The sequence below is a fragment of the Fluviibacterium sp. S390 genome (genome assembly GCF_049800695.1).
Lineage (GTDB): Bacteria > Pseudomonadota > Alphaproteobacteria > Rhodobacterales > Rhodobacteraceae > Meridianimarinicoccus.
Genome location: NZ_JBNAFN010000017.1, coordinates 56,251 through 110,412, shown reverse-complemented (window position 1 = coordinate 110,412; position 54,162 = coordinate 56,251). Strand labels below are relative to the sequence as shown.

The window sequence follows — 54,162 nt, the reverse complement described above, 5'->3', positions numbered from 1 at the left end:
GGTTTTGGGCGCTCAAGAGGTGGGTTCACGACCAAGATCCACCTCCGCGTCAACGCGGCAGGCCTGCCCATGAGAACCGAAATCACGCCGGGCCAGACGTCCGATTACATGGGCTTTGATCTGGTCATGGCTGACAATCTGTCCGAGCCAAGCGTCCTGTTGGCCGACAAGGGCTATGATGCTGACAGCATTCGCAAAACAATGGGCGCGCGGGATGTTTTAACCCAGATCCCGATGCGCAAATCCCGCAAAATGCGCGTCGGCGTGGATCACTCTCTGTATTCCCTACGCAACCTGGTCGAGCGATGCTTCAACAAGCTCAAGAATGCCCGCCGCGTCGCCACACGCTACGACAAAACGGCTGAGAGCTTCCTCGGTTTCATAGACATCACGTCAATCCGCCTCTGGGTCCGCCTTTTGTCAACATGACCTAGGCCTAGATAAACGCGTTGGGAAGGATTTCGACCCGGCCGACGTCGTCGACCAACGCCACGTCGAAACGACAATCCGTGTCCTGACCACCGGGGAGTTGCCCAAGGTAGGTCTGCGCCGTGCGAGTCAACCGGCGCATCTGGGCGGGCCGCAGCGATTCGGCGGCTTGCGCGAAACTGCGGGCCTTTTTCACTTCGATGAAAACCACTGTCTTGCCATCGCTCATCACCAGATCGATCTCGCCGCCCCGGCGTTTCCAGCGGCGATCCCGCATCAGGTATCCGTTGTTGCGATAGCAATCAGCGACACTCTCCTCGGCCGCCAGTCCGGCATGAACCGCCAGCGCCCCGCTCATGACTCTTTGTCCATGCTCAGGGCCATCTGGTAGGCTGCTTTTCGAGGCAGGCCATATTGCGCGGCGACGAACGCCGCAGCATCGCGCACGGATTGGGTTTTCAGGGCTTCCGCCAACGCCTTGCGCATATCGTCCTCCGTCCACTCTGCGGCCCCCGGTGGGCCGACAATGACCACGCATTCGCCCTTGATGGTGCGGTCGATCAGTTCTGCGGCCAGGTCATCCAGCGGTGCCCGTACAACTTCTTCAAAGCGCTTGGTCAGTTCGCGGCACAGGGCGGCAGGACGGCTGCTTCCCAAGACATCGCGCAGATCGTTTAACAACGCGTGAACCCGTTTGGGCGATTCGTAGATCACAAGGCTGCACGGCACCTGCGACACCTCGGCCAGCGCCTTTTTCCGGGCCGTGGATTTCGGCGGCAGAAAGCCAAGAAACAGAAAGCGGTCGGTGGGCAGCCCCGACAACAGCAGCGCCGCGATGGCCGCCGACGGCCCCGGCGCGCCGGTCAGCGGAAGATCCGCGGCGATCATCTCGCGCGCCAGGTCAAAGCCGGGATCCGAGACCATCGGCGTGCCCGCCTCGGACGCATAGGCCACGCTGCGCCCCTGTTTCACCGCCTCGACCAGCTTGGCCCGCGTCCCGGCACCGCTGTGATCGTGGTAGGACCAGACCGGACGATCGCCCAGCGGCACGCCGTGGATGGCCAGCAGTTTCTTCAGGCTGCGGGTGTCCTCGGCCACCAGAATCTCTGCCGAGGCCAGGATATCCAGCGCCCGCAGGGTAATATCGCGTGCGGTCCCGATCGGGGTCGCGACCAGGTAAAGCCCCGGCTGCAGCGGCGTGACGCGATAATTCAAGGTTGGCCCCGAGTTCATTGATGCGTAGGAAAGGCGTAGAGGAGCGCGGGGGCCCCTGCAAGGTCTGCCCCGGCCAGTTTGGAAGAGGGTTTCCATGACCAAGACCGGTGGCGGCATCATCCGCAAGCTTTCGAAATTCATCACCATGGGCGTCGCACTGGTGGCGCTGGCCGCCTGTGATCCGACGGCGATCACCTCGGGAGGGCGTGGCGGCAAGGCGCAGGTCGCGCTTCTGGTGCCCAGCGGATCGGCGGACGGCAATGTCGCCTTCCTGGCCCAGTCGCTGGTCAATGCCGCCAAGCTGGCGGTGGCGGACCTGGAAGGCACCGAAATCGACCTTCGGGTCTATGACACCGCCGGCAATGCCAACCAGGCCGCCAACATGGCCCGCAATGCGGTTGCCGAAGGCGCCGACGTGATCGTCGGCCCGCTGTTTGCCGAAGCCGCCGCCGCTGTCGGCGTCGCGGTGGCCGGCACCAACACCGCCGTGCTGAGCTTCTCCAACAATGGCGATATCGCGGGCGGCAATGTCTTCGTGCTGGGTGCCACCTTCGACAACACGGCCCGCCGCATGATGGGGTATGCCAAGAAACAGGGCATCGACAGCGTGATGGTGGTCAACGGCCAGACCACCGCCGAACAGATCGGCCGCGATGCCATCGTGCGCGCCGCGCAGGATTATGGTATCCGCATCGCTGGCAGCGAGAGCTTTGCCATGTCGCAGGAAGGCGTGGTCGCCGCGGCACCCCGCATCGTGGCCCAGACCCAGGCCAGCGGTGCCAGTGCCCTGTTCCTGACCTCGAACACCGACACCGCCCTGCCGATCATCACCCAGCTTCTGCCGGAACAGGGGCTGACGCCGGAAAGCATCCAGTACATCGGCCTGACCCGCTGGGACGTGCCGGCCTCGGCACTGGCGCTGCCGGGCGTTCAGGGCGGCTGGTTCGCACTGCCGGACACGCAGGCCCTCAACCAGTTCTCCAGCCGCTATTCCACGGCCTTTGGCGCGGCACCGCACAGCATCGCCGGTCTGGGATATGACGGCATCGCCGCCGTTGGCGCGCTGGCCGGGTCGAACAACGGGCTCAGCCCCTCCAGCTTCACCCAGTCGCGCGGCTTTGCCGGGGCCAGCGGCGTGTTCCGCTTCCTGCAAAACGGCAGCAACCAGCGCGCGCTGTCCGTGGCCACCATCCAGAACAAGGCCGTGCGCATCCTTGACCCGGCGCCGAAGTCCTTTGGCGCCGCCGGTTTTTAAGCAGACTGACTTTTGTCCGACACAACACCTGACAGCACGGCCGACCGCTTTTGCGTTCCGGCCGCGCCCGACAGCCTGAACCTGATCGCCCCGCCCGAGAACATCTTCGACCGGCAGGCGGTGGCGGCGGCGCTGCATCAGCTTGCCGAGGATTCGGCGGACGCGAAAACCTTGCGCAACGCCACCGTGGGCCTTCTGTCGGCGCAAATGAAGCACGGCCGCGCCGTCATAGCCGAGGCCATCGCCAAGCGACCGCTGGACGCGGGTCCGGCCGTGCGCGCCTATGCCTATCTGACCGACTGCGTGGTGTGCAGCACCTTCCTGCTGGCCACCAACGTGCTGCATCCGGCCACCTCTGCGGACACCTGGGAAGGCCTCGCACTGGTTGCCGTGGGCGGCTATGGCCGCGCCGAGATGGCGCCCTTTTCCGACGTCGACCTGCTGTTCCTGACCCCCTGGAAGCTGACCCCCTGGGCCGAGAGTGTCATCGAATCGATGCTCTACATGCTGTGGGACCTGCGCCTGAAGGTCGGCCACGCCAGCCGCACCGTCAATGAATGCCTGCGTCTGGGCAAGGATGATCACACCATCCGCACCGCCCTGCTGGAAAGCCGCTATCTGGCCGGGCACCAGCCGCTGGCACAAGAGTTGAAAAAGCGACTCCGCAAGGAGCTATTTTCGAACACCGCCGGCGATTTCATCGAATCCAAGATGTCCGAGCGCGAAGCCCGTCACTCGAAACAGGGCGGCCATCGCTATGTGGTGGAACCCAACGTCAAGGAAGCCAAGGGCGGCCTGCGCGATCTTCAGGCGCTGTTCTGGATTGCCAAATACGTCCACGGCGTCGACCGCCCGGCCGAACTGGTCGATCTTGGCCTCTTCACCCGCGAGGAGTTTGGCTATTTCCAGCGCGCCGAGAATTTTCTCTGGGCGGTGCGCAACCAGCTGCACCTGATCACCGGGCGGGCCATGGATCAGCTGACGTTCGACCTGCAGGTCGAGGTCGCCGACCGCTTGGACTACAAGGATCGCGCCGGGCGCCGGGGCGTCGAGATCTTCATGCAGGACTATTTTCGCCACGCCACCCGCGTCGGCGACCTGACCCGCGTGCTGCTGACCGCGATGGAGGCCGACCACATCCGGCGGATGCCCACCCTTGCCGGCCTGTTCCAGCGCCGCAAGCGGGTCAAGCAGGGCTACAAGATCGTGCACGGGCGGATCAACATTCAGGACGAGAAGGAATTCCTGAGCGATCCGGTGAATCTGTTGCGGCTGTTCGACGAGGCGCTGCGTACCGGCTACAAGCTGCACCCGGACGCCGTGCGCGCGGTTTCAGCCAACCTGGATCTGATCGACGACACCGTGCGCCGCGACCCGCTGGCATCCAAGATCTTCCTGAGCTGCCTGCTGAAACGCAACAATCCGGGCCGCGCCTTGCGGCGGATGAAGGAATCCGGCCTGCTGGGCGCCTTCATCCCCGAGTTTCAGACGGTGGTCGGGATGATGCAGTTCAACATGTATCACCACTATACCGTCGACGAGCACACCATCATCTGCATCGAGAACCTGTGCCAGGTCGAAAAGGGCGAGTTGAAGGACGAGCTTCCGATCTCGACCCGGATCGTCGAGGACGGCATCAACCGCCGGGTTCTGTATCTGGCCCTGCTGCTGCACGACATCGGCAAGGGCCGGCCCGAAGATCATTCGCTGCTGGGCGCGCGCGTGGCCCGCCGCGTGGCGCCGCGTCTGGGGCTGAAGCCCAAGGACTGCGAAACCGTGGAGTGGCTGGTCCGCCATCACCTGCTGATGTCCGACATGGCACAAAAGCGGGACCTGTCCGATCCGCGCACGGTGCGCGACTTTGCCAAGGCGGTGAAGACCCAGAAGCGGCTTGACCTGCTGCTGGTGCTGACCTCCTGCGACATTCGCGGGGTCGGTCCGGGGGTCTGGAACAACTGGAAGGCCATGCTGCTGCGCAACCTCTACCGCCAGACCACCGAGGCACTGTCGACCGGGTTGGAGGACGTCAATCGCGTGTCCCGCGAAAGCGATGCCAAGAAGGCGCTGCGCGAGGCACTGGCCGATTGGGACAAGGCCAGGCTGCGGCGCGAGACCAGCCGCCACTACGGTCCGTACTGGCAGGGTCTGCAGACCGAAACGCAGGTGGTCATGGCCAATCTGCTGGACGGGCTGACGGATGACGAGGTGCGCATCGACCTGCACGAGGACGTGGACCGCGACGCCACCCGCGTCTGTTTCGTCATGGCCGACCATCCCGGCATCTTTGCCCGGCTGGCAGGTTCTCTGGCGCTGGTGGGGGCCAACGTGGTGGACGCGCGCACCTTCACCACCAAGGACGGCTATGCCACCGCTGCCTTCTGGATCCAGGATGCCGACGGCCATCCCTATGAAGTCGACCGGCTGGGCCGGCTGAAATCGATGATCCACAAGACCCTGGGCGGCGAGATCGTGGCGGGCGAGGCCATGGTCAAGCGCGACAAGATCAAGAAACGGGAAAAGGCCTTCCGGCATCCGACCTCGGTCTCTTTCGACAACGAAGGCTCGGACATCTACACCATCATCGAAGTCGACACCCGCGACCGGCCGGGACTGCTGTATGACATCGCCCGGACGCTGGCCAACAACAATATCTACCTGTCTTCGGCACAGATCGCGACTTATGGCACGCAGGCGGTGGACAGCTTCTACGTCAAGGACATGTTCGGGCTGAAGTTGATGGGCCAGACCAAGCTGGAAAACCTTGAAAAGAAGCTGCTGCACGCCATCGAACAGGGTGCCAGCAAGGCCGCCGCGCAATGAAGCCCATCAGGCTGCTGAGCGGACTGCTGACCGTCGGCGGCTGGACCATGGCCAGCCGGGTGCTGGGCTTTGTCCGCGACGCGATGATCGTGGCGCTTCTGGGCACTGGCCCGGCCTATCAGGCCTTCATCGTGGCGTTCTCGCTGCCCAACATGTTCCGCCGCTTCTTTGCCGAGGGCGCCTTCAACATGGCCTTCGTGCCGATGTTCTCGCGGCGGCTGGAAACCGGCGACCGCCCGGCCGATTTCGCGCAGGAGGCCTTTGCGGCGCTGGCCAGCGTAGTGCTGGTCCTGACGTTGATCGCGCAACTGGCCATGCCGGGGCTGGTCTATGCCATGGCGTCCGGTTTCGCCGGGCAGGAGCAATTCGATCTGGCGGTCGGCTTCGGACGCATCGCCTTTCCCTATATCTTCTTCATCGCGCTGGCGGCGATGCTGTCGGGGGTGCTCAACGCCTCGGGCCGCTTCGTGGCCGCCGCTGCCGCCCCGGTGCTGCTGAACGTGATTTTCATCGCCTTCATGAGCCTGGCGCTCTGGCTGGGCGGCGAGGTTGCCCGCGCGCTGATCTGGGCAGTACCCGTTGCTGGCGTGGCGCAATTCGCGCTGGTCTGGAGCGCGGCGCGCAAGGCCGGCTTCACCATGCGGCCCGCGATGCCGCGCTTCACCCCGGAGATCCGGCAACTGGCGATTGTCGCGGCACCGGCGGCGCTGGCCTCGGGGGTGGTGCAGATCAACCTGCTGATCGGGCGGCAGGTGGCCAGCTATTTCGACAAGGCGATGGACTGGATGTACACCGCCGACCGGCTGTACCAATTGCCGCTGGGCGTCGTGGGCATTGCCGTGGGCATCGTCCTGCTGCCCGACCTGTCGCGCCGTCTGGCCGCCGATGACGCCGCCGGGGGCCGCGCCGCGCTCAGTCGTGCCGGAGAGATTTCGCTGGCCCTCACCCTGCCTGCGGCGGTCGCCCTGCTGGTGATTGCCGAACCGATGGTCTCGGTCCTGTTCGAACGCGGCAAGTTCACTGCCGCTGACAGCCAGGGCACCGCGCTGGCCGCCGCGATCTACGGGTTGGGCCTGCCCGCCTTCGTGCTGCAAAAGGTGCTGCAACCGCTGTATTTCGCCCGCTCCGACACCCGCAGCCCGTACCGCTTCGCGGTCTGGGCGATGCTGGTCAATGCCGGCTGCGCCATCGGCCTGTCGCCGGTGATCGGCTGGCCCGCCGCTGCCCTTGGCACCACGCTGGCGGGCTGGGCCATGGTGGTCTTCCTGTGGCGCGGCACCAGCACAATGGGCGAGGTCGCCCGCTTTGACGACCGCTTCCGCCGCGCCGTGCCCCGGCAATTGCTGGCCTCGATTCTGATGGGGGCCGTGCTTTGGGCGCTGGCGCAGGGGTTGCAGGGCGCATTGCACACCGCGGGCCTGCGCTATGGCGCGCTGGCCCTGCTGATCGGGGCCGGAATCGTCAGCTATTTCGCCGCCGCTCACCTGCTGGGCGCGCTGACCCTGCGCGAGTTGAAGTCGGCCTTCCGGCGCGGGCGCTGAGCCTCAGCGCCGCCGCAACGCCGCGCGCAGCTTGGCCCAGCCACCCGGCACCAGCAGGAAGGACAGGCCGAAGCCGCTGGCAAACCCCGCCACATCGGCCACCCAATCCTTCTGGCCGCCGAACAGCAGCCCGAACAGAAGCTGGATCGCCATCAGCAGGCCGATCAGCCGGAACGCCTGCAACTGGTTCTGGCGCAGGAACTTCGCCTGGACCCACATCAGGAAGGTGTAGCCGCCGATCAGCCCGTAGACGCCGGGATAACCGCCCACCAAAGGGAAATCCTCGTTCAGCAGCAGTCCATAAGCCAGCGCCCCGCCGATCGACGCGCCGAAGAAGATGGCAAAGACTGCCACGTTGCCCAAAGCCTCGCCCACCATCTTGCCCATGGCCAGCAGGAAGACGCAGACGAACATCGCGTGGGTAAAGCTGAGATGCAGCAGCGGATAGGTGACGAACCGCACCATCAGGTCCGGCGGGAACTTCAGGTTGACCACCATCCAGTCCAGCGCCTGACCGAAGAAGGCGTAATTCTCGACCGCGCGGGTGCGCAGACCAATGCCGCCGGGGCCGCCCAGCAGACCCCGCTCGGCCAGGGTGAACAGCACTTCGACGCCGAACACGACGGCGGCCAGCGCGATCACCGCTGCGGGCAAGGGATTGACGGGGCGGGCGGGTTCCATGGGTGTTCCTTGATTGACGGCATCCGGCCCCGCAGATAAGCGAGCCGTGCACGGAAATCCAGACGGAGAACCCCCATGACGGATGCGGTCCAAACGCAGTCCACCCCGGCCGAAGCCCCGAACGCCGCCTTCACCCCGCGGGTCTTTTCGGGAATCCAGCCGACCAACCACCTGCAACTGGGCAATTACCTGGGCGCGGTGAAGCGCTTTGTCGACATGCAGGACAGCGGCATCCAGACCCTGTATTGCATCGTCGATCTGCACGCGATCACGGTCTGGCAGGACCCGGCCGATCTGACCCGCGCGACGCGGGAACTGGCGGCAGGATACCTGGCCAGCGGCCTGGACCCGAAAAAGTCGATCCTGTTCAATCAGGCGCGCGTGCCTGCCCATGCCCAGATGGCATGGCTGTTCAACTGCGTGGCGCGCATGGGCTGGTTGAACCGGATGACCCAGTTCAAGGACAAGGCGGGCAAGAACCGCGAGGCGGCCTCGACCGGGCTGTTCGCCTATCCCAACCTGATGGCCGCCGATATTCTGGTCTATCATGCCACACAGGTGCCCGTGGGCGAGGATCAGAAGCAGCACCTTGAGCTGACCCGCGACATCGCCATGAAGTTCAACAACGACTATGGCGTCGATTTCTTCCCGATCACCGAACCGGTGATCGAAGGCGCGGCCACGCGGGTGATGAGCCTGCGCGACGGCTCTAAGAAAATGTCGAAATCCGATCCCTCGGACATGAGCCGCATCAACCTCACCGACGATGCCGACACCATCGCCAAGAAGATCCGCAAGGCCAAGACCGACCCCGAGCCCCTGCCCGAAAGCGCCGAGGGTCTGGCCGAGCGGCCCGAGGCGCGCAACCTGGTCAACATCTACGCCGGTCTGGCCGATATCCCCGTCGATGCGGTGATGGCCGACCATGGCGGCAAGACATTTTCCGAATTCAAGCCGGCGCTGGCCGAACTGGCGGTTGCCAAGCTGTCGCCGATCACCGGAGAAATGTCCCGGCTGATGCAGGATCCCGCCGAGATCGACCGCATTCTGGCCGATGGCGCGGAACGGGCCGACGAGATCGCCCAGCCGATCCTGAAACGCGCCTACGAGATCGTCGGCCTGCTGACCTGACCCCGATATCCTGCGCGTCCCCGCACAGAGGGGCGTGCAGGACGCGCTATATACACGGTCCCCGCGCCCGGCCTAGGCTGTCTGAAGTGTCAGGAGACCGCCATGACCTCTGCCCCGCTTCCCACGCCGCGCATCGGCCACGTCCATCTGAAAGTGGCGGATCTTGAGCGCGCCGTGCGTTTCTATGCCGATCTTCTGGGGCTGGAGGTGCAGGCCACCGACGGGCGCACGGTCGCCTTCCTGTCATGGGGCAGCTATCATCACCATATCGCGCTGAACACATGGCACAGCGAAGGTGGCACCCCGGCGCCGGTCCGGCACACCGGCCTGTTCCATGTGGCGTTCCTGTACCCCACCCGCGTCGAACTGGCCCGCGTGGTGCGGCGCATGGTGGATGCCGGTGTGCCGCTGGACGGGGCCTCGGATCATGGCGTCAGCGAAGCGATCTATCTCAGCGATCCCGACGGTAACGGGATCGAGCTTTACTGGGACCGGCCGCGCGCCGAATGGCCACGCGATGCCGATGGCCAGCTTGCCATGTACACCCGGCGTCTCGATCTGGACGATCTGCTGGCCAATTGAGCGGAAAATATCCCGGCCCTCCCTTGCCTTGGCGCACAAAGGCGGCATCATGGCGCCGATAGCAGGGGATCCATCATGCGTACCTTTCTCGTCGTGCTCGACGACAGCCAGGAATGTCTTAATGCCATGCGCTTTGCCGCCATGCGTGCTGCCAAGACCGGCGGCGGGGTCGAGATCCTGTCGGTGATCCCGCCGGACGAGTTCAACCATTGGGTCGGCGTGGGCGACATCATGCGGGAAGAAGCCCGCGAACGGATCACTGCGCATTTCGAGGTGTTTGCCAAATGGATGCGCGACAAGCAGGGCGTCGATCCGACCCTGGTAATCCGCGAAGGCGACCTGTTCAAGGAAGTGCTGGCTCAGATCCACGACAATCCCGAAATCGGGGTTCTGGTGCTGGGCGCGGGTACCGAGAAAAGCGGCCCCGGTCCGCTGATCTCGCATATGACCAAATCCGCGGCACAGGTGCCCATTCCCTTCACCGTGGTGCCGGGCAACATGTCCAAGGAACAACTGGAAAGCGTGACCTGACGCCAGTTTGGAATCATTCCAAACATTGACTTCGCGCGGCTCTAGCCGCATATCAGGCGCAACGGAGGCTTTGCCATGTTCATTCAAACCGAATCCACCCCGAATCCCGCGACCCTGAAGTTCCTGCCCGGCATGGCGGTTCTGGAAAGCGGCACAGCCGACTTCCCCGAGGCCGACAGCGCCGCGAAATCCCCGCTGGCGCGCCGCATCTTCGCGGTCGAGGGCGTCACGGCGGTCTTCCTGGGCGCCGATTTCGTCACCGTCACCAAGAAAGACGGCGTCGAATGGGATCACCTGAAGCCCGCCGTGCTGGGCGCGGTGATGGAGCATTTCCAGTCCGGTGACGCGACGCTGGACGGCGCTGCCGAGAACGCCGGCCATGCCGCGCATGACGGTCCGGATTCGGAAATCGTCGGCCAGATCAAGGAATTGCTGGACACCCGCGTGCGGCCCGCCGTAGCGCAGGATGGCGGCGACATCACCTTCCACGGTTTTGATCGCGGCATCGTCTACCTGCATATGCAGGGCGCCTGCGCCGGGTGCCCCTCGTCCACGCTGACGCTGAAGATGGGCATCGAGAACCTGCTGCGCCACTATATCCCCGAAGTGGTGGAAGTGCGCCCCGTCGCCGTCTGAACCGATGCGCGACAGCGGGCCGATCCTGGCCTTCGACACCTCAGGTCCGTTCTGCGCCGCCGCCCTGCTTCGGGGCGGCGAGGTGCTTTGGCAGGGGGATTGGCACGGCGCGCGCGGCCAGGCCGAACAGCTTTTTCCCCTGCTTGAGGACGGGTTGGCCCAAACCGGGCTGACATGGGCCGACCTGACACGTCTTGGCGTCGGCGTCGGTCCCGGCAATTTCACCGGCATCCGCATCGCAGTTTCGGCCGCACGTGGGTTGGCCCTGTCGCTGGGCATACCAGCCATCGGGGTCAGCCGTCTTGAGGCGCAGGTGCTGGACGCCCCCCGCCCGGCGGTCTCACTGGTCGCAGCCCCGCGCGGCAGCGTCTATGTGCAGACGTTTCTGCCGGACGGCCCTCACCCCCCCGCCCTGCACACCGCCGCAGATCTGGCCACGCTGGCGCTTCCCGCAGACGCTTCGTTGCTGGGCGTCGATCTTGCGGTGCAGGCCGAAAGCCTGAACAGACCCATCACCCCACCGCCGCACCTGTTGGCGGTGGCCATCGCAACCATCGCCGCCCGCGCACCTGCCGACAGCCCGCGCCCGGCGCCCCTGTACCTGCGGGCAGCCGACGCGGCCCCGGCCAGCGATCCGCCCCCGATAATCCTCTCATGACGCCAGACACGCTGGCGGATCTGCACGCGGCATGTTTCACCACGCCCCGCCCCTGGCGGGCGGTCGAGTTTGCCGGGTTGCTGGCCCAGCCTGCGGTGTTTCTGGAACCGCACCCGTCAGGCTTCGCCCTGGGCCGCGTGATCGCGGATGAGGCTGAGCTTCTGACCCTTGCCGTCAACCCGGCCTGCCGACGCGCGGGGATCGGACGGGCGCTGATGGCGCGCTTCATCGATACGGCCCGTGAGCGCGGCGCGACACAGGCGTTTCTCGAGGTCGCGGCGGACAATGCCGCCGCGCTCGCCCTGTACGACGGGTGCGGCCTTGCCCGCGTGGGGCTGCGACCCCGGTACTACACTGCCCCCGATGGTTCGAAGATCGACGCGGTGGTGATGACCCGGACCATCGTATAGGCGATCGCCGTGTCTGCCCCCGCCCTGCCCCGGCGTTTTGGGCAGCAACCGCTTGGCAAACCGCAGAAACCTGTTGACCCCTCTCCGCTGCTGCGGCCTACTTCTGGCAAGACCGCGCCGCAACAAGGCGCGGCGTGCCGTTTTGCGCGGCAGAAGTCCAATAGTTGGGAGACTGCAATGACCTTCATGAAAACGCTTTTCGGAGCGGGCACCGCCCTGACCCTGAGCATGACCGCCGCGCTGGCGGAGCCGGGGCTGATCATCGATCTGGGTGGCAAGTTCGACAAATCCTTCAACGAAAGCGCCTATAACGGGGCGCAGCGGTGGCTGAAAGACTCCGGTGGCGCCTACAAGGAAACCGAACTGCAATCCGAAGCGCAGCGCGAGCAATCCATGCGCCGCATGGCCGAAAGCGGCGCCAACCCGGTCGTGGTTCTGGGCTTCGCCAATGCCTCGACCCTTGAAAAGGTCGCGCCGGACTATCCCGAAACCATGTTCACCATCGTCGACATGGTCGTCGATCAGCCGAACGTGCAGTCGGTGGTCTTCAAAGAGCACGAAGGCAGCTATCTGGTCGGCGTTCTGGCCGCTATGGCCTCGGAATCCAATGTCGTCAGCTTCGTTGGCGGGATGGACGTGCCGCTGATCTCGAAATTCGCCTGTGGCTATGCACAGGGTGTGAAGGCGGTGAAGCCCGACGCCAAGGTCATCGTCAACATGACCGGCACCACCCCCACCGCGTGGAACGACCCGGTGAAGGGCGGCGAACTGACCCGCGCCCAGATCAGCCAGGGGTCTGACGTGGTCTATGCCGCCGCCGGTGGCACCGGCATCGGTGTTCTGCAAACCGCTGCCGATGAAGGCATCCTGTCCATCGGCGTGGACAGCAACCAGAACCACCTGCATCCGGGCAAGGTGCTGACCTCGATGGTCAAGCGCGTGGACAACGCCGTCTACGAGGCTTTCGATACCTTCGAGAAGGGCGAATTCACCCCCGGCATCAAGGTCATGGGCCTGAACAACGGTGGCGTCGGCTGGGCACTGGATGACAACAACGAACCCCTCATCACCGAATCGATGATGGCAACGCTGGAAGAAACCCAGGGCCGCATCATCTCGGGCGACATCGTGGTGCACGACTACACCACCGACAGCTCCTGCCCGGCCTTCTGAGCGCAGATGACCTCGCAAACACAGACCGGGGGGCGGCCTGACATGGCCGCCCCTTCCGCTGCCCCCGCCATCGAGCTGCGCGGCATCTCGAAAGCCTTCGGTCCGGTCCAGGCCAACAAGGACATCGCGATCCGTGTCGAACGCGGCACGATTCACGGGATCATCGGCGAGAACGGCGCTGGAAAATCGACCCTGATGTCGATCCTCTACGGCTTCTACAAGGCCGACGCCGGCGAGATCTTCATCGGCGGACAGAAAACCGAGATCCCCGACAGCCAGGCCGCCATTCGCGCCGGCATCGGGATGGTCTTCCAGCACTTCAAGCTGGTCGAGAACTTCACCGTTCTGGAAAACGTGGTGCTGGGGGCCGAAGAAGGCGCTTTCCTGCGCCCCTCACTGGCCAAGGCCCGCACGCTACTGACGAACCTGTCGCGCGAATACGCGCTGGACGTGGACCCCGATGCCCTGATCGAAAACCTGAGCGTCGGTCACCAGCAGCGCGTCGAGATCCTGAAGGCCCTGTATCGCAAGGCCGACATCCTGATTCTGGACGAGCCCACCGGCGTGCTGACGCCGTCCGAGGCCGACCACCTGTTCCGCATCCTTCACGGGCTGCGTGACGAGGGCAAGACCATCATCCTGATCACCCACAAGCTGCGCGAGATCATGGAGATCACCGACACCGTCAGCGTCATGCGGCGCGGCGAAATGACGGCCACGGTCAAGACCGCCGAAACCTCGCCCACCGAACTGGCCGAGCTGATGGTGGGCCGAAAGGTGCTGCTGCGCGTCGACAAGACCCCGGCAAATCCCGGCGCCACGGTGCTGGATGTTTCCGACTTGCGGGTCACCGACGAAAAGGGGGTCGAGCGCCTGAAGGGCGTGTCCCTGAACGTGCGGGCGGGAGAAATCCTTGGCATTGCCGGGGTGGCCGGCAACGGCCAGTCGGAACTGTTGCAGGTGCTGGGTGGCATTGCGGACGCCAAGGGAACAATCACGCTGAACGGCAAACCGCTGAGCCTGTCGGGCCCGGACAGCGACGGCCGCGCCCGCCGCGCCGCAGGCATCACCCATGTGCCGGAGGATCGTCACAAGCTGGGGCTGATCCTGGATTTCGCGGCGTGGGAGAACACCGGCTTTGGCTATCAGCATCGCCCCGAATACAGCCACAGCGGCATCATGGACAACGCCGCCCTGCGCGCCGACACCGATGGCAAGATGGAGCGCTTCGACGTGCGCCCGCCGCACAACTGGCTGGCCGCAAAGAGCTTTTCCGGCGGCAACCAGCAGAAACTGGTGCTGGCCCGTGAGATGGAGCAGAACCCCGACCTGCTGCTGGTGGGCCAGCCGACCCGCGGCGTGGACATCGGCGCCATCGAGTTCATTCACCAGCGCCTGATCCAGTTGCGAGACGAGGGCAAGGCAATCCTGCTGGTCTCGGTCGAACTGGAAGAGATCCTGTCCCTGTCGGACAGGATCGCGGTGATGTTCGACGGCCGCATCATGGGCGAGCGCCTGCCGGGCGACACCGACGAGACCGAACTGGGCATGTTGATGGCCGGTATGGACGGAAAGGCGGGTTGAGATGAACAAGATGCCGAAGTGGGCCGATGTGGCCCTGATCCCCGCCATCAACCTGTTGCTTGCGCTGGCCGTCTCGGCGCTGGTCATTGCCTATATCGGCGAAAACCCGGTGCAGGCGATGAAGATCATGATCAAGGGCGCGGTCGGCTCGGCTTATGGCTGGGGCTATACGCTGTACTACGCGACCAACTTCATCTTCACCGGGCTGGCGGTGGCCGTGGCCTTCCATGCCCGGCTGTTCAACATCGGTGGCGAAGGGCAGGCCATGCTGGGCGGTCTGGGCGTGGCGCTGGTCTGCCTGGCACTGCCCTGGCCGCATTGGACGCTGGCGCTGCCCGCGGCAGTGGTCGGTGGCGCGCTGTTCGGGGCCGCCTGGGCGGCAATCCCGGCCTATCTGCAGGCCAAGCGCGGCAGTCATATCGTGATCACCACGATCATGTTCAACTTCATTGCCTCGGCCTTGCTGGTCTACCTTCTGAACAACGTGTTGAAGGTGCCCGGCTCGATGGCCCCCGAAACCCCGCGCTTCATCGAAGGGGCGCGGCTGCCGACGGCCTATGATTTCGGGGCGTGGCTGGGGTTCACCCGCTCGGCCCCGCTGAACGTGGCCTTCTTCGTGGCACTGGCCTGCTGCGTCGGGGTCTGGTTCCTGATCTGGCGGACCCGGCTGGGATACGAGATCCGCGCCTTTGGCCAGTCCGAACCGGCCGCGGTCTATGCCGGAATCCAGCCGGTGAAAATCACCGTGATCGCCATGCTGATTTCCGGCGGGTTGGCCGGTCTGATGGGGGTCAACGCCGTGCAGGGCGAGGCCGAACGCCTGATCATCGACAGCGTTCAGGGCGCCGGGTTCGTCGGGATTGCCGTGGCGCTCATGGGGCGTTCGCACCCGGTGGGCGTGCTGATCGCCGCGGTTCTGTTCGGCGCGCTTTATCAGGGCGGCGCGGAACTGGAATTTGAAATCCCGGCCATCAGCCGCGAGATGATCGTGGTGATCCAGGCGCTGGTGATCCTGTTTACCGGCGCGCTTGACAACATGGTGCGGGCCCCCGTGGCGCGGCTGTTCTCGGGCAATGGAAAAGGAGCGGCATGATGGATCTGAACACGGTTCTTCAGCTACTGGACTCCAGCCTGCGTCTGGCCACGCCGCTGCTGTTTGCCTGCCTTGCGGGGCTGTTTTCCGAACGCGCGGGCATTTTCGACATCGGGCTTGAGGGCAAGATGCTGGCAGCGGCCTTCTTCTCGGCGGCGGCAGCGGCGGTGTCGGGCTCGGCCTGGGTCGGTCTGGCGGCCGGCTGTACCGCCTCGCTGTTGCTGGCAGCCCTGCACGGGGTCGCCTCGATCACTTTCCGGGGAAACCAGCTGATCTCGGGCGTGGCGATCAACTTTCTGGCCGTCGGGCTGACCGTGCTGATCGGGCAGAACTGGTTCAAGCTGGGCGGGCGCACCCCGCCGCTGCAGGGCGATGCCCGGTTCCAGAACATCGACCTGCCGCTGGCCAGCACCATTGAGTCGGTGCCGATCCTTGGCCCGCTCTATTCCGAAGTGCTTTCGGGGCATTCGATCCTGGTCTACGTCGGCCTCTTGTCCGTGCTCGGCAGCTGGTACGTGCTGTTCCGCACAAGGTTTGGCCTGCGCCTGCGCGCCGTGGGCGAGAATCCCGGCGCTGTGGATACGGCGGGTGTTTCGGTCGTCGGGCTGCGCTATTCGGCGGTGCTGATCTGCGGACTTCTGTGCGGGCTGGCGGGAACCTATCTGGCCACCGGCCTGTCGGCGGGCTTCGTCAAGGACATGAGTGCAGGTCGCGGCTTCATCGCCCTGGCTGCCCTGATCTTTGCCAAGTGGCGGCCCTGGTCGGCGCTTGGCGCCTGCCTGTTGTTCGGTTTGCTGGAGGCCCTGGGCAACCGCTTCCAGACCTTCGAACTGGCGGGCGTCACCATGCCCACGCAGCTGATGCAGGCCCTGCCCTATATCCTGACGGTGGTGATTCTGGCGGGGTTCGTCGGCAAGGCCATCCCGCCCCGCGCAGGTGGCGAGCCCTACGTCAAGGAACGCTGACCCACCCGCACGGCGCGCAATCTTGCGTCGTGCGGGCGGCTTTTTTCCAGAAACTGCAGAGTAGCCGCGCTGCAGGAAGCCCGAAGGACTGGACCCCGTCGCAAGGGTCACTATTGTCGCGCCATGCAAATCTATCTTCCCATCGCCGAAGTTTCGGTCAACGCGTTCCTGCTGCTTGGGCTGGGCGGACTGGTGGGCGTGCTGTCGGGCATGTTCGGGGTCGGCGGCGGCTTTCTGATGACACCATTGCTGTTCTTCATCGGCATCCCCCCCGCGGTGGCCGTGGCGACCGAGGCGAACCAGATCGTTGCCTCCTCCTTCTCGGGTGTGCTGGCGCATTTCAGGCGCAAGACGGTGGACCTGAGGATGGGCGTCGTGCTGCTGACCGGCGGCCTGATCGGCGCGGCTCTGGGGGTGAAGGTCTTTGCCCTGCTCAAGGAAATGGGCCAGGTCGATCTTCTGGTGAAGCTCTGCTACGTGGTGTTTCTGGGCGTGATCGGCGGGCTGATGTTCGTCGAAAGCCTGAACTCGATCCGCAAGGCGCGCCGGGTCGGCGCCCCGGCCCCCAGACGGCGGCGCGCGGCCTGGGTGCAGGCACTGCCGCTGAAGATCAAGTTCCGCACCTCGGGCCTGTATATCTCGGTCATCCCGCCGCTTCTGGTCGGCCTGTTCGTCGGAGTGCTGTCGGCGATCATGGGTGTCGGCGGCGGTTTCATCATGGTGCCCGCGATGATCTATCTGCTGGGAATGCCCACCAAGGTGGTGGTTGGCACCTCGCTGTTCCAGATCATTTTCGTCACCGGCTTCTCGACCCTTCTGCACGCCACCACCAACTATACCGTGGACGTGGTTCTGGCGGTCCTGCTGCTGGTCGGCGGTGTCATCGGCGCCCAGATCGGCACCCGCATCGGCACCCGGATGAAGGCTGAACAACTGCGCATCCTGCTGGCGGGCATGGTGCTGCTCGTGTGCTTCAAACTGGGTCTCGACCTGCTGATCGAGCCGTCCGAACTGTATTCCATCGGCACCGAGGGTGGGCACTGATGCTGCGCCTGCTGATCATCGCCACGCTGCTGTGGGCACTGCCCGCCGGCGCCGAAAAGGTGGTTCTTGGCCTCAGCCAGGACGAAGTTGCCATCACCGCCACCTTCGACGGCTCGTCGCTGTTGATCTTCGGCGCCGTGAAGCGCGAGGAACCGCTGCCGCAGGATTCCGATCTGGATGTCATCATCACCGTGTCCGGCCCGCCCGGCCCGCTGGATATCCGCCGCAAGGAACGGCGCATGGGCATCTGGGTCAACACCGACTCGGTCCACCTGCTGCACGCGCCCAGCTTCTACGCGGTGGCCAGCACCCGGCCGCTGGATCAGATCCTGAACATGGACGACGACCAGCATCACATCATCTCGGTCGACTACGTGATGACCACGGTTGGCCCGGCCCATGCCGCGCCCGAACTGGACGTGTTCACCGATGCGCTGGTGCGCATTCGCAGCGAGGCCGACCTGTATCAGCAGCATGAAACCGGCGTGGCGCTGGATCAGGAGACGCTGTTCCGCACCTCGCTCGACCTGCCTGCAAACCTTGTCGAAGGCATTTATTCCATGCGGATCTTCCTTGTCCGCAACGGCGCGGTCGTAGATCGCTATGACACCACGATCGAGGTGCACAAGGTCGGGATGGAACGCTGGCTGTACAACCTCGCGCATGAACGGCCACTGGCCTACGGGATCATGTCGCTGGTCATCGCCATCGCGGCGGGTTGGCTGGCCTCAGCCGCCTTCCGGATGTTCCAGCGATAGGGTCGGGTCGATCTCGCGGATCAGGTCGGGCGCTGGCGGCACCGTCAGATCGTCGGTGCCCAGCGGCACCGTGGGCTTGCCCAGCCGATACCGCATCACCCAGTGCAGGCGCGTCTCGGCGCGGGTGATCGCCACATAGGCCAACCGTTTCCACAGCGGCAGCCCCGCCTCGGTCCGCCCCGCGCGATAGGCGGCATAGATGTCGGGCCCGAAGACCTGAACCTCGGACCATTGCGAGCCCTGCGCCTTGTGGATCGTTACCGCCGCGCCGTGCAGGAAGGCCGCCCCCATGCGGGCCGCGAAGGGGATGAAGGGTTCTTCCTCATCGGGATGTTCGATCTTGATGATCGAAGCCGCCGAGACCTGCGGCTCGGGCGCGCCCAGCACATGCAACCGGGAAAACCCCGGTCGGCGCCCCTGCCCCAGGTAAATCACCTGCGCGCCCTTGATCAGTCCCCGTGCCTCAAGATCCAGCCGCTTCTTGCGATGCTTCAGGGGCAGTTCCAGCCCGTCGCAGATCAGCGGCTCGCCGGGCAACAGGCTGTCGTCGGGCGCGTCATGCGCCTTGCGGAACGCCTGGATCAGCCGCACGCGGGTGGCGTTGCGCCAGACCAGCACCGGCGAGCGCGCCATCAGATCGGCCTCGACCCTTCCCGCAACCACAACGCGATCGTCGCGGCGGGCGGCATCGTCTATCATCCTCTCGAACTGTTCAAATCCCACGTCCGGATCACTCAACGCGTGGGCAAGATCGAGAATCGGGTTGTCCCGTTCCTGTCGGTGAATGCGACTCAGCACCAGTTGGCGCGGTTCCGGCAGCTTGTCGAAGACCATTTCGCCCGATTGTCCCACCGGCGCCAGCTGCGCAGGGTCGCCAAACAGCACCAAAGTTGGAAAAATTTCTTTCAGGTCGTCAAATTGTCGCGCGTCCAGCATCGAACTTTCATCGACGAATCCGATGTCCAGCGGCTCTTCGCGGCGTTTCCAGCCAGTGATGAAGTCCGATCCGCGCAATCCGGCCGAAGCCAGCGCCCCCGGCACCGACTTGTGCAGGTCGTAAAACGCCTTGGCGCGGTCCAGCGCGGTGTCGTCCAGAACCTCGGTTTCCGGCCGCGGGCCGCGCCCTGCCAGCCATTCGGCGATTTTCTCGTATTCGGGATCATAGACCGGCGTGTAGAGCACCCGGTGGATCGTCGTCGCCGGAACGCCCCGGTTGCGCAGGACCGAGGCCGCCTTGTTGGTGGGCGCCAGAATGGCAAGGGTGCGCCGCTCCTTGCGGCGCCGGCCCTCGTAATCGCCCGAGACGATCTCGACGCCCGCGGCCTCCATGGCGTGGTAGAGCTTTGCCAGAAGCACGGTCTTGCCCGAACCCGCCTTGCCCAGAACGGCCAGCGTCTGATCGCCCTTGGACGCCGGGGGGCCAAGCCCCCCGCCTGCCAGGTCAATCCCGGCGGCGGCAAGGACTTCGGTCACCCGCGCAAAAGCGGCATCCTGATCTTCGGACAGGACAATATCGGTCACGGCATTCATGTCCGGACCCTAGTCCGGGACCGCGACGGGCACCAGCACTCAGGCGGTGTGCGCCAGTTCGATCCGCGCCTGATGCCGCGACAGGTGGAACCACAGGCGCGACTGGGCCCGCGGGATACCGGCCTTGTCACACAGGGTTTCCGCGCGGCTTTCCGAGAAACTCCACAAGCCCGCGCTGATCGCCTCGCGGCCCTCGCCTTGCGTGCCCACCACCAGCGGCGACCAGCCCAGGCGGCGATAGATGCGCACCATGCGGGCATCGAACACCCCGATCGAGAAGGTCAGATCGAAGCCCAGGCCGACCTCGCAGCCGCCCAGCATCAGCGCTGCCGACACCTGAGGAGCAGCGTTGCGCGCAAGGCAGAAGCGGGTGCACTCCCAGATCTGCGAATTGCGGATCCGGGCCCCGTCCAGAAGGTTGCGAAAGTGATCGTCGAGCATGTTCGGCCCCGACGTGGGCAGGAACCGCATCGAGCCGCCATGGCTGCCGTCAGGCTCTTCCCAGATCACGTAGAGCGGGTTTATCGCGTCGTATTCGTCACGCTCCTCGCCATGATCGTCGATGGATACATCCCAGCCCAAACGCGTGTGGAACTGATCGGCGCGATCCTGAAACATGGAATCGCGCAGCTTCGGGTGATGGTTCAGTTCGTTCGAAAACAAGTATCTCAGCATGTTTATCCCCAGTCCGCTGTGTTGACGGGCTCAGGGTGTTCAACCGCTGGTTAACCAGAGTTAATCGCACCGTACGGTGCGTTAACGAAATGTTAAAACTTCGTTCAGACGACAATCAGGCCGCGGGCGATGGCGCGGGCGACGGCGTGGGTCGTGTTCTGCGCTCCCAGTTTGAACCGCGCGGATTCGATATAGACCCGCAGCGTGTGTTCCGAGATACACAGGCTTTCGGCGGCTTGTGCGCGGGAGTAGCCCACTGCAAGTAGGCTGAGCGTGTCGATCTCGCGAGGCGACAGGCTGGCCGATTTCTGAACATCGGTGCCGTTGTCGATCTCAAGGGCTTTCTGATTGATGAAATGGGCCACGAGAATCAGGTCCGATACATTGGACCGGCTGTAATTCGCCCAGGTCCTGTCGCTTGCATTGCTGGAGGCCGTAAACAGGGCGAACTGTCCGTTTGGTCCGCGGATCGGCACCGAAAGCCCCTGGTTTCCGATCCCGGCGTCAGCAGCCTCGCCCATGAAGTTCCGTGCCTTGGCGCCGGTCCAGTCCAGCTGTTTCCAATCCACCGGGTTGAACCGCTGATAGCAGCCCTGCACCACCGGATCGATGCGCGCATAGTCCCGCTCGATATAGCGATCCACCCATGAGGCGTCATAGGTGAGTGCTGCGTATTGTTCTCCAGCCCGGTTGACCGAATGGTAAACAACGTGATCCACATCGTAGAGATCGCGAAGCCTGACAACGACATCCTGCAGATCTCCCCGTGTCGTTGCCTCTTCCAGGCTGCTAATGAGCGTCTCCAGCTTTTCCTTCATGACCCCGTGCCCGACATACGTCCCTGACCTTGTTACGCCGAATTTCCGTAGCGGCCACCATCATGGTATCATCAAGTTGCTCCGCCAACTCCAAAAACTGGTTGTGGCGCGCAAACTTCTTCAGGTCTGCCAGAACATCGATCATCCAATCTGCATCCATGGATCCGTCCCCAAGACTTGAAGAATTCATTAACAACACCGTAACACGCCTGAAAATCGTGACACACTCACCGCTTTATGCCCCCCAGAAATAGGGAGGTCGGCGGGTGTAACCTGTTGATATTTGGTAAACCGCTTCCGTGGAAACGCAAACCGCCCCGGAAACCGGGGCGGTGCGAATGTCATCTGAATTTGGGGGCGTGATCAGCTCTTGCCGGCTTCCAGCGTGTCCTCGAAAGTGCGCAGCCCGGTTTTCGGGGCCTGCACCAGAACGGCCATGTTGCCCGGCTTGTGCTGGTTGCGCAGCATCATGATGTGGGCGTCGGGGATCTCTTCCCAGGGGAAAACCTCGGACATGCAGGGATCGATGCGCCGCTCGATCATCAGCTTGTTGGCCGCCGCCGCCTGCTTGAGATGCGCGAAGTGCGAGCCCTGAAGGCGCTTCTGGTGCATCCACATGTAACGCACGTCGAAGGTACAGTTGAAGCCCGAGGTGCCGGCGCAGATCACGACCATGCCGCCCTTCTTCACCACGAAGGTGGAGACCGGGAAAGTCGCTTCGCCCGGGTGTTCGAACACCATGTCGACGTTGTTGCCCTTGCCGGTGATGTCCCAGATCGCCTTGCCGAACTTGCGGGCTTCCTTGAACCAGGTGTTGTATTCCGGCGTGTTCACCGTGGGCAGTTGACCCCAGCAGTCAAAGTCCTTGCGGTTCAAAACGCCCTTGGCGCCCAGGCTCATGACAAACTCGCGCTTGTCCTCGTCCGAGATCACGCCGATGGCGTTGGCCCCGGCGGCATTGGCCAGCTGGATCGCGAAAGAGCCCAGACCGCCCGAGGCGCCCCAGACCAGAACGTTCTGGCCCGGCTTCAATTCGTGCGGGTGATGGCCGAACAGCATCCGGTAAGCGGTGGCCAGCGTCAGCGTGTAGCAGGCGCTTTCTTCCCAGGTCAGGTGACGCGGGCGCGGCAGCAGCTGCTGGGCCTGCACGTTGGTGAACTGGGCAAAGGATCCGTCCGGCGTTTCATAACCCCAGATCCGCTGGCTGGGCGAATACATCGGGTCGCCGCCGTTGCATTCCTCGTCATCGCCATCGTCCTGATTGCAGTGGATCACGACCTCGTCGCCCACTTTCCAGCTCTTTACCTTGTCGCCCACGGCCCAGACGATGCCCGAGGCATCGGAACCGGCGATGTGGTAGTCTTCACCATGGCTGTCGAAGGGGCTGATCGGAACGCCCAGTCCGGCCCAGATGCCGTTGTAGTTCACGCCGGCGGCCATCACGAGCACCAGAACCTCGTGGCTGTCCAAGACCGGAACATCGACGACCTCGACCTGGAAGGACTTGTCCGGCTCGCCGTGACGCTCGCGACGGATGGCCCAAGCGTACATCTGCTTGGGCACATATCCCATCGGGGGCATCTCGCCGATTTCGTACAGGTCCTTCTGCGGGGCGTCATATTCCGCAATCGCCGAATGTGTATCGAGAGCCATCAAAGCCTCCAAGCTGGTCCACATAATTGCCGCATCGCAGAATCAATGGGCGGTGTCTGGTCGGGATACTGCCCTTTGCGCAACTTCGCAACACCGTTCGCGCGAAAAATGAAAGATTATGTCTCATCATGCCTGCGTCGCGAGGAGCTAAAACATATAGCAGGCAAGCGATTGGCCAAAAACTTCGACCTTTTGGCAGTTGCAGCACCACTGCGGCGCCAAATCCCGTGAACCGAGCGATTTTTCCCCGTATAGGTAACGTGTACCGCCGCAACGCAGCGAATTGACAAGGTCATAAAATTCCAGATATGCAGTCGCGGACGCACATAAATTACCGACCCCAAGACGCGAGACGAGATATGAGTGAAGTGAAAAAAGATCGCCCCTGGCTCTTCCGCACCTACGCGGGGCATTCCACGGCCAAGGCGTCGAACGCGCTTTACCGCAACAACCTTGCCAAGGGGCAGACCGGGCTGTCGGTGGCCTTCGACCTGCCGACCCAGACCGGCTATGACAGCGATCACGAACTGGCGCGCGGCGAGGTTGGCAAGGTCGGCGTGCCGGTGTCGCATCTGGGCGACATGCGCGCCCTGTTCGACAATATCCCGCTGGAACAGATGAACACCTCGATGACCATCAACGCCACGGCGCCCTGGCTGCTGGCGCTGTATATCGCGGTGGCCGAGGAACAGGGCGCCGACATCACCAAGCTGCAAGGCACGGTGCAGAATGACATCATCAAGGAATATCTCAGCCGGGGCACCTATATCTGCCCGCCCAAGCCGTCGTTGCGGCTGATCACCGATGTGGCCGCCTATTGCTATACCAATGTGCCCAAGTGGAACCCGATGAACGTGTGTTCCTATCACCTGCAAGAGGCCGGGGCCACGCCCGAGCAGGAACTGGCCTTTGCGCTGGCCACCGCCTGCGCGGTGCTGGATGACGTCAAGGACAAGGTGCCAGCCGAGGATTTTCCGCAGGTCGTGGGGCGGATTTCCTTCTTCGTGAACGCCGGCATCCGCTTCGTCACCGAGATGTGCAAGATGCGCGCCTTCGTCGATCTGTGGGACGAGCTTTGCGCCCACCGCTACCACGTCGGCGATGCCAAGTTCCGCCGCTTCCGCTATGGCGTGCAGGTGAACTCGCTGGGGCTGACCGAACAGCAGCCCGAAAACAACGTCTACCGCATCCTGATCGAGATGCTGGCCGTCACCCTGTCGAAAAAGGCCCGCGCCCGCGCCGTGCAGCTTCCCGCGTGGAACGAGGCGCTTGGCCTGCCCCGCCCCTTCGACCAGCAATGGTCGCTGCGCATGCAGCAGATCATGGCCTATGAGACCGACCTGCTGGAATACGCCGACCTGTTCGATCACAACCCGGCGGTCGAGAACAAGGTCGAAGAGCTGAAGCAGGGCGCGCGGGCCGAGCTGGCCAATATCGACGCCATGGGCGGCGCGGTTTCGGCCATCGAATACATGAAGTCGCAACTGGTCACCGCCAATGCCGAACGGCTGGGCGGCATCGAAAAGGGCGACACCATCGTCGTGGGCGTCAACAAGTGGACGCAGGGCGAACCCTCGCCGCTGATGGATGCGGACGGCGGCATCATGACCGTCGATCCGGCGGTCGAAGCCGAACAGATCGGTCGCCTGAACGACTGGCGCGCCTCGCGCGATGCCAATGCCGTCAAATCCGCGCTGGCCGCCCTGCGCGCAGCGGCCAGGGATGGCACCAACATCATGGAACCCTCGATCACCGCCGCCAAGGCCGGCGTCACCACCGGCGAATGGGCCGAAACCATGCGCCAGGTCTTTGGCCAGTATCGCGGCCCCACCGGCGTGTCGCGGTCCGTGTCCAACAAGACCGAAGGGCTGGACGATATCCGCGCCTCGGTCGATGCGATCTCTGACAAGCTGGGCCGCCGCCTGAAGTTCCTGATGGGCAAGCCCGGACTGGACGGCCATTCCAACGGCGCCGAGCAGATCGCCTTCCGCGCCCGTGATTGCGGAATGGAAATCGACTATGAGGGCATCCGCCTGACACCGGACGAATTGATCGCCGCCGCCAAGCGCGAAGATCCCCATGTGATCGGCCTGTCGATCCTGTCGGGCAGCCATATCCCGTTGGTCGAAAGCTTCATGGAAAAGGTGAAGGCCGAAGGGCTGACCCACATTCCGGTTCTGGTCGGCGGCATCATTCCCGACGACGATGCCAAGCGCCTGCTGGCGATGGGGGTGGCCAAGGTCTATACCCCCAAGGACTTCGAACTGAACCGCATCATGGTCGATATCGTGGAACTGGCCGACCCGGCCGCCGTCGCGGCGGAGTAGATCCGGCACCCGGCCACGGCAAGACCCCGCCCTCTGGGCGGGGTTTTCGCTTTTGGCGCGCCGGGAATTCGGTAAGCTGCCGCAAACACTTCTGGATGCGAGCCTGCCATGATCCGCCTTTCCCTGATCCTTTCCCTTTGCCTGTCTGCCGCCGCTGCGCGGGCCGAAACCGAATTGCCCGACCCGCTGCGCGCCGTGCTGTCGGAACGCGTCACCGACTGCGAGGGATTCGAGAGCGGCACGCTGGAACTGGAGGCCGACGCCATCCAGCGTGTCGACCTGACCGGCAATGGCGAAGACGACTGGGTACTGGATGAATTTCACCTGCGGTGCTCCTCGGCCGCCTCGTTGTATTGCGGCACCGGCGGCTGCGGGCTGAACCTTCTGGTCGACGGGGTGGTCACCTCGCGCCTGTCCAAGGGCTGGGACGTCACCGACCTGGGCCCGCTGCGCACGGTGCTGATCCAGATCCACGGCAGCGCCTGCGGCGGCACCAACGTCAACGCCTGCGTCGAGGCGATGGTCTGGGACGCCACTGAAGGCCGCTTCTTCTCACCAATTGACCAGAACTGACCCTGCCCCTCTTTCCCGAACCACGGAGCCCCCGATGACCGTTCATATTGGCGCCGCCCCCGGCGATATCGCAGAAACCGTCCTGTTGCCCGGCGACCCGCTGCGCGCGAAATGGGCCGCCGAGACCTTTCTTGACGACCCGGTCTGCATCAACGAGGTGCGCGGCATGCTGGGCTTCACCGGCACATGGCGCGGCAACCGGGTGACGATCCACGGCTCGGGCATGGGGATGCCGTCGCTGTCGATCTATGCCAACGAGCTGATCTCGACCTATGGCGCAAAGACCCTGATCCGCATCGGCTCGGCCGGGGCGATGCAGACCCAGGTAAACCTGCGCGACGTGGTGCTGGCGATGACCGCAACCACCCTGTCGACGCCCTCGCGCGGGTTCTTCAAGGACATCAACTTTGCCCCATGTGCTGACTATGGCCTGCTGAAAGCCGCGGAAGAGGCCGCCGCCGCGCGCGGGGCGGCCACCCATGTGGGCGGGATCTATTCATCGGATGTGTTCTATGACGAACGCCCCGATCTGAACGAGATCATGACCCGCCACGGCATCCTTGCCGTCGAGATGGAAGCGGCCGAACTGTACAACCTCGCCGCACGCTTCGGGGTGCGGGCGCTGGCGGTGGTGACGATCTCGGACCATCTGCTGCGCGACGAAGCGCTGAGCGCCGCCGACCGGCAATCCAGCTTTGGCGATATGGTCGAGATCGCGCTGGAGGCCGCCTTCGCCTGAGCCCTTCGGACGACAGAGGCTGAAACCGGTCAGCCGCCGCTTTCCGTGCCGTGGCTGCGGTCATAGGGATTGAGCGGCGGTTCGGCCCAGCCCTCCAGCGCCCCCCCGGGCAGATCATAGACATCGACGCGCAGAGGGTGACAGGCGGCCGTATCGCTGGAATGCTCCGCCCCGCAATCGCCGCCCGGACAGGCCGACAGCGCGCCCAGAAGATCGATCTCGGCGAAGAACTCCAGATGATCACCGGGCCGCACCGGGCTTGCCTTCATGAAATACTGGCCGGTGTCGCGGGTGAACCCGGTGCACATGAAGACGTTCAGAACGTCGTGCACATGCGCCTCGGCCTCGGCCAGCGACAGGCCGGTTTCGGCGGCCAGCGCGCGGGTCAGGTTGGAATGGCAACAGTGATGATACGGGGCCTGCGACAGCAGCATGTGCGTGTAGGGATCGCAGCGGGTGCCAATCACGTCGTGGACCGCACCGCCGTAGGCGTCGATGCCGTACCAATCCAGCGAATCATGGGTGATCGTGGCCATCGGGCGCAGCGTCGGAAAGCCGGACCAGAGCCGGTCGCCGGTGCTGACATGGCTGCCGTGCAGGGCGCGGGTCTTGCCGGAATAGAAGCGCTCGTGCAGGTCCTGGGCATTCCACAGGTTCAGATCGCCAACCTGTGGTCCGTCGGTGCAGGTGATGCGGAAGATCTGTCCGGCGCGGACGCGAAAACAGGCGGCCTCACGCGCGGGCACCGTAACGCTGCTGACCGGGTGCAACTGCGCCCGCTGCGCAGCATCGGGTCGGAAGGCGGGGCGGGGCAAGGTCTGGTTGGGATAGCAGATCACCGGGGCGACGGCGCGCCGGGCCTCGGCATCCTGTGGCGGTTGGGGCATGGGCGGAACCTTTCGGGGCGACACCAGAGGGAAGTTTCCCCCAGAACGCCCCGGATCGGTTCCGGCTGCAAGTGCAATCCGCGCAGGGTCAGGCGGCTTCGTAGTAGCCCTCGAACGTACGGGCGTCGCGCCGCAGCAGTTCTTCGTTGGTCCGGACCGGGGCCGGCATGTAGTAGGACCACGATTCTTCCAGAATGGCCAAGGCCTTGTCGGCCGGCGTTTTCGGAAACACGGATACATTGTTCATTGGAAACTCCAGAACAAGACATCCTCCCTGCCGATGAAGATAGGCCTGCCTGACGTGCACGTCATCGCCCAAGTCGGCAAGGGCGTCATGCGTGCCACGCATGTCGGACGGGTCTAGGGGCGCGAGGTACGCCGTGCCTTGCGCAGGCACACGGGCGGCGGCAGGTTGTTGGCTGCAAAGGTTTCCGCGCCGCAGTTCATGCAGATGAAATAGCGACCCTCGGGGGTATCCTTGGCGTGGTTTTCCCGCCAGCGGCAGTCTTTCAGGCGCTGGCGCGCCTTGTAGGTCAGGATCATCCAGACCAGCACGATCACCGCGACGACAAGAAGAAGGGGCATGGCTCAGCCTCTCCGGAAAAACCGAGTGACCAGTGCGAACAGCACCAGACCGGCACCGGCCAGCATCAACAACCAGCCACCGCCCAGCAGGAAGAAGGGTTCTTGCAGGACGCCGTTCTCGTCGACCTCGCTGCCGATCAGTCCGAAGGCGACCCAGCAGGCCGCCGCCAGGATCATCAGGATCAGTCCCAGACGCATCATCACGGGCGGTTCCCCTTGTTGCAATGAAATCGGGGGACACGGCCACAAGCCGCGTCCCCCGAATACCGTGTCGAACCGTTCCCTCAGACCTGGCGTTCGACCATCATCTTCTTGATCGAGGCGATGGCCTTGGCCGGGTTCAGCCCCTTGGGGCAGGTCTTGGAACAGTTCATGATGGTGTGGCAGCGATACAGCTTGAAGGGATCCTCCAGCTCGTCCAGACGCTCGCCCGTGGCTTCGTCGCGGCTGTCGATGATCCAGCGGTAGGCGTGCAGCAGCGCGGCCGGGCCGAGGTAGCGATCGCCGTTCCACCAATAGCTCGGGCAGGAGGTCGAGCAGGAGGCGCACATCACGCATTCATACAGACCGTCCAGCTTCTTGCGATCCTCGATGGATTGCTTCCACTCTTTCGCCGGGCGGTTGGTCTTGGTTTCCAGCCACGGCATGATGCTGGCGTGCTGGGCGTAGAAATGGGTCAGGTCGGGGATCAGATCCTTGACCACCGGCATGTGCGGCAGCGGGTAGATCTTCACGTCGCCCTTGATCTCGTCCATGCCATAGATGCAGGCCAGCGTGTTGGTCCCGTCGATGTTCATCGCGCAGGAGCCGCAGATGCCTTCCCGGCAGGACCGGCGGAAGGTCAGCGTCGGATCGATCTCGTTCTTGATCTTGATCAGCGCATCCAGAACCATCGGACCGCAGGTGTCCATGTCCAGGAAATAGGTGTCCACGCGCGGGTTCTGACCGTCGTCCGGGTTCCAGCGATAGATCTGGAACTTGCGCACGTTGGTCGCGCCCTGGGGCTTCGGCCAGGTCTTGCCCGTGGTGATCTTGGAGTTCTTGGGCAGGGTAAATTGTACCATCGTCGCCTCCTTAGAACGTCCGCGCCTTGGGCGCGATTTTGGCCAGGCTGATGCCGCCTTCAGCTTCGGTGGACAGCGGGTCAGTGACGACCGGGCGATAGCTCAGGTCCACGGCAATGCCGTCGACACGCGCCACGGTGTGCACCCGCCAGTTGTCGTCATCGCGGGTCGGAAAATCCTCGTGCGCATGGGCGCCACGGCTTTCCTGACGCGCCTCGGCCCCGGTGATGGTGGCCAGCGCGTTCGGCATCAGGTTGGTCAGTTCCAGCGTTTCCATCAGATCCGAGTTCCACACCAGCGAGGTGTCGGTGACCTTCAGGTCATCCAGCTTCGCGGCGATGGCTGTCATCTTCTCGACGCCTTCCTTCAGGGTTTCCGAGGTGCGGAACACGGCGGCGTCGGCCTGCATGGTCTTTTGCATTTCCAGGCGCAACTCGGCGGTGCCGATGGTGCCCTGCGCGTACCGCAGACCGTCGAACCGGTCGAAGCTCTTCTGGATCTTGTCCGCAGGCGCGGTCGGGATCGCGGCCTCGCGGTCGACCACATCACCGGCGCGGATCGCGGCAGCGCGGCCAAAGACCACCAGGTCGATCAGCGAGTTCGAGCCCAGGCGGTTCGCCCCGTGCACCGAGGCACAGCCCGCTTCACCGACGGCCATCAGGCCCGGCACCACGGCGGTGGGGTTGTCGGCGGTGGGGTTCAGAACCTCGCCCCAATAGTTCGTCGGGATACCGCCCATGTTGTAATGCACGGTGGGCAGAACCGGGATCGGTTCCTTGTTCACATCGACGCCGGCGAAGATCTTGGCGCTTTCCGAGATGCCCGGCAGGCGTTCGGCCAGGGTTTCGGGCGGCAGGTGGTTCAGGTGCAGGTGGATATGGTCACCCTCGGCACCCACGCCACGGCCTTCGCGGATCTCCATGGTCATCGACCGGGAAACATAGTCGCGCGGGGCCAGGTCCTTGTAGGTCGGGGCGTAGCGTTCCATGAACCGCTCCCCTTCCGAGTTGGTCAGGTAGCCGCCTTCGCCGCGCGCCCCTTCGGTGATCAGGCAGCCCGAGCCATAAATGCCGGTCGGGTGGAACTGCACGAACTCCATGTCCTGCAGCGGCAGGCCGGCGCGGGCCACCATGCCGCCACCGTCGCCGGTGCAGGTATGGGCCGAAGTGGCCGAGAAATAGGCGCGGCCATAGCCACCGGTGGCCAGAACCACCATCTTGGCGTTGAACACGTGGAAGGTGCCGTCGTCCAGCTTCCAGCACAGCACGCCCTGGCAGACACCGTCGTCGCTCATCAGCAGGTCGATGGCGAAATACTCGATGTAGAACTCGGCGTTGTTCTTCAGCGACTGGCCATAAAGCGTGTGCAGGATGGCATGGCCGGTCCGGTCCGCCGCGGCGCAGGTGCGCTGCACGGGGGGGCCTTCGCCGAATTCGGTGGTGTGACCGCCGAAGGGGCGCTGGTAGATCTTGCCTTCTTCGGTCCGCGAAAACGGCACACCGTAGTGTTCCAGCTCGTACACCGCCTTGGGCGCCTCGCGGGCCAGATATTCCATGGCGTCCGTATCGCCCAGCCAGTCCGACCCTTTCACGGTGTCGTACATGTGCCACTGCCAGTTGTCGGGGCCCATGTTGGACAGCGAGGCAGCGATGCCCCCCTGTGCCGCCACGGTGTGCGACCGGGTCGGGAAGACCTTGGTCACACAGGCCGTGCGCAGCCCCTGTTCGGCCATGCCCAGCGTGGCCCGCAGGCCCGCGCCACCGGCGCCGACGACAACCACGTCATAGTCGTGGGATTCGTATTCATAAGCAGCCATTTGGTGTCAGCTCCGTCAGATCAGAGGGCCAGCCGCACAAGCGCGAAGACGCCCATGCCCATGGCGAAATAGGAAAGGCAGGTGACGGCGATGATCAGCCATTCCCGCGTCATGCCGTGGGAGTAGTCCTCGATCACCATCCGCATGCCGCGGATGAAGTGCAGAAAGCCCGCCACCAGCATCAGCGCGGTGATCACCGCCGGATAGGGGCGGGCGAAATGGGCCAGGACCTCTTCATAGGGTTGGCCCAGTTGCGACCCGAAGGTGCACAGGAACAGCGGGGTCAGGATCAGCAGGCCATAGGAGCTGACGGTCATCCGCCAGAAATTCTCGGTGCCGGTCTTGGCCGAGCCCATGCCCACGGCGCGCTTGCGGTCGGTAAGATATGCCATTTTCCGGTCTCCTCAGACGGCGATCGCGGTGATGAGGGTCAGCAGGACAGAGCCGCCGATGATGCCATAGGCCAGCTTGTCGGCCATCTCGACCTCAAGGCAATAGCCGGCGTCCCAGACAAGGTGACGAAGTCCGGCCAGCGCGTGATACCACAGCGCCCAGACCGAGCAGAACATGATCAGGTCGCCGATGAAGCTTGTGACGATCCCGTCGACGAAGGCGAAATGCTCCGGCCCGGACGCTGCACCAACCAGCCACCAGACGGACAGGAGCGCGCCCAGCAGCAGACCCACGCCCGTGATCCGGTTCAGGATCGAAGTAATGGCCGCCAGCGGCATACGGTAGATCTGCAGATGCGGCGAGAGCGGACGGGATCCGCGGTTCACATCAGCCATAGGTCATCCTTTCACGGGATCGAATACACTTGCTGCATAGGTGATAGCAGCTTTTCACTAGCTGTCAGCGCGGCAAGCCACGCAAATGGCGCGGTGTTTTGGCGCAATTAGCGGTAACGGACAGCAAACGTGATCACAGGAAAAATTTTGTGATCACGTTCCGGGGCGCGACTCCTCAGATGGGAATCAGCGCCCAATAGTCCAGATCCAGAAGGACCTCGGGCTTGTATTTGCCGTCATCGCCCTTCAGCGCGAAGGGCTCGGCCCCGTCCTTGGTGGCCACAAGACGCAGGCGCAGGGCACCGACGCCGGGGGCGGAAGTTTCGGCCTTGTCCAGCACTTCGGACCACGCCTTGACGGTCAGGCCCGAGAACGCCGGGTTGGCATGGGCGCCGCCGTTCAGGCCGACGATCATCTGCGCGTTGGCCAGCCCGTTGAACGACAGCGCGCGCGCCAGCGAGATGATGTGCCCGCCATAGATCAGGCGCTGGCCATCGGGGCGGAAGGTGGCGTCGAAATGCACCTTGGCCGTGTTCTGCCACAAACGCGTGGCCAGCATGTGCTCGGCCTCTTCCAGCGTCACGCCATCCACGTGGTCGATCTTCTCGCCGATCTCGTAGTCGCCCCAGCGGTGCGGTTCTCCGGCCAGCGCGAAGTTGTAGCCGGTGAAATCCAGCCCCTCGGGGATCACCAGATCGGCCGGGTCCACCACGGTGCGCAACGCGGGGATCACGGTTTCCGGCGCCGGGGCGTCCGGGTCGCGTTTGCGCACCATCACCCAGCGCACGTATTCCAGCACCGGCTCGCCATTCTGGTTCAGGCCGGTGGTGCGCACATAGACCACGCCCGATTTGCCGTTGGAGTTCTGCTTCAGCCCGATGACCTCGGACACTGAATTCAGCGTGTCGCCGGGCCAGACCGGCGCCAGCCAGCGGCCCTCGGCGTAGCCAAGGTTGGCCACGGCATTCAGGGAAATGTCGGGGACAGTCTTGCCGAACACCACATGGAAAGCCGCCAGATCATCCAGCGGTGCGCTTTCCAGCCCGCAATCCTGCGCGAACATGTCCGAGGAATACAGTGCATGCCGCGCCGGATACAGCGCATGGTACAGCGCCCGCTCGCCCTCGGCCACGGTGCGCGGCACCGCGTGGGCGATTACCTCGCCGACGCGGTAGTCTTCGAAAAACCGGCCCGGATTGGTCTTGCCCATCACTGCGCTCCCAGCTTGATGTCGGGGGTGTAGTCGCCCGGCGCATCCTTGACGACCGCCTGCCCGCAGCGCATCACGCCACGCGCCGCGTCGAAGGCATAGGTCGGATCGCCGTGCAGCATCCATCCCTTGTTCAGCGCCGCCGTCACCTTGTGGCAGAAGGCACTCGTGTCATCCTCGCTGAGGAACCGATAGATTTTCATGGATCACCCGAAAACAGAAAGACCAAACAGAGTGTGCGCCCAGGCCAGCACCGCATAGATCACCAGCGAGATGCCGATGTTGACAAGGTCACCGCGCGGCTTGATCTCGGCGGGCGGGGTCCATTCCGGCTCGGCCTTGTTGATCAGCACCACTTCGGCCACCGCCCAGCCCAGAATCCCGCCAAACAGCAGGATCGAGGCCAGATCGCCATTCACCAGCAGATGCGCAAACGCCCAGGTCTTGACGCCTGTCAGCATCGGATGCCGGACGATCTGCGCCAGCCGGCCCTTGGACGAGCCGATGCCGAAAAAGTAGACCGAGATCAGCATCAGCAGATTGTTGACATGAGTCAGAAAGGTCGGCGGCGACCAGACTTCGATGTAATCCGCGCCGCGATAGCCAAGGATCATCAGCACCAGACCGGTGCCGATGGCCAGCGCCACCATACCTTTGCCCTTCTCTCCCAGGCCAGCCCGACGATCGGGCGCGACCCGTTTGAACACATGGGCGCCGATCCACAGCGCCAGACCCAGGATAAGAAGGAACATGATCAGCCCTCCAGAGCTGCAACCGCCGACGCCTTCGCCAGAACCTGGCGGGCGGTGACGATATGTAGGTTTTCAACGATCTTGCCATCGACCACGGCCACGCCCTTGCCTTCGGCCTCGGCCGCCTCGAAGGCCTCGATCTGCCGTTTCGACAGGTCGATCTCGGCCTCGGACGGGGCGAAGGCAGCGTTGGCGATGGCCACTTGCGCCGGATGGATCAGGGTCTTGCCGTCAAAGCCCATGTCGCGACCCTGATCGCATTCGACCTGCAGCCCGGCCTCGTCCTTGAAGGCATTGTAGACCCCATCGACAATGGCGATGCCGGCGGCGCGCGCCGCCAGAAGGCACAGTTGCAGCGAGGTCAGCAGCGGTTCGCGATCCGCGCGGAAGCGGGTCATCAGCTCTTTGGCCAGATCGTTGGTGCCCATGACGAAGCCGCCCATACGCGGCGCCGCAGCAATATCGGCGGCGTTCAGGATGCCCTGCGGGGTCTCCATCATCGCCCAGATGCGGGTCTCGGCGCAGGCCGGAATGGCGTCCAGCCTGGCCGCCACTGCCGCGATCTCGGCGGCCGAGCCGACCTTGGGCAGCAGCACCGCCTGCGGGCCGACGGCGGCAATCACCTCAAGATCCTTCGGGCCCCAGTCCGTGTCCATGCCGTTCAGGCGAACGATCTGATAACGTTGACCATATCCACCCGCGCTCAGGGCCGCGGCCAGCGTGTCGCGGGCGCTGTCCTTGGCGTCGATGGCGACCGCGTCTTCCAGATCGAAAATGATGGCATCCACCGGCAGTGTCTTGGCCTTTTCCAGTGCCCGCTCGTTCGAGCCGGGGATGTAAAGGACGGACCGGTAGGGGCGCGCGAGATTATCCATGATTCCCTCATTCGTTTTCTGCGCCATGCCATATTTATGCCGCAACTGCAAAGGGGGTGCGCAACAAAAATGCGCAAGGACCGTGTTTTCCGAAGGATTTTTACTTAGCCACTACGTGAGTGCATCCCAAATCAGCTTTGACCCGGCGATGGTCAGCAGAACATAGGTGATGCCGAAGAACAGCCGGTCAGGCATCACACGGTTGGCGAACACCCCCAGAACAGCGCCCAGAACCGCCACTGGCGCCAGCCACACCACGATGGTCATGCCTTCCAGCGTGAACATGCCCAGCCCGGTATAGACCGCCGCCTTGACCGCGTTGACCACCGAGAACATCGCCACGGTGGTGGCCTGGAACATCACCTTGGGCAGCCCCTGCGACAACAGGTACATCAGCGTCGGCGGCCCGCCGGCATGAGCCACGAAACTGGTGAAGCCGGCGCCCAGCCCGCTGAGCAGACCGATCCGCGGCGGCAGCGGCTCGGTCCGCGCCTTGACCCAGCCCTGCGCCACCGCCAGCTGGAATCCGACGAACAACAGCGCGATGGTCCCGATCAGAAAGCGGAACACATCCGGGTCGGCAAAGCCATAGACGGCGGCGGCCAGGAAGATGCCCGGCATTGCCCCGGCAATCAGGATGCGGAATTCGCGCAGGCTCCACTTGCCCCAATAGGCTTTCAGCCCGGTCACATCCATCAGCATCAGAAGCGGCAGCATCACACTGAGCGCCAGTCCCGGTTCCAGCACCAACGCCAGGATCGGCGTTGCCGCGAAAGAGGCTCCGCCACCGAAGCCGGTCTTCGACACCGCGGCCACCAACACCCCGACCGAGGCCACCGTAAGAAAGAACAGGTCGAATTGCATGGGGCCACCGAACGGATGTGTGTCACTGCCCCCGGATTATTTGGAATTATTGCCGGACGCGAGCGCTAACTGCTGCGGTTCGCCGCGTCTGCGATACTTGCACCAACGTCGCAATAGGACTACGCACCCCGCACAATCCATAGGATCGGAGATCAAGACTCATGGCCAGACCCAAAATCGCCCTGATCGGTGCGGGGCAAATTGGCGGCACCCTTGCCCATCTCGCAGCTCTGAAAGAACTGGGCGACGTCGTTCTGTTCGACATCACGGACGGCATCCCGCAGGGCAAGGCCCTGGACATTGCAGAATCCGGTCCTTCCGAAGGCTTCGATGCCGCGATGACCGGCACCACCGACTATGCCGATATTGCCGGCGCAGACGTCTGCATCGTCACCGCCGGTGTGCCGCGCAAGCCGGGCATGAGCCGCGATGACCTGCTGGGCATCAACCTGAAGGTCATGAAATCGGTCGGCGAAGGCATCCGCGACAACGCCCCCGACGCCTTCGTGATCTGCATCACCAACCCGCTGGACGCCATGGTCTGGGCCCTGCAGCAGTTCTCGGGCCTGCCCGCGAACAAGGTCTGCGGCATGGCCGGCGTTCTGGACAGCGCACGTTTCCGCCACTTCCTGTCGGTGGAATTCGACGTGTCGATGAAAGACGTCACCGCCTTCGTTCTGGGCGGCCACGGCGACACAATGGTGCCGCTGACCCGCTATTCCACCGTCGCCGGCATCCCGCTGCCCGACCTGGTGGACATGGGCTGGACCACGCAGGAAAAGCTGGACGCCATCGTGCAGCGCACCCGTGACGGCGGCGCCGAAATCGTTGGCCTGCTGAAGACCGGATCGGCCTTCTACGCACCGGCCACCTCGGCCATCGAAATGGCGGAAAGCTACCTGAAGGACCAGAAGCGCGTCCTGCCCTGTGCCGCTCAGTGCAACGGCGAATTCGGCCTGAAGGACATGTATGTGGGCGTGCCCACCGTGATCGGCGCCGGTGGCATCGAGAAGGTCATCGACATCAAGCTTGGCAAGGACGAACAGGTCATGTTCGACAAGTCGGTTGATGCTGTCAAAGGTCTGATGGCTGCCTGCAAGGGCATCGACGATACCCTGGTCTAAGCCATGACCACCGCGACCGGCACACCTGCCACGGCCCCTTGCGGCTTCGTTTTCGGAGCCTCGGGCGATCGGTTTGCCAAGGTCGCGGACCGGGCTGCGCGCTCACTGCGCGCAGCCTCTCCCGGCATCCCCATCGACATCTATACCGACAGTCCCGTGGACGAGAGCGCCTATGACATGGTGCACGCCCTGGATAAAAGCTGGTTCCGGCCGAAGTTCGAGGCGCTGCTGCGTTCGCGGTTCGAACGCACGGTCTATCTGGATGTGGACATCGTGGTTGTCGGCGATATCTCGGACATCTTCGACGTTCTGGAACGGTTCGACGTGGCGCTGGCCCATGTGCAGAACCGCAACCAGAAGTTCGCGCGCAAGACCTGGCGCAAGCCGATCCCGAATGCCTTTCCGCAGTTCAACGGCGGGCTTCTGGGCATCCGGCGCAGCCCTGAAGTCACCGAAATGCTGATGGAGTGCATTGCCGCGCTGGAGGCGGGCGCGCCCAAGGACCAGCCGGTCCTGCGTGAATTGATTTATGACAGCAGCCTGCGCGTCGCGACCCTGCCGCCGGAATACAACTCCCGCGACCGGGCTTTGTGGCAGCACGGAAGCTCCCGCCTGACCGCGCCCCGCGTGCTGCACGCCAGCCGCTTCATGCGGTTCAAGAACGGCAAGCCGATCACGCCCGAACAGCTGTATGGCCGCGCCTTCATGCGCCATGTGAAAAACCTGCTGGCCGAGGACCGGACCCTGAACCCGGACGCCACCGGCTATGTGCCCCGTCCCTATGATCTGGGTGGCAGGCTGGGCAACCTGTTCCGGATCAGGCGCGGCTGAAACCGCCCAAGCGGCCCGTACCCCCAACCCCGGGCAGCCGCACGCCCCCTGGGTGATTCGCCGGAAAATGCGTGTTTCCGCTATCATCCCGCGCATCGGGAATTGATTTGTGATCACTAATTTTTTGGCTGTGATCACAAACGCCGGAAAACCCGCTAAAACCCCGTCAGTGCGACCAAATGGTGTTTCCGACTGTGAATGACCTGTGGTTAGTCAGGCGCATCACATGAACCAAGACGGGACAGTTTCATGAACATTCATGAATACCAGGCGAAAGCCCTCCTCCGCGACTACGGCGCTCCGGTGTCTGACGGCCGCGTCGTTCTCAAGGCCGAAGATGCCAAGACTGCTGCCAGCGAGATGGACGGCCCGCTGTGGGTCGTGAAAGCCCAGATCCATGCCGGCGGACGCGGCAAGGGCTCGTTCAAGGAAGCTGACGCCGGCGAAAAGGGCGGCGTGCGCCTGGCCAAATCGGTGGAAGAAGCCGCCGAGGAAGCCAAGAAGATGCTGGGCCGCACCCTTGTGACCCATCAGACCGGCCCGGCGGGCAAGCAAGTCAACCGCATCTACATCGAAGACGGCTCGGGCATCGAGACCGAGATGTACCTGGCGCTGCTGGTCGATCGCCAGACCTCGCGCATTTCCTTCGTGTGCTCCACCGAAGGCGGCATGGACATCGAGGAAGTGGCCGCAGCCACTCCCGAGAAGATCCTGTCGTTCTCGGTCGATCCCGCCACCGGCTATCAGCCGTTCCACGGCCGCCGCATCGCCTTCTCGCTGGGTCTGAAAGGCCCGCAGGTGAAGCAGTGCGTGGCGCTGATGGGCATTCTCTACAAGGCCTTCGTCGAGAAGGACATGGAGATGCTGGAGATCAACCCGCTGATCGTCACCGACGAGGGCAACCTCAAGGTTCTGGACGCCAAGGTCGGCTTTGACGGCAACGCGGTCTACCGCCACGCCGATATCGCCGCCCTGCGCGACGAGACCGAAGAAGACCCCAAGGAACTGGCCGCTTCCAAGTTCGACCTGAACTACATCGCCCTGGACGGCGAGATCGGCTGCATGGTCAACGGTGCCGGCCTGGCGATGGCCACCATGGACATCATCAAGCTGTACGGCGCCGAGCCCGCCAACTTCCTTGATGTCGGCGGCGGCGCCACCACCGAGAAAGTGACCGAAGCCTTCAAGATCATCACCAGCGACCCGAACGTCAAAGGCATCCTGGTGAACATCTTCGGCGGCATCATGCGCTGCGACGTGATCGCGGAAGGCGTGGTCAGCGCGGTCAAGGAAGTCGGTCTTCAGGTGCCGCTGGTTGTCCGACTGGAAGGGACCAACGTGGAAAAAGGCAAGGAGATCATCAACACCTCCGGCCTGAACGTGATCGCGGCAGACAACCTGTCCGATGGCGCCGAGAAAATCGTGAAAGCGGTGAAGGGTTAAGAAAATGGCTGTTCTTGTCGACGAAAACACCAAGGTCATCTGCCAGGGCTTCACCGGCTCGCAGGGGACCTTCCACTCCGAACAGGCCATCGCCTATGGCACCAAGATGGTGGGCGGCGTGACGCCGGGCAAAGGCGGATCGACCCACCTTGACCTGCCGGTGTTCAACTCCGTGCATGAAGCCAAGGACGTGACCGCGGCCAATGCCTCGGTGATCTACGTGCCGCCGCCCTTTGCTGCGGATTCGATCCTGGAAGCCATCGACGCCGAGATGGAATTGATCATCTGCATCACCGAAGGCATCCCGGTGCTGGACATGATGAAGGTCAAGAAAGCGCTGGAAACCTCCAAGTCGCGCCTGATCGGCCCGAACTGCCCCGGTGTCATCACCCCGGACGCCTGCAAGATCGGCATCATGCCCGGCCACATCCACAAGCGTGGCTCGGTCGGCGTGGTCTCGCGCTCGGGCACCCTGACCTACGAGGCGGTCAAGCAGACCTCCGACGCCGGTCTGGGCCAGTCCACGGCCGTGGGCATCGGCGGCGACCCGATCAAGGGCACCGAGCATATCGACGTGCTGGAAATGTTCCTGGCCGACCCGGAAACCACCTCGATCATCATGATCGGTGAAATCGGTGGCTCGGCGGAAGAAGAAGCCGCGCAGTTCCTGGCGGACGAGAAGAAAAAGGGCCGCTGGAAACCGACCGCGGGCTTCATCGCCGGCCGCACCGCGCCTCCGGGCCGCCGCATGGGCCATGCCGGTGCGATCGTTGCCGGTGGCAAGGGCGGCGCCGAGGACAAGATCGAAGCCATGCAAGCCGCTGGCATCGTCGTGGCGGACAGCCCCGCCGGTCTGGGCGAAGCCGTGCTGAAGGCCATCGAACTGGGCTGAGCCCCGGCCCGCGCCCCCGTGGCGCCCGAATGATACCCGAGGGTGCGGTCCCGCCGCGCCCTCGCCCTGCAACCGGACTTCGGGCCCTCGCCCGACATGTTTAGGCCACCATGATCGCAGTGTTTCCTTCCGTTTCACGCCACCTGCCGGGCCTTCCGGCCGGATTGGCTGTTGATCGGTCCGGGGCAACTGGCATGATCGGGTCTGTGCCCGACGCGTGGTCATCGACCGCGCCCCTGAATTTTCCCGCGCTTCCCCCGGCGCGCCTGCCCGCCCGTTTTGGGCAGCCCCTAATCCGGTCCTAACCCGCAAGAGGCAATCAAATGACCGATCAATCCCCCAACGACCTCTTTCATGCGTCATCCTTCCTGCAGGGACACAACGCCGAATATGTGGAACAACTCTACGCCCGTTACGCGACCGATCCGGCCAGCGTCGACGCGGCCTGGGCTGAATTCTTCCGCGCGCTCGGGGATGCCGAAAGCGACGTGCGGGCCGAGGCTTCCGGTCCGTCCTGGGCCCGCGCCGACTGGCCGCCGGTGCCCAATGACGAACTGACCGCCGCGCTGGACGGGCAATGGTCCGATCCGGTCAAGGAACAGAAAGCTGCGGGCGACAAGATCAAGGCCAAGGCGCAGGAACTGGGCGTCGAGGTCAGCGACGACACCATCAAGCGCGCGGTGCTGGATTCGATCCGCGCCCTGATGATCATCCGCGCCTACCGGATCCGGGGTCACCTGGTGGCAGACCTGGACCCGCTGGGGATGCACGACCAGACCCCGCACCCGGAACTTGACCCGCGTTCGTACGGGTTCACCGAGGCCGACATGGATCGCCCGATCTTCATCGACAAGGTGCTGGGGCTGGAAATGGCCACCATGCGCCAGATCGTCGAGATCGTGAAGCGCACCTATTGCGGTACCTTCGCGCTGCAGTACATGCACATCTCGGACCCCGAGCAGGCCGGCTGGCTGAAGGAACGCATCGAAGGCTATGGCAAGGAAATCGCCTTCACCCGCGAAGGCCGCCGCGCCATCCTGAACAAGCTGGTCGAGGCCGAGGGCTTCGAGAAATTCCTGCATGTCAAGTACATGGGCACCAAGCGGTTCGGTCTCGACGGCGGCGAAAGCCTGATCCCGGCGATGGAACAGATCGTGAAGCGCGGTGGTGCGCTTGGCCTGCGGGACATCGTGATCGGCATGCCGCACCGTGGCCGTCTGAACATCCTGGCCAGCGTGATGAGCAAGCCCTACCGCGCCATCTTCAACGAATTCCAGGGCGGCAGCTTCAAGCCCGAGGACGTGGATGGCTCCGGCGACGTGAAATATCACCTCGGCGCCTCGTCGGACCGCGAGTTCGACGGCAACACGGTCCACCTGTCGCTGACCGCCAACCCTTCGCACCTTGAAGCCGTGAACCCGGTGGTTCTGGGCAAGGCCCGCGCCAAGCAGGATCAGCTGGGCGACACCGAGCGGACGGCGGTTCTGCCGGTGCTGCTGCACGGCGACGCGGCCTTCGCGGGCCAGGGCGTCGTGGCCGAGTGTTTCGCCCTGTCGGGCCTGCGCGGCCACAAGACCGGCGGCACCATGCACATCGTGGTCAACAACCAGATCGGCTTTACCACTGCGCCGCATTTCTCGCGCTCGTCGCCCTATCCGACCGACAACGCGCTGGTGGTCGAAGCCCCGATCTTCCACGTCAACGGCGACGATCCGGAGGCCGTGGTCCACGCCGCCAAGGTCGCGACCGAGTTCCGCCAGAAGTTCCACAAGGACGTGGTTCTGGACATCTTCTGCTACCGTCGCTTCGGGCACAACGAAGGCGACGAGCCGATGTTCACCAACCCGGCGATGTACAAGACCATCAAGAAGCACAAGACCACGCTTCAGCTGTATACCGAGCGTCTGGTCGCCGACGGGCTGATCCCCGAGGGCGAGATCGAGGACATGAAGGCCGCCTTCCAGGCCAAGATGAACGAAGAGTTCGACGCCGGCACCGAGTACAAGCCCAACAAGGCCGACTGGCTGGACGGGCGCTGGTCGCATCTGGACCCGCGTCAGGAAGAATACGATCGCGGTCAGACCTGGATCAAGGACGAGGTCTTTGACGAGGTCGGCACCGCCCTGACCCGCAAGCCGGACGACTTCAAGGTCCACAAGACCGTTGACCGCCTTCTGGACGCCAAGCGCAAGATGTTCGAAAGCGGCGAAGGCTTCGACTGGGCCACGGGCGAGGCGCTGGCCTTCGGCTCGCTGGCAACCGAGGGCTACCCGGTGCGCCTGTCCGGTCAGGACTGTACGCGCGGCACCTTCTCGCAGCGCCACTCGGCCTTCATCGATCAGGAAACCGAAGAGCGCTACTATCCGCTCAACAACATCCGCGAAGGTCAGGCCCGCTACGAGGTCATCGACTCGGCGCTGTCGGAATACGCGGTGCTGGGCTTCGAATACGGCTATTCGCTGGCCGAACCCAACGCGCTGACCCTGTGGGAAGCCCAGTTCGGCGATTTCGCCAATGGCGCCCAGATCATGTTCGATCAGTTCATCAGCTCGGGAGAGCGCAAATGGCTGCGGATGTCGGGTCTTGTCTGCCTGCTGCCGCATGGGTTCGAAGGCCAGGGACCGGAACACAGCTCAGCCCGTCTTGAGCGGTTCCTGCAGATGTCGGCGGAAGACAACTGGATCGTGGCCAACTGCACCACGCCGGCCAACTATTTCCACATCCTGCGCCGCCAGATCCACCGCAGCTTCCGCAAGCCGCTGGTGCTGATGACGCCGAAATCGCTGCTGCGTCACAAGCTGGCGGTGTCGCGCCGCGAGGACTTCCTCGAAGGCTCGTCCTTCCACCGCGTGCTGTGGGACGATGCCGAACTGGGCAGTTCGCCCACCAAGCTGGTGGCGGACAAGAAGATCAAGCGCGTCGTCATGTGCTCGGGCAAGGTCTATTTCGATCTGCTGGAAGAACGCGACGCGCGGGGTCTGGACGATGTCTATATCCTGCGGATCGAGCAGTTCTATCCCTTCCCGGCGCTGTCGCTGGTCAAGGAGCTGGAGCGCTTCAAGGGGGCCGAGATGGTCTGGTGCCAGGAAGAGCCCAAGAACCAGGGCGCATGGACCTTCATCGAACCGAATATCGAATGGGTCTTGCGCCGCATCAAGGCCAAGAACTCGCGCCCGTCCTATGTCGGACGCGCCGCCTCCGCCTCCCCGGCAACGGGTCTGGCCAGCCAACACAAAGCACAGCAAGCCGCGCTCGTGAACGAAGCGCTGACGATCGAAGGGAAATAACCCATGTCCACCGAAGTCCGTGTCCCCACCCTTGGCGAAAGCGTCACCGAGGCCACCGTGGCAACCTGGTTCAAGCAGCCCGGCGATACCGTCGCTGTTGACGAGATGCTGTGCGAACTGGAAACCGACAAGGTGACCGTCGAGGTTCCCTCGCCGGCTGCCGGTACTCTGGCCGAGATCGTGGCACCCGAAGGAACCACCGTTGGCGTCGATGCCCTGCTGGCCTCGATCGCGGCGGAAGGCGCCGCGGCAGCGCCCGCCCCGAAAGCGGCGAGCGCCCCCGCAGCGGCCCCGGCCGACAGCGGCGGCGACAGTGTCGATGTGATGGTGCCCACCCTGGGCGAATCCGTCACCGAGGCCACCGTCTCCACCTGGTTCAAAAAGGTGGGCGACAGCGTCGCGCAGGACGAGATGCTGTGCGAGTTGGAAACCGACAAGGTGTCGGTCGAGGTTCCGGCCCCCGCCGCCGGCGTGCTGACCGAGATCCTGGCGCCCGAGGGCACCACCGTGGACGCCACCGCCAAGCTGGCGGTTCTGGGCGGCGCCGGTGCCTCTGCTGCCGCCCCCGCAGCGGCCCCGGCTGCAGCGCCCGCCGCCTCGGGTGGCAAGGACGTGGAAAACGCGCCTTCGGCCAACAAGCTGATGGCCGAAAAGGGCATTGATCCGGCGTCGGTTTCGGGCTCGGGCCGCGATGGCCGCGTGATGAAGGGTGACGTTCTGGCCGCGATGGCCGCCCCGGCAGCGCCTGCCGCCACCGCCGCTGCCCCGCGCGCGCCGGTTCCGGCCGATGATGCGGCCCGCGAGGAACGGGTCAAGATGACCCGCCTGCGCCAGACCATCGCCAAGCGCCTGAAGGACAGCCAGAACACCGCCGCCATGCTGACCACCTACAACGAGGTGGACATGTCGGCGACCATGGCGCTGCGCAAGGAATACAAGGATCTGTTCGAGAAGAAACACGGTGCCCGCCTGGGCTTCATGTCCTTCTTCACCAAGGCCTGCTGCCACGCCCTGAAGGAAGTGCCCGAAGTCAACGCCGAGATCGATGGCACCGACATCGTCTACAAGAACTTCGTGCACATGGGCATCGCCGCCGGCACGCCGACCGGCCTTGTGGTTCCGGTCATCCGCGACGCCGACCAGATGTCCTTTGCCGAGATCGAAAAGGCCATTGCCGAGAAGGGCAAGCGCGCCCGGGACGGCAAGCTGTCGATGGCGGAAATGCAGGGCGGCACCTTCACCATCTCGAACGGCGGCGTCTATGGCTCGCTGATGTCCTCGCCGATCCTGAACCCGCCGCAGTCGGGCATCCTTGGCATGCACAAGATCCAGGATCGTCCGATGGTGGTGAACGGCGAGATCGTGATCCGCCCGATGATGTACCTGGCGCTGTCCTATGATCACCGCATCGTGGACGGCAAGGGCGCCGTGACCTTCCTGGTGCGGGTCAAGGAAGCCCTTGAGGATCCGCGCCGCCTGCTGATGGACCTGTAAGATGGCGATCCACCTTCTCTGGCAGGCCGATGTGGCCGACTTCGACGCCTGGCACGCGGTGTTCCAGGAAGACCGGAAGGCCCAGCATGCCGCCGGGCTGACCACCCTGCACGTCTGGAAGGATCCCGAACAGCCCAACCACGCGCTGGTGCTGTTCGCGGTGTCCGACCGCGACAAGGCCAAGGCCTTCCTGAAGTCCGACGATCTGGCCATGCACCTGGAACGCGGCGGCGTCGCACATGTGCAGATGAAATTGCTGGAAGCCGTTTGAACGCGGCTGGCCCGCCCCCTGATCGGGCGGGCCGTTTGCCACCTGACACTCACAGAACACGCGGGCGCGCGTTGCGCCCAGCCCGCAAGACCGACCTGAAGGAGTCTCCCCATGGCTGACTATGACGTCATCGTAATCGGCGCCGGCCCCGGCGGCTATGTCTGCGCCATCCGCTGCGCCCAGCTGGGCCTGAAAACCGCTGTCGTGGAAGGCCGCGAGACCCTGGGCGGCACCTGCCTGAACGTCGGCTGCATCCCCTCCAAGGCGCTGCTGCACGCCACCCACTCCCTGCACGAAGCCGAACACAATTTCGCCGACATGGGCCTGAAGGGCAAAGCCCCCTCGGTCGATTGGGAGCAGATGAAAGGCTACAAGGCCACTGTGGTCGGCCAGAACACCGGCGGTATCGAGTTTCTGTTCAAGAAGAACAAGATCGACTGGCTCAAGGGCTGGGGTTCGATCCCCGAGGCCGGCAAGGTCAAGGTCGGCGACGAGGTGCACAACGCCAAGAACATCGTCATCGCCTCCGGCTCCGAAGCGGCCTCGATCCCCGGTGCCGAGGTGACCATCGACGAGAAGATCGTGGTGACTTCCACCGGCGCGCTCGACCTGCCGAAGATCCCCAAGAAGATGGTCGTGGTCGGCGCCGGTGTCATCGGGCTGGAAATGGGCTCGGTCTATGCCCGCCTGGGTACGGAAGTCACCGTGGTGGAATTCCTCGACCACATCACGCCGGGCATGGATGCGGACGTGCAGCGCGCCTTCCAGAAGATCCTGTCCAAGCAGGGGCTGAACTTCGTCCTTGGCGCGGCGGTGCAGAAGGTCGACACGCTGAAGACCAAGGCCAAGGTCACCTACAAGCTGCGCAAGGATGACAGCGAACACACCATCGACGCCGACACGGTGCTGGTCGCCACGGGGCGCAAACCCTTCACCGAAGGGCTGGGTCTCGACACGCTGGGCGTCGAACTCAGCAAGCAGGGCCAGATTGTCACCAATGCCCATTGGGCCACCAATGTCCCCGGCCTTTACGCCATCGGCGACGTGATTGCCGGTCCGATGCTGGCGCATAAGGCCGAAGATGAAGGCATGGCCGTGGCCGAGGTACTGGCCGGCAAGCATGGCCACGTCAACTACGACGTGATCCCCGGCGTGATCTACACCACGCCCGAGGTCGCCACCGTCGGCAAGACCGAGATCCAGCTCAAGGACGAGGGCCGCGCCTACAAGGTCGGCAAGTTCTCCTTCATGGGCAACGCCCGTGCCAAGGCCGTGCATCAGGGCGACGGCTTCGTGAAACTGCTGGCCGACAAGGAAACCGACCGTATCCTCGGCGTGCACATCATCGGCCCCGGTGCCGGCGATCTGGTGCACGAGGTCTGCGTGGCCATGGAATTCGGCGCCTCGGCGCAGGATCTGGCGCTGACCTGCCATGCCCATCCGACCTATTCGGAAGCCGTCCGCGAAGCGGCGCTGGCCTGCGGCGACGGTGCCATCCACGCCTGACCGGACGCTCGGACCCCAAGACCAGACAGGGCGCGGCCTTCCCCGCGCCCTTTTTCATGCCTGCCGTGAACATGGCAGTTTCTGCATGGCGGCATTGCATCTTTCTGCAGTTGCACAATAGCTGGACCCGTCGTAGCTCCCGGTCATCCAAGGCCCCTGTGGCCAGTCCCTGATGACAGAGTGATCCAATGCATCCGAACCTGATGAACTTCGACCCGAAACCCACCGAACCCCGCGCCGCCCGTCCGCGCCTGAACTGCTGGAACATTTTCCGCCTGTTCTCGATCGGCCGCCGCACCGCCTGAGTCCCCCGGACGCAACGCAGCCTCCGGAACTGAGATTTGGCCGGGCGGGCCCGTTGCTGGCCTGCCCGGCCGCTGCTTGATTCGAGCCTTGGGATCATTTGCGCGGCGGCAGGGGCTCCGCCCATTCGCGCCTCAAACGATCCCCGTTCGGCGGGAAAATGCGCCACTGGCGCGTTTTCGTTTCCACCTCACCGTTTCCAAGACGGCTTGGGGCTCCGCCCATTCGCGCCTCAAACGATCCCCCGGATCGTTTGCAAGACGGCGCTCATTCTTCTTGGCACAAATACTCCGGGGGTGAATGCGCCGCAGGCGCAGAGGGGGCAGCGCCCCCTCGCCCTCCTCAGCTCAACAGCATCCGCAACCCCTGGGTCACGTCACTGCGCAGTGCCAGCCGCAGCCCCGGCTCATCCCCCGCCCGCAGCGCCGCAACGATCAGCCGATGCCCGCGCGGCGGCTCGGTCCGGTTCAACCGGCCATAGAGCTTGGCCATCGTTGGCCCCAGTTGCAGCCAGACGGTTTCCAGCATCGCCAGCATCGCCGGCGCTTGCGCCCGCAGGTACAGGGTGCGGTGAAAATCCAGGTTGGTCCGGATATAGCCCTGCGCGCTGCGCTGCGCGATGGCCTGCGCCACCTGGTCGTTGATCATCTCCAGCCGGTCGATCAGCGCCGGATGCGCCCGTGGCAGGGCGCGCGAGCTCAGCTCCGGCTCCAGCAGCGCCCGGATCGAGGCCAGTTCCTCGATGCGTTCGTTGCTCAACTCGGGCGTCGAGACCCGGCCCGAAGGCGACAGGGTCAGCGCCCCTTCGGCCACCAGCCGCCGCACCGCCTCGCGGGCGGGCGTCATCGACACGCCGAACTCCGCTCCCAGCCCGCGCAGGGTCAGCGCCTCGCCGGGCACCAGCGCGCCATGCATGATGCGGGTGCGCAAGGTACGGTACAGCCGGTCGTGCAGCGCCGTGTTGCTTTCGGGCTGCGCTGCCCGCGAGGCGGCACTGGCGGCGCGCAGCATGTCCATCTCGCGGGTCATGCCATGAACTGCACGGCGTGCAGCTCCCGCCCGGGTCCACGCAACCAGGCGCGGTGGCGGTCATAGTCCGGGCACAGCGCCCCGACCTGCCGCCAGAATGTCTTGGAATGATTCATGTGCACCAGATGCGCGACCTCATGGGCGGCAACATAGTCCAGCACTTGCGGCGGCGCCATCGCCAGCCGCCAGGAAAACATCAGGTTGCCGGCGCTGGTGCAGGAGCCCCAGCGGCTGCGGGTGTCACGCAGGGTCAGCCGGGCATAGGGCCGCCCCACGGCCGCCGCATAGCGGTCGCAGGCCTCGGCCAGGCGGTCCCGCGCCAGCTCCTTCAGCAGACCGGCCACCTGCGCGCCCACCGGGCGCGCGCCGCGCACCTGTACCACGCCGGGGTGCAGGCCGGGACGGCCTTCGACGATCCGGCGGCCGATGCCTTCGACCGGGATCGTGTCGCCCATCGCCAGCCCATGCGCCACCGGCCCGCGCGCCACATTCTGGCGCACCCAGTCGGCCTTCTGGGCAAGGAAGCGCTCGGCAGCCCCCGCAGGCACCCGCTGCGGCAGCGACAGCGTCACCCGCCCGTCCAGCCGCGACACCCGAAGCGTCAGCCGCCGCGCCCGATCCGACCGGCGCACCAGAATTTCGATCGGAGGATCCCCCTCCAGCATCACCCGTTCGCCCATGCGCCCGATACCCGCCTGTTGCCCCGGTTCCGCGCCCCGAACCGCTCCGCCGCGAAAGCCTTTGACATGACTTTGCCCCTATGGCACAGCCCACTATTGGCTTTACGCGGCGCGCGCCCTTGGCACCCGTGCCGCCATCATGACGAACAAAAGGACGCAAGACCATGCCCAAGGAAGAATGGGGAACCAAACGGCTCTGCCCGACCACCGGCAAACGCTTCTATGACCTGAACCGCACCCCGCCGGTCAGCCCCTACACCGGCGATGTCGTGCAGATCGACACCGGCAAATCGCGTCCCCTGATCGCCGAAAAAGCCAAGCCCGAGAAAGCCGCCGAGGTCGAGGAAGTCGTGCTGGAAGACGATGACGACACCGATGTCGATCTGGGCGATGATGTTCTGGAAGACGATGACGACAGCGATGACGTCTCGCTGGACGATATTGCTGACGTCGCGAAAGACGACGACGAAAGCTGAGACGGGGGTGGCTTTTTAGCTTGCAGCCCCCCGCAGGCTTTCATAAAAGACGCGCCATGGCCGGTTGGCCATAGGCTTGGGGCCTTAGCTCAGTTGGGAGAGCGCTTGCATGGCATGCAAGAGGTCAGGGGTTCGACTCCCCTAGGCTCCACCAAAATCCCCCCTGCATGAAGTTTCGAAGCGCTCGGCAACAGGCCGTTTGTGGTGTTGTGACGGGCGCAGACACCTGCGTCCCTGCCCGCCCAAGCGCCTATTGCGGGAACACCGTCGTCCAGTCCTGCGCCATGTCGATCAGGGTCCAGTTGAAAGTCGCGGCGGCATCCAGCCCCTTGTCCAGCTTGCCGATATGCGAATCGCGGTCATAGGCCCATTCCCGCTCGGCATCGGTGTGATGCACGAAGGCGCACAGGCGCGGAGTCTGTTGCAGGCAGGTGTATTCCAACATCTGAAGATCGCCGTCGGAATTGCCGAACGCCGCGATCGGACGGCGGCCGATGTGGGTTGATATCGCCACCGGCTTGCCCGGCCCGTCGTCCACGAAAGCAATACCCGGCTCTTTCAGAAGCACCGGCTGGCCATCGATCACGGCGTATTTCAGCTTGCCGACCGTGCCGACCGTGTTCTCGGGCGGCACGCCATAGGTCGCGTCGGCAAACACCCGGATGAATTCGACGCCGCCGCCGGACACGATGTAGGTTTCGAAACCGTTGGCGCGCAGATAGTCCAGCAGTTCCAACATCGGCTGATAGATCATCTGGGTGTTCAACCGGCCGGTGACCGGGTTCGGCGTGGTGGTGATCCAGTCGTGCACGACCTTGGCGAATTCCTCGGTGGTCATGCCGGAATGGCTGTCGGCGATGATCTGCATCAGCGCCTTTTCGCCCCCGGCCAGTGCGGCCGCATCATCGCCCTTGAGGACCGAGGCATAGGGTTCGGTGGAGGCCCACTCGGGATGTTCGGGCGCCAATGCGCGGATGCGATCCAGGGCAAAGGCAAGTTGCACATAGTTCGGCTGTTCGGCCCAAAGCGTGCCGTCATTGTCGAAGACCGCGATACGCTCGGCTTCCGGCACCAGGTCGGGAGAGCCTTCACCGGTCACCCGCGCGACGAAATCCACGATGGCCGCCTTCGACGTGCTCTCGGCCCAGGACGGCAGCGGATCGGTCTGCGCCAGTACCGGAGATGCAATCGCCGTGGCGGCAACCAGGGGCAACAGGGCCATTACCTTGCTTCCAAGTGACATCATCGTCTGTTTCCTTCCCAAAGCTCGGTTTTGCCCGGCGCGGCGCGGGGCACATTGCCGTGACCGCGCGCCGTTGATCCCGCCGCACCTCTGACCCCGATGCTCTCCCCGGCAGGACACGCTGTCAATTGAACAGGCGCTGCCAGCCCTCCCAAAGCAGCCCAGCCGATGGCAGACACAGGCGTGACCCATCCTGGCGATCAATTGTTAAGGCTGCTGCTGTCACTGGTACCCGCGGCCGGACTCGAACCGGCACGGCGCATTGCCTAGGGATTTTAAGTCCCCTGTGTCTACCATTCCACCACGCGGGCCAGATCAGCCCGTTTGAGGTAAGCGGCGCGGGCAGCGGTGTAAAGACCGGGCGGCGGGGTGCGGCGCTGCGCGGTGCGCGGCCAAGGCGGCTTGATTTCTGCGGCGGCACGGCGCACGTCAAAAGACATGATCCCCATCCGCGATCACAACCCGGCCACGCGCACGGCCTATGTCACCTACGGGCTGCTGGCGCTGAACGTGGTGATCTTCCTGGCCTATGTGCCGATGTTCTCGGACCTGCGCCGCCTGACCGGGTTCTTCCTGACCTATGGCATCATCCCGGCGCAGATCCAGGCCGGGTTGGGCTATGGCACGCTGCTCACCTCGATGTTCCTGCACGGCGGCTGGATGCATCTGCTGGGCAACATGCTGTTTCTGCACATTTTCGGCGACAATCTTGAGGATCGGCTGGGCCACCTGCGGTTCGGCCTGTTCTACCTGGCCTGCGGGCTGGGTGCGGGGCTGATGCAGGTGCTGGCCGATCCGGGATCGACGGTGCCGGTGGTGGGCGCCTCGGGCGCCATCGCCGGGCTGATGGGCGGTTACCTGCTGATGTTCCCGCGCGCCCGCATCGACATTTTCGTGTTCCTGATCGTGCTGGTGCGGATCATCCCGGTGCCGGCCTGGGCCATGCTGGGGCTGTGGTTCGGGTTGCAGGTGTTCAACGGGTTGGGCACGCCCTCGGATGTGGGCGGGGTGGCCTATTGGGCCCATGCGGGCGGCTTTGTACTGGGCATCGTGCTGATGGTTCCGGCCTGGATCCGGTCGGGCGGCCCGGCGTTCTGGGCGCGCACCCACGGCCATCCCGACAACCCCGAGGCAACCTATCGCTTTGCCCGCAGTTCGGTGCCGAAAGTGCCCCGCCGCCGCGCGCCACCCAAGGCGACGCGCGTGCCGCCGGTGCGGCGGCGCAAAGGCTAGGGCCGGCTCAGGTGCCGCGAATGGCCTTGATGAAGGGCTGGCTGAGCGGATCGTTGACGGCGATCAGGCTGCCGGAGTCCAGCAGGCTCTGGCCCTCGCGGATCGGCTCGACGAAGCCGCCGGCTTCGCGCACGATCAGCAGGCCCGCCGCGATGTCCCAGGCGTTCAGCCCGCGCTCCCAATAGCCGTCGTAGCGGCCCGCCGCCACATAGGCCAGGTCCAGTGCCGCAGCGCCCCAACGGCGCACCCCGGCACAGACCGGCAGCACCCGCGCCAGATCCTGCAGCGACGCCGGCAGCGTGTCGCGGCCGCCGAAGGGCAGGCCGGTGGCGAACACCGCCTCGATCATCCGGCTGCGGCCCGAGACGCGCAGACGCTGGCTCTGGTTCAGCCAGGCGCCCTTGCCTTTCTCGGCATAGAACATCTCGTCCTTGGCCGGATCGAAGACCACGCCCGCCACGATCTGGCCCTTGTGTTCCAGCGCCACCGAGACCGCCCAATGGGGCATCCCGTGCAGGAAGTTGGTGGTGCCGTCCAGCGGATCGACGATCCAGCGCCGGGTCGGATCTTCGCCGTCCTGACCGCCGCCTTCCTCGCCCAGCCAGCCATAGGTCGGCCGCGCGCCCAGCAGTTCTTCCTTCAGGATCTCTTCCGCGGCGATATCGGCCTTCGACACGAAGTCACCGGCGCCTTTCATCGAGACCTGAAGGTTCTCGACCTCGCGGAAATCCTTGACCAGCGACCGCCCTGCCTTGCGGGCCGCCTTGATCATCACATTGAGGTTGGCACTGCCCTGCATGATCGCGCTCCGTTGCTTCAAACGCCGCGTATAGTCGCCGTGCCCAACAGCGTCCAGTCAACGGCGGTGAAAAACTGTTCGGCCCTCACACCCGCAGCAGTTTCACCGGCTCGCTGCGCGCCAGCCGCAGCACATGCGCCATATAGGGGCGGGCCAGATCCTCGGTCCGGGTGGCCGCATACAGGCGGCGCGTGACGCCGGTCGCGGTCAGGGGACGAATGGCGTAATCGGGATGGGCCCGCACCGCCCGCACCACCCAGTCGGGCAGCACCGCCACCCCGCGATTCGACGCCACCAGCATCAGGATCACCGCCGTCAGCTCTACCTGACGCACCGCGCGCGGGGTCACTCCCGCCGGGGTCAGCAACTGGGTAAACACATCCAGCCGCGCGGCATCCACCGGATAGGTGATCAGCGTCTCGCCACGAAAATCCCCGGCCTCGACCCAGGGCTTTTCGGCCAGCGGATGCTGGGCCGCGCAGATGAACACCGGATCATAGTCGAACAGCGGCGCGAAGGTGATGCCGTCCAGATCCTCGGGGTCCGAAGATACCACCAGATCGACCTCGGCCTTCTGCAGCGCCGGCAGCGCGTTGAACGACAGGCCGGGGCGGATATCCACGTCGATATCGGGCCAGGCGCGTCGGAAACTTTCCAGCACCGGCAGCAGCCAGTCGAAACAGGCGTGGCATTCGATGGCGATATGCAGCCGCCCGCTGCGCCCGGCCTCGTCGCCGCGCAGTTCCTCCTCGACGGCCTCGATCTCGGGCAGCACGCGCTCTGCCAGACGCAGCAGCTTCTGCCCCGACGGCGACAGCCGCATCGGCTTGGCCCGACGCACGAACAACTCGACCCCGGCCAGCGTTTCCATGGCCTTGATCTGATGCGACAGGGCCGATTGCGTCATGTTCAGCGTATCGGCGGCCCGCGCCAGCCCGCCGGCCTCGTGGATGGCCCGCACGGCGCGCAGATGCTTCAGCTCCAGATACATTATGCAGATCCTTCATAACCTTGTTGAGGATTATGAATTTGTTTCACCACCAAATCCATGGCATGTCACGATCAAACGTAAAGGACATGTGATGACACAGCCGCGAATCTCTTTCGAATTCTTCCCGCCGAAGTCGCTGGATGCCGCGTTCCGCCTGTGGGATACGGTCCAGACATTGGCCCCGCTGACCCCGAATTTCGTCTCGGTCACCTATGGCGCCGGCGGAACCACCCGCAAGCTGACCCATGAAGCGGTGGCGACGATCCACAAGCATTACGGCCTGAACGTCGCAGCACATCTGACCTGCGTCGATGCCACCCGCGCCGAAACCCTTGAGATTGCCGAGGCTTATGCCCAGGCCGGCGTGACCGAGATCGTCGCCCTGCGCGGCGACCCGCCCCAGGGATCCGATGCCTTCGTGCCGCACCCGGACGGGTTTGCCAATTCGTGCGAGCTGATCTCGGCGCTGGCCGACACCGGCAAGTTCAAGCTGCGCGTCGGCGCCTATCCCGATCCGCACCCCGAGGCTTCCGATGCTCAGGCCGATGTGGACTGGCTGAAGCGCAAGATCGACGCCGGCGCCCATTCCGCCATCACCCAGTTCTTCTTCGAGGCCGAAACCTTCCTGCGCTTCCGCGACCGCTGCGCGGCTGCGGGCATCAACGCCCCGATCATCCCCGGCGTCCTGCCCATCGAAAACTGGAACGGAGTGCGCAAGTTTGCCCAGCGCTGCGGCACCCATGTGCCCGCGGAACTGGACGCGGCCTTTGCCGCCGCCAAGCGCGATGACCGTGAAGAGCTTCTGGCCACCGCACTGTGCACAGAACTGTGCAGCGATCTGCTGGAGGAAGGGGTCGAAGACCTGCACTTCTACACCCTGAACAAGCCGCATCTGACC

57 protein-coding genes and 2 tRNA genes (1 of these 59 only partly in view) are annotated in these 54,162 nt (G+C 64.4%); 31 read left to right on the top strand and 28 right to left on the bottom strand.

The features are described from left to right. The coding region (locus ACP15K_RS14210; RefSeq protein ID WP_424990092.1) for an IS5 family transposase at positions 1 to 429 on the top strand (429 nt) is incomplete at its 5' end. A gap of 7 nt (positions 430 to 436) precedes the next feature. Here the strand turns inward: ACP15K_RS14210 and ACP15K_RS14205 are convergent. Together ACP15K_RS14205 and rsmI are read right to left on the bottom strand one after the other, a co-directional pair. Beyond that, positions 437 to 787, bottom strand: a complete 351-nt coding sequence (locus tag ACP15K_RS14205; RefSeq protein WP_193140541.1) for a YraN family protein — start codon at positions 785 to 787, stop codon at positions 437 to 439. Further along, the gene (gene rsmI / locus ACP15K_RS14200) at positions 784 to 1,644 is read right to left on the bottom strand and encodes a 16S rRNA (cytidine(1402)-2'-O)-methyltransferase (protein WP_226925690.1); all 861 of its coding nucleotides are present in this window, start codon (positions 1,642 to 1,644) and stop codon (positions 784 to 786) included. Before rsmI ends, ACP15K_RS14205 begins: the two co-directional genes overlap by 4 nt. Positions 1,645 to 1,738: 94 nt before the next feature. Between rsmI and ACP15K_RS14195 the strand changes: the two genes are divergently transcribed. The 3 genes from ACP15K_RS14195 to murJ are packed head-to-tail and all read left to right on the top strand — an operon-like array spanning position 1,739 to position 7,260. Then, positions 1,739 to 2,899: a penicillin-binding protein activator gene (locus ACP15K_RS14195; RefSeq protein WP_193140539.1), complete on the top strand. Its 1,161-nt coding sequence runs from the start codon at positions 1,739 to 1,741 to the stop codon at positions 2,897 to 2,899. Between the two features lie 12 nt (positions 2,900 to 2,911). Next, positions 2,912 to 5,719, top strand: a complete 2,808-nt coding sequence (locus ACP15K_RS14190) for a [protein-PII] uridylyltransferase (RefSeq protein ID WP_424990814.1) — start codon at positions 2,912 to 2,914, stop codon at positions 5,717 to 5,719. Then, complete coding sequence (gene murJ / locus ACP15K_RS14185; protein WP_424990813.1) at positions 5,716 to 7,260, top strand: murein biosynthesis integral membrane protein MurJ; 1,545 nt, start codon at positions 5,716 to 5,718, stop codon at positions 7,258 to 7,260. The genes ACP15K_RS14190 and murJ overlap by 4 nt, the downstream gene beginning before the upstream one ends. A gap of 3 nt (positions 7,261 to 7,263) precedes the next feature. Here murJ and ACP15K_RS14180 read toward each other — a convergent pair whose 3' ends face one another. Continuing rightward, positions 7,264 to 7,941 carry a rhomboid family intramembrane serine protease gene (locus ACP15K_RS14180; protein WP_193140537.1) on the bottom strand — a complete coding sequence of 226 codons (678 nt, stop codon included), beginning with the start codon at positions 7,939 to 7,941 and terminating at the stop codon, positions 7,264 to 7,266. Positions 7,942 to 8,016: 75 nt separating this feature from the next. Between ACP15K_RS14180 and trpS the strand changes: the two genes are divergently transcribed. The 12 genes from trpS to ACP15K_RS14120 all read left to right on the top strand — a co-directional run bounded on the left by trpS (position 8,017) and on the right by ACP15K_RS14120 (position 18,506). Continuing rightward, positions 8,017 to 9,072 (top strand): tryptophan--tRNA ligase, encoded by a 1,056-nt coding sequence (gene trpS, locus ACP15K_RS14175; RefSeq protein WP_193140536.1) that lies wholly within the window; start codon positions 8,017 to 8,019, stop codon positions 9,070 to 9,072. Positions 9,073 to 9,174: 102 nt separating this feature from the next. Then, complete coding sequence (locus tag ACP15K_RS14170; protein WP_193140535.1) at positions 9,175 to 9,654, top strand: VOC family protein; 480 nt, start codon at positions 9,175 to 9,177, stop codon at positions 9,652 to 9,654. A 75-nt stretch (positions 9,655 to 9,729) separates the two neighbouring features. Next, a complete protein-coding gene (locus ACP15K_RS14165) occupies positions 9,730 to 10,185 on the top strand; it encodes a universal stress protein (RefSeq protein WP_193140534.1) in 456 nt (151 codons plus the stop codon). A gap of 75 nt (positions 10,186 to 10,260) precedes the next feature. Continuing rightward, the gene (locus ACP15K_RS14160) at positions 10,261 to 10,821 is read left to right on the top strand and encodes a NifU family protein (RefSeq protein ID WP_193140533.1); all 561 of its coding nucleotides are present in this window, start codon (positions 10,261 to 10,263) and stop codon (positions 10,819 to 10,821) included. Between the two features lie 4 nt (positions 10,822 to 10,825). Further along, a complete protein-coding gene (gene tsaB / locus ACP15K_RS14155) occupies positions 10,826 to 11,479 on the top strand; it encodes a tRNA (adenosine(37)-N6)-threonylcarbamoyltransferase complex dimerization subunit type 1 TsaB (RefSeq protein ID WP_424990812.1) in 654 nt (217 codons plus the stop codon). Beyond that, the gene (gene rimI, locus ACP15K_RS14150) at positions 11,476 to 11,889 is read left to right on the top strand and encodes a ribosomal protein S18-alanine N-acetyltransferase (RefSeq protein ID WP_193140531.1); all 414 of its coding nucleotides are present in this window, start codon (positions 11,476 to 11,478) and stop codon (positions 11,887 to 11,889) included. Before tsaB ends, rimI begins: the two co-directional genes overlap by 4 nt. A 177-nt stretch (positions 11,890 to 12,066) precedes the next feature. Continuing rightward, positions 12,067 to 13,062: a BMP family lipoprotein gene (locus tag ACP15K_RS14145; protein WP_193140530.1), complete on the top strand. Its 996-nt coding sequence runs from the start codon at positions 12,067 to 12,069 to the stop codon at positions 13,060 to 13,062. Between the two features lie 42 nt (positions 13,063 to 13,104). Then, positions 13,105 to 14,646: an ABC transporter ATP-binding protein gene (locus ACP15K_RS14140; protein ID WP_226925688.1), complete on the top strand. Its 1,542-nt coding sequence runs from the start codon at positions 13,105 to 13,107 to the stop codon at positions 14,644 to 14,646. Between the two features lies 1 nt (position 14,647). Further along, positions 14,648 to 15,739 carry an ABC transporter permease gene (locus ACP15K_RS14135; RefSeq protein ID WP_424990811.1) on the top strand — a complete coding sequence of 364 codons (1,092 nt, stop codon included), beginning with the start codon at positions 14,648 to 14,650 and terminating at the stop codon, positions 15,737 to 15,739. After that, a complete protein-coding gene (locus tag ACP15K_RS14130) occupies positions 15,736 to 16,704 on the top strand; it encodes an ABC transporter permease (RefSeq protein ID WP_424990810.1) in 969 nt (322 codons plus the stop codon). The genes ACP15K_RS14135 and ACP15K_RS14130 overlap by 4 nt, the downstream gene beginning before the upstream one ends. A gap of 123 nt (positions 16,705 to 16,827) precedes the next feature. Next, on the top strand, positions 16,828 to 17,748 hold the full coding sequence (locus tag ACP15K_RS14125) for a sulfite exporter TauE/SafE family protein (RefSeq protein WP_193140526.1): 921 nt from the start codon (positions 16,828 to 16,830) through the stop codon (positions 17,746 to 17,748). Next, positions 17,748 to 18,506: a TIGR02186 family protein gene (locus tag ACP15K_RS14120; RefSeq protein WP_424990809.1), complete on the top strand. Its 759-nt coding sequence runs from the start codon at positions 17,748 to 17,750 to the stop codon at positions 18,504 to 18,506. Before ACP15K_RS14125 ends, ACP15K_RS14120 begins: the two co-directional genes overlap by 1 nt. Here the strand turns inward: ACP15K_RS14120 and ACP15K_RS14115 are convergent. The 5 genes from ACP15K_RS14115 to ccrA all read right to left on the bottom strand — a co-directional run bounded on the left by ACP15K_RS14115 (position 18,477) and on the right by ccrA (position 23,182). After that, positions 18,477 to 20,036 (bottom strand): ATP-dependent DNA helicase, encoded by a 1,560-nt coding sequence (locus ACP15K_RS14115; RefSeq protein WP_193140524.1) that lies wholly within the window; start codon positions 20,034 to 20,036, stop codon positions 18,477 to 18,479. The two genes, ACP15K_RS14120 and ACP15K_RS14115, sit on opposite strands and share 30 nt — an antisense overlap. A 39-nt stretch (positions 20,037 to 20,075) precedes the next feature. Continuing rightward, positions 20,076 to 20,711, bottom strand: coding sequence for an acyl-homoserine-lactone synthase (locus ACP15K_RS14110; RefSeq protein ID WP_193140523.1), 636 nt, complete (start codon positions 20,709 to 20,711; stop codon positions 20,076 to 20,078). 104 nt (positions 20,712 to 20,815) lie between these two features. Next, entirely contained in the window at positions 20,816 to 21,529 is a 714-nt protein-coding gene (locus ACP15K_RS14105; protein WP_193140522.1) for a helix-turn-helix transcriptional regulator, read from the bottom strand. Then, complete coding sequence (locus tag ACP15K_RS14100; protein WP_193140521.1) at positions 21,501 to 21,674, bottom strand: hypothetical protein; 174 nt, start codon at positions 21,672 to 21,674, stop codon at positions 21,501 to 21,503. Before ACP15K_RS14100 ends, ACP15K_RS14105 begins: the two co-directional genes overlap by 29 nt. Before the next feature lie 218 nt (positions 21,675 to 21,892). Beyond that, positions 21,893 to 23,182: a crotonyl-CoA carboxylase/reductase gene (ccrA, locus tag ACP15K_RS14095; protein WP_193140520.1), complete on the bottom strand. Its 1,290-nt coding sequence runs from the start codon at positions 23,180 to 23,182 to the stop codon at positions 21,893 to 21,895. A gap of 359 nt (positions 23,183 to 23,541) precedes the next feature. Between ccrA and ACP15K_RS14090 the strand changes: the two genes are divergently transcribed. From ACP15K_RS14090 to deoD, 3 genes are all read left to right on the top strand, one after another. After that, positions 23,542 to 25,509 (top strand): protein meaA, encoded by a 1,968-nt coding sequence (locus tag ACP15K_RS14090; RefSeq protein WP_193140519.1) that lies wholly within the window; start codon positions 23,542 to 23,544, stop codon positions 25,507 to 25,509. A gap of 108 nt (positions 25,510 to 25,617) precedes the next feature. After that, a complete protein-coding gene (locus tag ACP15K_RS14085) occupies positions 25,618 to 26,082 on the top strand; it encodes a hypothetical protein (protein ID WP_193140518.1) in 465 nt (154 codons plus the stop codon). A gap of 34 nt (positions 26,083 to 26,116) precedes the next feature. Beyond that, entirely contained in the window at positions 26,117 to 26,821 is a 705-nt protein-coding gene (gene deoD, locus ACP15K_RS14080; RefSeq protein ID WP_424990808.1) for a purine-nucleoside phosphorylase, read from the top strand. Between the two features lie 29 nt (positions 26,822 to 26,850). On the opposite strand, the gene ACP15K_RS14075 is transcribed toward deoD, so the two are convergent. The 13 genes from ACP15K_RS14075 to ACP15K_RS14015 form a co-directional block, all read right to left on the bottom strand. Further along, on the bottom strand, positions 26,851 to 27,708 hold the full coding sequence (locus ACP15K_RS14075) for an urea carboxylase-associated family protein (protein ID WP_424990807.1): 858 nt from the start codon (positions 27,706 to 27,708) through the stop codon (positions 26,851 to 26,853). A gap of 88 nt (positions 27,709 to 27,796) precedes the next feature. After that, positions 27,797 to 27,955 carry a hypothetical protein gene (locus ACP15K_RS14070; RefSeq protein WP_193140515.1) on the bottom strand — a complete coding sequence of 53 codons (159 nt, stop codon included), beginning with the start codon at positions 27,953 to 27,955 and terminating at the stop codon, positions 27,797 to 27,799. Positions 27,956 to 28,068: 113 nt separating this feature from the next. Then, complete coding sequence (locus ACP15K_RS14065) at positions 28,069 to 28,293, bottom strand: hypothetical protein (RefSeq protein ID WP_424990806.1); 225 nt, start codon at positions 28,291 to 28,293, stop codon at positions 28,069 to 28,071. Positions 28,294 to 28,296: 3 nt separating this feature from the next. Continuing rightward, positions 28,297 to 28,494, bottom strand: coding sequence for a DUF3955 domain-containing protein (locus tag ACP15K_RS14060; protein WP_193140513.1), 198 nt, complete (start codon positions 28,492 to 28,494; stop codon positions 28,297 to 28,299). Positions 28,495 to 28,577: 83 nt separating this feature from the next. After that, positions 28,578 to 29,357, bottom strand: coding sequence for a succinate dehydrogenase iron-sulfur subunit (locus ACP15K_RS14055; RefSeq protein ID WP_193140512.1), 780 nt, complete (start codon positions 29,355 to 29,357; stop codon positions 28,578 to 28,580). 10 nt (positions 29,358 to 29,367) lie between these two features. Next, positions 29,368 to 31,173, bottom strand: a complete 1,806-nt coding sequence (gene sdhA, locus ACP15K_RS14050; protein ID WP_193140511.1) for a succinate dehydrogenase flavoprotein subunit — start codon at positions 31,171 to 31,173, stop codon at positions 29,368 to 29,370. 20 nt (positions 31,174 to 31,193) lie between these two features. After that, positions 31,194 to 31,565 carry a succinate dehydrogenase, hydrophobic membrane anchor protein gene (gene sdhD, locus ACP15K_RS14045; RefSeq protein WP_193140510.1) on the bottom strand — a complete coding sequence of 124 codons (372 nt, stop codon included), beginning with the start codon at positions 31,563 to 31,565 and terminating at the stop codon, positions 31,194 to 31,196. Between the two features lie 12 nt (positions 31,566 to 31,577). After that, positions 31,578 to 31,961, bottom strand: coding sequence for a succinate dehydrogenase, cytochrome b556 subunit (gene sdhC / locus ACP15K_RS14040; protein ID WP_193140509.1), 384 nt, complete (start codon positions 31,959 to 31,961; stop codon positions 31,578 to 31,580). A 175-nt stretch (positions 31,962 to 32,136) separates the two neighbouring features. After that, positions 32,137 to 33,171 carry a MaoC family dehydratase gene (locus ACP15K_RS14035; protein WP_193140508.1) on the bottom strand — a complete coding sequence of 345 codons (1,035 nt, stop codon included), beginning with the start codon at positions 33,169 to 33,171 and terminating at the stop codon, positions 32,137 to 32,139. Further along, positions 33,171 to 33,374, bottom strand: a complete 204-nt coding sequence (locus tag ACP15K_RS14030) for a DUF1737 domain-containing protein (RefSeq protein ID WP_193140507.1) — start codon at positions 33,372 to 33,374, stop codon at positions 33,171 to 33,173. The genes ACP15K_RS14035 and ACP15K_RS14030 overlap by 1 nt, the downstream gene beginning before the upstream one ends. Positions 33,375 to 33,377: 3 nt before the next feature. After that, entirely contained in the window at positions 33,378 to 33,923 is a 546-nt protein-coding gene (locus ACP15K_RS14025) for an NnrU family protein (protein WP_424990805.1), read from the bottom strand. A 2-nt stretch (positions 33,924 to 33,925) separates the two neighbouring features. Next, positions 33,926 to 34,798, bottom strand: coding sequence for an HpcH/HpaI aldolase/citrate lyase family protein (locus tag ACP15K_RS14020; RefSeq protein WP_424990804.1), 873 nt, complete (start codon positions 34,796 to 34,798; stop codon positions 33,926 to 33,928). Positions 34,799 to 34,909: 111 nt separating this feature from the next. Beyond that, positions 34,910 to 35,662: a sulfite exporter TauE/SafE family protein gene (locus ACP15K_RS14015; RefSeq protein WP_424990803.1), complete on the bottom strand. Its 753-nt coding sequence runs from the start codon at positions 35,660 to 35,662 to the stop codon at positions 34,910 to 34,912. A 161-nt stretch (positions 35,663 to 35,823) separates the two neighbouring features. Between ACP15K_RS14015 and mdh the strand changes: the two genes are divergently transcribed. The 8 genes from mdh (at position 35,824) to lpdA (ending at position 46,510) form a co-directional block, all read left to right on the top strand. After that, positions 35,824 to 36,786, top strand: coding sequence for a malate dehydrogenase (mdh, locus tag ACP15K_RS14010; RefSeq protein ID WP_424990802.1), 963 nt, complete (start codon positions 35,824 to 35,826; stop codon positions 36,784 to 36,786). 3 nt (positions 36,787 to 36,789) lie between these two features. After that, positions 36,790 to 37,617 carry a glycosyltransferase gene (locus tag ACP15K_RS14005; RefSeq protein WP_424990801.1) on the top strand — a complete coding sequence of 276 codons (828 nt, stop codon included), beginning with the start codon at positions 36,790 to 36,792 and terminating at the stop codon, positions 37,615 to 37,617. Between the two features lie 249 nt (positions 37,618 to 37,866). Next, a complete protein-coding gene (gene sucC, locus ACP15K_RS14000; protein WP_193140501.1) occupies positions 37,867 to 39,060 on the top strand; it encodes an ADP-forming succinate--CoA ligase subunit beta in 1,194 nt (397 codons plus the stop codon). A gap of 4 nt (positions 39,061 to 39,064) precedes the next feature. Beyond that, positions 39,065 to 39,952 (top strand): succinate--CoA ligase subunit alpha, encoded by an 888-nt coding sequence (gene sucD, locus ACP15K_RS13995; protein ID WP_193140500.1) that lies wholly within the window; start codon positions 39,065 to 39,067, stop codon positions 39,950 to 39,952. Between the two features lie 323 nt (positions 39,953 to 40,275). Next, entirely contained in the window at positions 40,276 to 43,239 is a 2,964-nt protein-coding gene (locus ACP15K_RS13990; protein WP_193140499.1) for a 2-oxoglutarate dehydrogenase E1 component, read from the top strand. A gap of 3 nt (positions 43,240 to 43,242) precedes the next feature. Beyond that, on the top strand, positions 43,243 to 44,733 hold the full coding sequence (odhB, locus tag ACP15K_RS13985; RefSeq protein WP_424990800.1) for a 2-oxoglutarate dehydrogenase complex dihydrolipoyllysine-residue succinyltransferase: 1,491 nt from the start codon (positions 43,243 to 43,245) through the stop codon (positions 44,731 to 44,733). A 1-nt stretch (position 44,734) separates the two neighbouring features. Next, the gene (locus ACP15K_RS13980; RefSeq protein WP_193140497.1) at positions 44,735 to 45,004 is read left to right on the top strand and encodes a hypothetical protein; all 270 of its coding nucleotides are present in this window, start codon (positions 44,735 to 44,737) and stop codon (positions 45,002 to 45,004) included. A gap of 111 nt (positions 45,005 to 45,115) precedes the next feature. Further along, positions 45,116 to 46,510: a dihydrolipoyl dehydrogenase gene (gene lpdA, locus ACP15K_RS13975; protein ID WP_193140496.1), complete on the top strand. Its 1,395-nt coding sequence runs from the start codon at positions 45,116 to 45,118 to the stop codon at positions 46,508 to 46,510. Positions 46,511 to 47,155: 645 nt separating this feature from the next. Here lpdA and ACP15K_RS13970 read toward each other — a convergent pair. Both ACP15K_RS13970 and ACP15K_RS13965 read right to left on the bottom strand, forming a co-directional pair. Next, positions 47,156 to 47,824, bottom strand: a complete 669-nt coding sequence (locus ACP15K_RS13970; protein ID WP_193140752.1) for a GntR family transcriptional regulator — start codon at positions 47,822 to 47,824, stop codon at positions 47,156 to 47,158. A gap of 14 nt (positions 47,825 to 47,838) precedes the next feature. Then, positions 47,839 to 48,522 carry a M48 family metallopeptidase gene (locus tag ACP15K_RS13965; RefSeq protein ID WP_193140495.1) on the bottom strand — a complete coding sequence of 228 codons (684 nt, stop codon included), beginning with the start codon at positions 48,520 to 48,522 and terminating at the stop codon, positions 47,839 to 47,841. A gap of 164 nt (positions 48,523 to 48,686) precedes the next feature. Here ACP15K_RS13965 and ACP15K_RS13960 point away from each other — a divergent pair, with 164 nt between their 5' ends. Together ACP15K_RS13960 and ACP15K_RS13955 are read left to right on the top strand one after the other, a co-directional pair. Beyond that, positions 48,687 to 48,998 (top strand): TIGR02300 family protein, encoded by a 312-nt coding sequence (locus tag ACP15K_RS13960; protein ID WP_193140494.1) that lies wholly within the window; start codon positions 48,687 to 48,689, stop codon positions 48,996 to 48,998. Between the two features lie 78 nt (positions 48,999 to 49,076). After that, positions 49,077 to 49,152: transfer RNA gene (locus tag ACP15K_RS13955), tRNA-Ala, on the top strand. 96 nt (positions 49,153 to 49,248) lie between these two features. Here the strand turns inward: ACP15K_RS13955 and ACP15K_RS13950 are convergent. From ACP15K_RS13950 to ACP15K_RS13940, 3 genes are all read right to left on the bottom strand, one after another. After that, the gene (locus ACP15K_RS13950; protein ID WP_424990799.1) at positions 49,249 to 50,220 is read right to left on the bottom strand and encodes an HAD family hydrolase; all 972 of its coding nucleotides are present in this window, start codon (positions 50,218 to 50,220) and stop codon (positions 49,249 to 49,251) included. A 247-nt stretch (positions 50,221 to 50,467) separates the two neighbouring features. Next, positions 50,468 to 50,552 (bottom strand) — tRNA-Leu (locus ACP15K_RS13945). Beyond that, a complete protein-coding gene (locus tag ACP15K_RS13940; protein ID WP_193140492.1) occupies positions 50,532 to 50,681 on the bottom strand; it encodes a hypothetical protein in 150 nt (49 codons plus the stop codon). The genes ACP15K_RS13945 and ACP15K_RS13940 overlap by 21 nt, the downstream gene beginning before the upstream one ends. On the opposite strand from ACP15K_RS13940, the gene ACP15K_RS13935 reads away from it, so the two are divergent. Beyond that, entirely contained in the window at positions 50,680 to 51,474 is a 795-nt protein-coding gene (locus ACP15K_RS13935) for a rhomboid family intramembrane serine protease (protein ID WP_424990798.1), read from the top strand. The two genes, ACP15K_RS13940 and ACP15K_RS13935, sit on opposite strands and share 2 nt — an antisense overlap. A 7-nt stretch (positions 51,475 to 51,481) precedes the next feature. Here ACP15K_RS13935 and ACP15K_RS13930 read toward each other — a convergent pair whose 3' ends face one another. Together ACP15K_RS13930 and ACP15K_RS13925 are read right to left on the bottom strand one after the other, a co-directional pair. Further along, a complete protein-coding gene (locus ACP15K_RS13930) occupies positions 51,482 to 52,273 on the bottom strand; it encodes an inositol monophosphatase family protein (RefSeq protein ID WP_193140490.1) in 792 nt (263 codons plus the stop codon). An 85-nt stretch (positions 52,274 to 52,358) separates the two neighbouring features. Continuing rightward, entirely contained in the window at positions 52,359 to 53,264 is a 906-nt protein-coding gene (locus ACP15K_RS13925) for a LysR family transcriptional regulator (RefSeq protein ID WP_193140489.1), read from the bottom strand. A 91-nt stretch (positions 53,265 to 53,355) separates the two neighbouring features. On the opposite strand from ACP15K_RS13925, the gene metF reads away from it, so the two are divergent. Further along, positions 53,356 to 54,162 carry the 5' portion of a methylenetetrahydrofolate reductase [NAD(P)H] gene (gene metF, locus ACP15K_RS13920; RefSeq protein ID WP_193140488.1) on the top strand. 60 nt of this gene lie beyond the right edge of the window, so the window shows 807 of its 867 coding nt (coding positions 1-807); its start codon is at positions 53,356 to 53,358; the stop codon falls past the right edge of the window.

Coding starts and splice junctions, on each gene's coding strand:
- ACP15K_RS14180 (WP_193140537.1), bottom strand. CDS start 7,941: ATGGAACCCGCCCGCCCCGTCAATCCCTTGCCCGCAGCGGTGATCGCG.
- ACP15K_RS14020 (WP_424990804.1), bottom strand. CDS start 34,798: ATGGATAATCTCGCGCGCCCCTACCGGTCCGTCCTTTACATCCCCGGC.
- ACP15K_RS14130 (WP_424990810.1), top strand. CDS start 15,736: ATGATGGATCTGAACACGGTTCTTCAGCTACTGGACTCCAGCCTGCGT.
- ACP15K_RS13930 (WP_193140490.1), bottom strand. CDS start 52,273: ATGCAGGGCAGTGCCAACCTCAATGTGATGATCAAGGCGGCCCGCAAG.
- ACP15K_RS13980 (WP_193140497.1), top strand. CDS start 44,735: ATGGCGATCCACCTTCTCTGGCAGGCCGATGTGGCCGACTTCGACGCC.
- lpdA (WP_193140496.1), top strand. CDS start 45,116: ATGGCTGACTATGACGTCATCGTAATCGGCGCCGGCCCCGGCGGCTAT.
- ACP15K_RS14075 (WP_424990807.1), bottom strand. CDS start 27,708: ATGCCCCAACCGCCACAGGATGCCGAGGCCCGGCGCGCCGTCGCCCCG.
- ACP15K_RS14005 (WP_424990801.1), top strand. CDS start 36,790: ATGACCACCGCGACCGGCACACCTGCCACGGCCCCTTGCGGCTTCGTT.
- ACP15K_RS14015 (WP_424990803.1), bottom strand. CDS start 35,662: ATGCAATTCGACCTGTTCTTTCTTACGGTGGCCTCGGTCGGGGTGTTG.
- ACP15K_RS13960 (WP_193140494.1), top strand. CDS start 48,687: ATGCCCAAGGAAGAATGGGGAACCAAACGGCTCTGCCCGACCACCGGC.
- sucC (WP_193140501.1), top strand. CDS start 37,867: ATGAACATTCATGAATACCAGGCGAAAGCCCTCCTCCGCGACTACGGC.
- rimI (WP_193140531.1), top strand. CDS start 11,476: ATGACGCCAGACACGCTGGCGGATCTGCACGCGGCATGTTTCACCACG.
- ACP15K_RS14160 (WP_193140533.1), top strand. CDS start 10,261: ATGTTCATTCAAACCGAATCCACCCCGAATCCCGCGACCCTGAAGTTC.
- ACP15K_RS14070 (WP_193140515.1), bottom strand. CDS start 27,955: ATGAACAATGTATCCGTGTTTCCGAAAACGCCGGCCGACAAGGCCTTG.
- trpS (WP_193140536.1), top strand. CDS start 8,017: ATGACGGATGCGGTCCAAACGCAGTCCACCCCGGCCGAAGCCCCGAAC.
- sdhA (WP_193140511.1), bottom strand. CDS start 31,173: ATGGCTGCTTATGAATACGAATCCCACGACTATGACGTGGTTGTCGTC.
- ACP15K_RS14115 (WP_193140524.1), bottom strand. CDS start 20,036: ATGAATGCCGTGACCGATATTGTCCTGTCCGAAGATCAGGATGCCGCT.
- ACP15K_RS14125 (WP_193140526.1), top strand. CDS start 16,828: ATGCAAATCTATCTTCCCATCGCCGAAGTTTCGGTCAACGCGTTCCTG.
- ACP15K_RS14030 (WP_193140507.1), bottom strand. CDS start 33,374: ATGAAAATCTATCGGTTCCTCAGCGAGGATGACACGAGTGCCTTCTGC.
- ACP15K_RS14025 (WP_424990805.1), bottom strand. CDS start 33,923: ATGTTCCTTCTTATCCTGGGTCTGGCGCTGTGGATCGGCGCCCATGTG.
- ACP15K_RS14165 (WP_193140534.1), top strand. CDS start 9,730: ATGCGTACCTTTCTCGTCGTGCTCGACGACAGCCAGGAATGTCTTAAT.
- ACP15K_RS14065 (WP_424990806.1), bottom strand. CDS start 28,293: ATGCCCCTTCTTCTTGTCGTCGCGGTGATCGTGCTGGTCTGGATGATC.
- ACP15K_RS13950 (WP_424990799.1), bottom strand. CDS start 50,220: ATGGCCCTGTTGCCCCTGGTTGCCGCCACGGCGATTGCATCTCCGGTA.
- murJ (WP_424990813.1), top strand. CDS start 5,716: ATGAAGCCCATCAGGCTGCTGAGCGGACTGCTGACCGTCGGCGGCTGG.
- ACP15K_RS14110 (WP_193140523.1), bottom strand. CDS start 20,711: ATGCTGAGATACTTGTTTTCGAACGAACTGAACCATCACCCGAAGCTG.
- ccrA (WP_193140520.1), bottom strand. CDS start 23,182: ATGGCTCTCGATACACATTCGGCGATTGCGGAATATGACGCCCCGCAG.
- sdhD (WP_193140510.1), bottom strand. CDS start 31,565: ATGGCATATCTTACCGACCGCAAGCGCGCCGTGGGCATGGGCTCGGCC.
- ACP15K_RS14140 (WP_226925688.1), top strand. CDS start 13,105: ATGGCCGCCCCTTCCGCTGCCCCCGCCATCGAGCTGCGCGGCATCTCG.
- ACP15K_RS13990 (WP_193140499.1), top strand. CDS start 40,276: ATGACCGATCAATCCCCCAACGACCTCTTTCATGCGTCATCCTTCCTG.
- ACP15K_RS13965 (WP_193140495.1), bottom strand. CDS start 48,522: ATGGGCGAACGGGTGATGCTGGAGGGGGATCCTCCGATCGAAATTCTG.
- ACP15K_RS14170 (WP_193140535.1), top strand. CDS start 9,175: ATGACCTCTGCCCCGCTTCCCACGCCGCGCATCGGCCACGTCCATCTG.
- ACP15K_RS14035 (WP_193140508.1), bottom strand. CDS start 33,171: ATGGGCAAGACCAATCCGGGCCGGTTTTTCGAAGACTACCGCGTCGGC.
- ACP15K_RS14205 (WP_193140541.1), bottom strand. CDS start 787: ATGAGCGGGGCGCTGGCGGTTCATGCCGGACTGGCGGCCGAGGAGAGT.
- ACP15K_RS13935 (WP_424990798.1), top strand. CDS start 50,680: ATGATCCCCATCCGCGATCACAACCCGGCCACGCGCACGGCCTATGTC.
- tsaB (WP_424990812.1), top strand. CDS start 10,826: ATGCGCGACAGCGGGCCGATCCTGGCCTTCGACACCTCAGGTCCGTTC.
- ACP15K_RS13925 (WP_193140489.1), bottom strand. CDS start 53,264: ATGTATCTGGAGCTGAAGCATCTGCGCGCCGTGCGGGCCATCCACGAG.
- sdhC (WP_193140509.1), bottom strand. CDS start 31,961: ATGGCTGATGTGAACCGCGGATCCCGTCCGCTCTCGCCGCATCTGCAG.
- deoD (WP_424990808.1), top strand. CDS start 26,117: ATGACCGTTCATATTGGCGCCGCCCCCGGCGATATCGCAGAAACCGTC.
- sucD (WP_193140500.1), top strand. CDS start 39,065: ATGGCTGTTCTTGTCGACGAAAACACCAAGGTCATCTGCCAGGGCTTC.
- ACP15K_RS14055 (WP_193140512.1), bottom strand. CDS start 29,357: ATGGTACAATTTACCCTGCCCAAGAACTCCAAGATCACCACGGGCAAG.
- ACP15K_RS14195 (WP_193140539.1), top strand. CDS start 1,739: ATGACCAAGACCGGTGGCGGCATCATCCGCAAGCTTTCGAAATTCATC.
- ACP15K_RS14085 (WP_193140518.1), top strand. CDS start 25,618: ATGATCCGCCTTTCCCTGATCCTTTCCCTTTGCCTGTCTGCCGCCGCT.
- ACP15K_RS14120 (WP_424990809.1), top strand. CDS start 17,748: ATGCTGCGCCTGCTGATCATCGCCACGCTGCTGTGGGCACTGCCCGCC.
- odhB (WP_424990800.1), top strand. CDS start 43,243: ATGTCCACCGAAGTCCGTGTCCCCACCCTTGGCGAAAGCGTCACCGAG.
- ACP15K_RS13970 (WP_193140752.1), bottom strand. CDS start 47,824: ATGCTGCGCGCCGCCAGTGCCGCCTCGCGGGCAGCGCAGCCCGAAAGC.
- ACP15K_RS14135 (WP_424990811.1), top strand. CDS start 14,648: ATGAACAAGATGCCGAAGTGGGCCGATGTGGCCCTGATCCCCGCCATC.
- ACP15K_RS14100 (WP_193140521.1), bottom strand. CDS start 21,674: ATGATCGATGTTCTGGCAGACCTGAAGAAGTTTGCGCGCCACAACCAG.
- ACP15K_RS13940 (WP_193140492.1), bottom strand. CDS start 50,681: ATGTCTTTTGACGTGCGCCGTGCCGCCGCAGAAATCAAGCCGCCTTGG.
- ACP15K_RS14060 (WP_193140513.1), bottom strand. CDS start 28,494: ATGATGCGTCTGGGACTGATCCTGATGATCCTGGCGGCGGCCTGCTGG.
- ACP15K_RS14090 (WP_193140519.1), top strand. CDS start 23,542: ATGAGTGAAGTGAAAAAAGATCGCCCCTGGCTCTTCCGCACCTACGCG.
- ACP15K_RS14145 (WP_193140530.1), top strand. CDS start 12,067: ATGACCTTCATGAAAACGCTTTTCGGAGCGGGCACCGCCCTGACCCTG.
- mdh (WP_424990802.1), top strand. CDS start 35,824: ATGGCCAGACCCAAAATCGCCCTGATCGGTGCGGGGCAAATTGGCGGC.
- ACP15K_RS14105 (WP_193140522.1), bottom strand. CDS start 21,529: ATGAAGGAAAAGCTGGAGACGCTCATTAGCAGCCTGGAAGAGGCAACG.